Source organism: Pseudomonas gingeri (assembly GCF_013385635.1).
Classification (GTDB): Bacteria; Pseudomonadota; Gammaproteobacteria; order Pseudomonadales; family Pseudomonadaceae; genus Aquipseudomonas; species Aquipseudomonas gingeri_A.
In genome coordinates, this window is sequence record NZ_JACAPR010000007.1 from 93,427 (window position 1) to 150,400 (window position 56,974).

At 61.8% G+C, this 56,974-nt stretch carries 49 protein-coding genes and 4 tRNA genes (1 of these 53 cut by a window edge); 26 read left to right on the forward strand and 27 right to left on the reverse strand.

What is annotated here, in order from left to right; translation table 11 throughout:
- Positions 1 to 86 precede the first annotated feature (86 nt).
- The gene (locus HX851_RS34035) at positions 87 to 3,557 is read right to left on the reverse strand and encodes a hybrid sensor histidine kinase/response regulator (RefSeq protein WP_177057687.1); all 3,471 of its coding nucleotides are present in this window, start codon (positions 3,555 to 3,557) and stop codon (positions 87 to 89) included.
- 132 nt (positions 3,558 to 3,689) lie between these two features.
- Positions 3,690 to 4,241, reverse strand: a complete 552-nt coding sequence (locus HX851_RS34040; RefSeq protein WP_177057686.1) for a TetR/AcrR family transcriptional regulator — start codon at positions 4,239 to 4,241, stop codon at positions 3,690 to 3,692.
- Positions 4,242 to 4,331: 90 nt separating this feature from the next.
- On the opposite strand from HX851_RS34040, the gene HX851_RS34045 reads away from it, so the two are divergent.
- The 5 genes from HX851_RS34045 to HX851_RS34065 all read left to right on the forward strand — a co-directional run bounded on the left by HX851_RS34045 (position 4,332) and on the right by HX851_RS34065 (position 10,137).
- Positions 4,332 to 5,528, forward strand: a complete 1,197-nt coding sequence (locus HX851_RS34045) for an MFS transporter (RefSeq protein WP_177064215.1) — start codon at positions 4,332 to 4,334, stop codon at positions 5,526 to 5,528.
- 102 nt (positions 5,529 to 5,630) lie between these two features.
- Positions 5,631 to 6,383 carry a hypothetical protein gene (locus tag HX851_RS34050; protein ID WP_177057684.1) on the forward strand — a complete coding sequence of 251 codons (753 nt, stop codon included), beginning with the start codon at positions 5,631 to 5,633 and terminating at the stop codon, positions 6,381 to 6,383.
- Between the two features lie 215 nt (positions 6,384 to 6,598).
- Positions 6,599 to 6,910, forward strand: a complete 312-nt coding sequence (locus HX851_RS34055; protein WP_177057683.1) for a cupin domain-containing protein — start codon at positions 6,599 to 6,601, stop codon at positions 6,908 to 6,910.
- A gap of 104 nt (positions 6,911 to 7,014) precedes the next feature.
- Complete coding sequence (locus HX851_RS34060; RefSeq protein ID WP_177064216.1) at positions 7,015 to 8,169, forward strand: TDT family transporter; 1,155 nt, start codon at positions 7,015 to 7,017, stop codon at positions 8,167 to 8,169.
- Positions 8,170 to 8,259: 90 nt separating this feature from the next.
- A complete protein-coding gene (locus HX851_RS34065) occupies positions 8,260 to 10,137 on the forward strand; it encodes an MFS transporter (protein ID WP_177064217.1) in 1,878 nt (625 codons plus the stop codon).
- 154 nt (positions 10,138 to 10,291) lie between these two features.
- Here the strand turns inward: HX851_RS34065 and sugE are convergent, their stop codons facing one another.
- From sugE to rdgC, 3 genes are all read right to left on the reverse strand, one after another.
- A complete protein-coding gene (sugE, locus tag HX851_RS34070; protein WP_017127795.1) occupies positions 10,292 to 10,609 on the reverse strand; it encodes a quaternary ammonium compound efflux SMR transporter SugE in 318 nt (105 codons plus the stop codon).
- 117 nt (positions 10,610 to 10,726) lie between these two features.
- A complete protein-coding gene (locus HX851_RS34075) occupies positions 10,727 to 11,692 on the reverse strand; it encodes a bile acid:sodium symporter family protein (RefSeq protein WP_017127796.1) in 966 nt (321 codons plus the stop codon).
- Between the two features lie 261 nt (positions 11,693 to 11,953).
- Positions 11,954 to 12,874 carry a recombination-associated protein RdgC gene (gene rdgC / locus HX851_RS34080; protein WP_177064218.1) on the reverse strand — a complete coding sequence of 307 codons (921 nt, stop codon included), beginning with the start codon at positions 12,872 to 12,874 and terminating at the stop codon, positions 11,954 to 11,956.
- Positions 12,875 to 13,034: 160 nt separating this feature from the next.
- Between rdgC and HX851_RS34085 the strand changes: the two genes are divergently transcribed.
- From HX851_RS34085 to HX851_RS34100, 4 genes are all read left to right on the forward strand, one after another.
- Positions 13,035 to 13,110: transfer RNA gene (locus HX851_RS34085), tRNA-Val, on the forward strand.
- 19 nt (positions 13,111 to 13,129) lie between these two features.
- Positions 13,130 to 13,206, forward strand: a tRNA-Asp gene (locus HX851_RS34090).
- Between the two features lie 166 nt (positions 13,207 to 13,372).
- Positions 13,373 to 13,448 (forward strand) — tRNA-Val (locus tag HX851_RS34095).
- 19 nt (positions 13,449 to 13,467) lie between these two features.
- A tRNA-Asp gene (locus HX851_RS34100) sits at positions 13,468 to 13,544 on the forward strand.
- 129 nt (positions 13,545 to 13,673) lie between these two features.
- Here the strand turns inward: HX851_RS34100 and HX851_RS34105 are convergent.
- Positions 13,674 to 14,810: a catalase family protein gene (locus HX851_RS34105; RefSeq protein WP_177057677.1), complete on the reverse strand. Its 1,137-nt coding sequence runs from the start codon at positions 14,808 to 14,810 to the stop codon at positions 13,674 to 13,676.
- 37 nt (positions 14,811 to 14,847) lie between these two features.
- Positions 14,848 to 16,656: a di-heme-cytochrome C peroxidase gene (locus HX851_RS34110; protein WP_177064219.1), complete on the reverse strand. Its 1,809-nt coding sequence runs from the start codon at positions 16,654 to 16,656 to the stop codon at positions 14,848 to 14,850.
- Positions 16,657 to 16,924: 268 nt separating this feature from the next.
- Here HX851_RS34110 and bamJ point away from each other — a divergent pair, with 268 nt between their 5' ends.
- The 4 genes from bamJ to HX851_RS34130 all read left to right on the forward strand — a co-directional run bounded on the left by bamJ (position 16,925) and on the right by HX851_RS34130 (position 19,217).
- The gene (gene bamJ / locus HX851_RS34115) at positions 16,925 to 17,641 is read left to right on the forward strand and encodes a BamJ family beta-barrel-assembly machinery protein (protein ID WP_177057675.1); all 717 of its coding nucleotides are present in this window, start codon (positions 16,925 to 16,927) and stop codon (positions 17,639 to 17,641) included.
- A gap of 297 nt (positions 17,642 to 17,938) precedes the next feature.
- On the forward strand, positions 17,939 to 18,394 hold the full coding sequence (locus HX851_RS34120; protein ID WP_177057674.1) for a YkvA family protein: 456 nt from the start codon (positions 17,939 to 17,941) through the stop codon (positions 18,392 to 18,394).
- Between the two features lie 113 nt (positions 18,395 to 18,507).
- Complete coding sequence (locus tag HX851_RS34125) at positions 18,508 to 18,849, forward strand: helix-turn-helix domain-containing protein (RefSeq protein WP_177057673.1); 342 nt, start codon at positions 18,508 to 18,510, stop codon at positions 18,847 to 18,849.
- A complete protein-coding gene (locus HX851_RS34130) occupies positions 18,846 to 19,217 on the forward strand; it encodes a hypothetical protein (protein ID WP_040065236.1) in 372 nt (123 codons plus the stop codon). Before HX851_RS34125 ends, HX851_RS34130 begins: the two co-directional genes overlap by 4 nt.
- A 141-nt stretch (positions 19,218 to 19,358) precedes the next feature.
- On the opposite strand, the gene HX851_RS34135 is transcribed toward HX851_RS34130, so the two are convergent.
- Positions 19,359 to 21,176, reverse strand: a complete 1,818-nt coding sequence (locus HX851_RS34135) for a bifunctional diguanylate cyclase/phosphodiesterase (protein WP_177057672.1) — start codon at positions 21,174 to 21,176, stop codon at positions 19,359 to 19,361.
- 134 nt (positions 21,177 to 21,310) lie between these two features.
- Positions 21,311 to 23,395 carry a carboxy terminal-processing peptidase gene (locus tag HX851_RS34140; RefSeq protein WP_177064220.1) on the reverse strand — a complete coding sequence of 695 codons (2,085 nt, stop codon included), beginning with the start codon at positions 23,393 to 23,395 and terminating at the stop codon, positions 21,311 to 21,313.
- A gap of 182 nt (positions 23,396 to 23,577) precedes the next feature.
- On the opposite strand from HX851_RS34140, the gene HX851_RS34145 reads away from it, so the two are divergent.
- Complete coding sequence (locus HX851_RS34145) at positions 23,578 to 24,540, forward strand: NAD(P)H-quinone oxidoreductase (protein WP_177064221.1); 963 nt, start codon at positions 23,578 to 23,580, stop codon at positions 24,538 to 24,540.
- A gap of 204 nt (positions 24,541 to 24,744) precedes the next feature.
- Here HX851_RS34145 and HX851_RS34150 read toward each other — a convergent pair whose 3' ends face one another.
- The 6 genes from HX851_RS34150 to HX851_RS34175 all read right to left on the reverse strand — a co-directional run bounded on the left by HX851_RS34150 (position 24,745) and on the right by HX851_RS34175 (position 30,121).
- The gene (locus HX851_RS34150) at positions 24,745 to 25,398 is read right to left on the reverse strand and encodes an HAD family hydrolase (RefSeq protein WP_177064222.1); all 654 of its coding nucleotides are present in this window, start codon (positions 25,396 to 25,398) and stop codon (positions 24,745 to 24,747) included.
- A gap of 49 nt (positions 25,399 to 25,447) precedes the next feature.
- Positions 25,448 to 26,437, reverse strand: coding sequence for an ABC transporter ATP-binding protein (locus HX851_RS34155; RefSeq protein ID WP_177057668.1), 990 nt, complete (start codon positions 26,435 to 26,437; stop codon positions 25,448 to 25,450).
- Positions 26,434 to 27,249 carry an ABC transporter permease gene (locus HX851_RS34160; RefSeq protein WP_177057667.1) on the reverse strand — a complete coding sequence of 272 codons (816 nt, stop codon included), beginning with the start codon at positions 27,247 to 27,249 and terminating at the stop codon, positions 26,434 to 26,436. Before HX851_RS34160 ends, HX851_RS34155 begins: the two co-directional genes overlap by 4 nt.
- The gene (locus tag HX851_RS34165; protein WP_100940893.1) at positions 27,236 to 28,081 is read right to left on the reverse strand and encodes an ABC transporter permease; all 846 of its coding nucleotides are present in this window, start codon (positions 28,079 to 28,081) and stop codon (positions 27,236 to 27,238) included. The genes HX851_RS34160 and HX851_RS34165 overlap by 14 nt, the downstream gene beginning before the upstream one ends.
- A complete protein-coding gene (locus tag HX851_RS34170; protein WP_177064223.1) occupies positions 28,078 to 28,884 on the reverse strand; it encodes an alkaline phosphatase family protein in 807 nt (268 codons plus the stop codon). The genes HX851_RS34165 and HX851_RS34170 overlap by 4 nt, the downstream gene beginning before the upstream one ends.
- A gap of 169 nt (positions 28,885 to 29,053) precedes the next feature.
- Positions 29,054 to 30,121: an ABC transporter substrate-binding protein gene (locus tag HX851_RS34175; protein ID WP_177057664.1), complete on the reverse strand. Its 1,068-nt coding sequence runs from the start codon at positions 30,119 to 30,121 to the stop codon at positions 29,054 to 29,056.
- A 391-nt stretch (positions 30,122 to 30,512) separates the two neighbouring features.
- Between HX851_RS34175 and HX851_RS34180 the strand changes: the two genes are divergently transcribed.
- A complete protein-coding gene (locus tag HX851_RS34180; protein WP_177057663.1) occupies positions 30,513 to 31,226 on the forward strand; it encodes a UTRA domain-containing protein in 714 nt (237 codons plus the stop codon).
- Between the two features lie 136 nt (positions 31,227 to 31,362).
- Here HX851_RS34180 and HX851_RS34185 read toward each other — a convergent pair whose 3' ends face one another.
- The 7 genes from HX851_RS34185 to minC all read right to left on the reverse strand — a co-directional run bounded on the left by HX851_RS34185 (position 31,363) and on the right by minC (position 38,263).
- Positions 31,363 to 33,534, reverse strand: coding sequence for a mechanosensitive ion channel domain-containing protein (locus tag HX851_RS34185; RefSeq protein ID WP_177057662.1), 2,172 nt, complete (start codon positions 33,532 to 33,534; stop codon positions 31,363 to 31,365).
- Positions 33,535 to 33,597: 63 nt separating this feature from the next.
- Positions 33,598 to 33,780: a hypothetical protein gene (locus HX851_RS34190; protein ID WP_017127816.1), complete on the reverse strand. Its 183-nt coding sequence runs from the start codon at positions 33,778 to 33,780 to the stop codon at positions 33,598 to 33,600.
- Between the two features lie 226 nt (positions 33,781 to 34,006).
- Positions 34,007 to 35,296 (reverse strand): M18 family aminopeptidase, encoded by a 1,290-nt coding sequence (locus tag HX851_RS34195; protein WP_177057661.1) that lies wholly within the window; start codon positions 35,294 to 35,296, stop codon positions 34,007 to 34,009.
- A 132-nt stretch (positions 35,297 to 35,428) separates the two neighbouring features.
- A complete protein-coding gene (locus HX851_RS34200; RefSeq protein ID WP_177057660.1) occupies positions 35,429 to 36,064 on the reverse strand; it encodes an RluA family pseudouridine synthase in 636 nt (211 codons plus the stop codon).
- Between the two features lie 187 nt (positions 36,065 to 36,251).
- A complete protein-coding gene (gene minE / locus HX851_RS34205; RefSeq protein ID WP_007898843.1) occupies positions 36,252 to 36,506 on the reverse strand; it encodes a cell division topological specificity factor MinE in 255 nt (84 codons plus the stop codon).
- Between the two features lie 3 nt (positions 36,507 to 36,509).
- Positions 36,510 to 37,322, reverse strand: coding sequence for a septum site-determining protein MinD (gene minD / locus HX851_RS34210; RefSeq protein ID WP_017127819.1), 813 nt, complete (start codon positions 37,320 to 37,322; stop codon positions 36,510 to 36,512).
- A gap of 203 nt (positions 37,323 to 37,525) precedes the next feature.
- Positions 37,526 to 38,263, reverse strand: coding sequence for a septum site-determining protein MinC (gene minC, locus HX851_RS34215; RefSeq protein ID WP_042936251.1), 738 nt, complete (start codon positions 38,261 to 38,263; stop codon positions 37,526 to 37,528).
- 120 nt (positions 38,264 to 38,383) lie between these two features.
- Between minC and HX851_RS34220 the strand changes: the two genes are divergently transcribed.
- Positions 38,384 to 39,319, forward strand: a complete 936-nt coding sequence (locus tag HX851_RS34220) for a lipid A biosynthesis lauroyl acyltransferase (RefSeq protein ID WP_177057659.1) — start codon at positions 38,384 to 38,386, stop codon at positions 39,317 to 39,319.
- An 86-nt stretch (positions 39,320 to 39,405) separates the two neighbouring features.
- Entirely contained in the window at positions 39,406 to 40,590 is a 1,185-nt protein-coding gene (locus tag HX851_RS34225) for a patatin-like phospholipase family protein (protein ID WP_177057658.1), read from the forward strand.
- 80 nt (positions 40,591 to 40,670) lie between these two features.
- On the opposite strand, the gene HX851_RS34230 is transcribed toward HX851_RS34225, so the two are convergent.
- The 3 genes from HX851_RS34230 to HX851_RS34240 all read right to left on the reverse strand — a co-directional run bounded on the left by HX851_RS34230 (position 40,671) and on the right by HX851_RS34240 (position 43,788).
- The gene (locus tag HX851_RS34230; RefSeq protein ID WP_177064224.1) at positions 40,671 to 41,477 is read right to left on the reverse strand and encodes a Cof-type HAD-IIB family hydrolase; all 807 of its coding nucleotides are present in this window, start codon (positions 41,475 to 41,477) and stop codon (positions 40,671 to 40,673) included.
- Positions 41,478 to 41,708: 231 nt separating this feature from the next.
- Positions 41,709 to 42,497 carry an MlaA family lipoprotein gene (locus HX851_RS34235; RefSeq protein WP_177057656.1) on the reverse strand — a complete coding sequence of 263 codons (789 nt, stop codon included), beginning with the start codon at positions 42,495 to 42,497 and terminating at the stop codon, positions 41,709 to 41,711.
- On the reverse strand, positions 42,490 to 43,788 hold the full coding sequence (locus HX851_RS34240) for a serine/threonine protein kinase (RefSeq protein ID WP_177057655.1): 1,299 nt from the start codon (positions 43,786 to 43,788) through the stop codon (positions 42,490 to 42,492). The genes HX851_RS34235 and HX851_RS34240 overlap by 8 nt, the downstream gene beginning before the upstream one ends.
- 237 nt (positions 43,789 to 44,025) lie before the next feature.
- Between HX851_RS34240 and HX851_RS34245 the strand changes: the two genes are divergently transcribed.
- A complete protein-coding gene (locus HX851_RS34245; protein ID WP_177057654.1) occupies positions 44,026 to 44,385 on the forward strand; it encodes a hypothetical protein in 360 nt (119 codons plus the stop codon).
- Positions 44,386 to 44,473: 88 nt separating this feature from the next.
- On the opposite strand, the gene HX851_RS34250 is transcribed toward HX851_RS34245, so the two are convergent.
- Complete coding sequence (locus HX851_RS34250; protein WP_177064225.1) at positions 44,474 to 46,054, reverse strand: glycoside hydrolase family 17 protein; 1,581 nt, start codon at positions 46,052 to 46,054, stop codon at positions 44,474 to 44,476.
- A 331-nt stretch (positions 46,055 to 46,385) separates the two neighbouring features.
- Here HX851_RS34250 and HX851_RS34255 point away from each other — a divergent pair, with 331 nt between their 5' ends.
- The 3 genes from HX851_RS34255 (at position 46,386) to HX851_RS34265 (ending at position 49,418) form a co-directional block, all read left to right on the forward strand.
- A complete protein-coding gene (locus HX851_RS34255; protein WP_177057652.1) occupies positions 46,386 to 47,237 on the forward strand; it encodes a glycine betaine ABC transporter substrate-binding protein in 852 nt (283 codons plus the stop codon).
- A gap of 214 nt (positions 47,238 to 47,451) precedes the next feature.
- Positions 47,452 to 47,763 (forward strand): DUF485 domain-containing protein, encoded by a 312-nt coding sequence (locus HX851_RS34260; protein ID WP_017127829.1) that lies wholly within the window; start codon positions 47,452 to 47,454, stop codon positions 47,761 to 47,763.
- Entirely contained in the window at positions 47,760 to 49,418 is a 1,659-nt protein-coding gene (locus tag HX851_RS34265; protein ID WP_177057651.1) for a cation acetate symporter, read from the forward strand. Before HX851_RS34260 ends, HX851_RS34265 begins: the two co-directional genes overlap by 4 nt.
- A 330-nt stretch (positions 49,419 to 49,748) precedes the next feature.
- Here the strand turns inward: HX851_RS34265 and gltA are convergent, their stop codons facing one another.
- Entirely contained in the window at positions 49,749 to 51,038 is a 1,290-nt protein-coding gene (gene gltA, locus HX851_RS34270; protein WP_017127964.1) for a citrate synthase, read from the reverse strand.
- A gap of 353 nt (positions 51,039 to 51,391) precedes the next feature.
- On the opposite strand from gltA, the gene sdhC reads away from it, so the two are divergent.
- The 5 genes from sdhC to HX851_RS34295 all read left to right on the forward strand — a co-directional run.
- The gene (gene sdhC, locus HX851_RS34275; protein ID WP_177057650.1) at positions 51,392 to 51,778 is read left to right on the forward strand and encodes a succinate dehydrogenase, cytochrome b556 subunit; all 387 of its coding nucleotides are present in this window, start codon (positions 51,392 to 51,394) and stop codon (positions 51,776 to 51,778) included.
- Entirely contained in the window at positions 51,772 to 52,140 is a 369-nt protein-coding gene (gene sdhD, locus HX851_RS34280) for a succinate dehydrogenase, hydrophobic membrane anchor protein (protein WP_017127966.1), read from the forward strand. The genes sdhC and sdhD overlap by 7 nt, the downstream gene beginning before the upstream one ends.
- Positions 52,141 to 52,143: 3 nt before the next feature.
- On the forward strand, positions 52,144 to 53,916 hold the full coding sequence (sdhA, locus tag HX851_RS34285; protein ID WP_177057649.1) for a succinate dehydrogenase flavoprotein subunit: 1,773 nt from the start codon (positions 52,144 to 52,146) through the stop codon (positions 53,914 to 53,916).
- An 11-nt stretch (positions 53,917 to 53,927) separates the two neighbouring features.
- Complete coding sequence (locus tag HX851_RS34290; protein WP_177057648.1) at positions 53,928 to 54,632, forward strand: succinate dehydrogenase iron-sulfur subunit; 705 nt, start codon at positions 53,928 to 53,930, stop codon at positions 54,630 to 54,632.
- 291 nt (positions 54,633 to 54,923) lie between these two features.
- Positions 54,924 to 56,974 carry the 5' portion of a 2-oxoglutarate dehydrogenase E1 component gene (locus HX851_RS34295; protein ID WP_177057647.1) on the forward strand. The gene runs 781 nt beyond the window's last position, so only the first 2,051 of its 2,832 coding nucleotides appear in the window; its start codon is at positions 54,924 to 54,926; the stop codon falls past the right edge of the window.

Genomic DNA, 56,974 nt, shown 5'->3' on the forward strand with positions numbered 1-56,974 from the left:
ATGAGGCCCTTGAGCCTTGCAGTGCCTGTCCTGACGCTATCGCCGGCAAGCCGGCTCCTACAAGGGGCGTGTTTCTCCGGTTGCATTCACAGCGGCAGATGCCGGCTCAACAAGGCCCGTAGCGCCGCCGGCTTCACCGGTTTGGCCAGATAATCGAGTCCGGCGCCGTGTACCTGGGCCACCGTCTCCGGGCGCCCGTCGGCGCTGATCACCACGCCGGGCAGTGGCTCGTTCAGCCGCGTGCGCAGCCAGGCCATCAGGCCGGTACCGGTCTCGCCGTCATCCAGGTGATAGTCCACCAGTGCCAGTTGCGGGCGAATGCCCTGTTCCAGCAGTGCGGTGCATTCCTGGCGATTGCGCGCGGTCCAGACCTGGCAACCCCAGCGCGTGAGCAGGCTGTGCATGCCGATCAGGATGCTGTCCTCGTTGTCGACACACAGCACCTGCGCCCCGCTCATGGCATGGCCGTTGTGGGTCACCACCTTGCTGGCCGCCGCCTGCGGGCCACGGGCCAGGGGTACGCTGACGCTGAAGACGCTGCCGCGCCCCGGCCAGGAACGCACCTGCAGTTGGTGCCCGAGTACCCGGCATAAGCCATCGGCAATCGCCAGGCCGAGTCCCAGACCCTTCTCGGCGCGGGTCTGGTGGCTGTCCAGGCGCTTGAACTCTTCAAAGATCACCTGGCGCTTGTCTTCGGGAATGCCCGGGCCGCGATCCCAGACCTCCAGCAGTAGTTGCTCGCCGCGCCGCCGCACGCCGAGCAGAACCGGCCCCTTGGCGTAGCGGAAGGCATTGGTCAGGAAGTTCTGCAGGATCCGCCGCAGCAACTTGATATCGCTGTCGATCTGCACGCGGCTGCCACGCACACGGAACTTCAGGCCCTGTTCCTGGGCCAGGGCCTTGAACTCCGCGCCCAGCGTGTCGAACAGTTCGTTGAGGGCAAAGGGTTTCGCGTCCGGGGTGATCTTGCCGTTTTCCAGGCGCGAGATATCCAGCAGGTCGCTGATCAGGTCTTCGGCCGAGCGCAGCGAGCTATCCAGGTGGTGTACCAGTTGCTGGGCCTCGCCGGAAAGGCCGTCTTCCTGATGGGAAAGCGCCGCGGAAAACAGCCGTGCGGCGTTCAGGGGCTGCATCAGGTCGTGACTGACCGCCGCGAGAAAGCGCGTCTTGGACTGGTTGGCCGATTCGGCGGTGCCCTTGGCCTCGGTCAGCGCGACGTTGAGTTGCGACAGTTCATGGGTGCGCTCGACGACCCGTTGCTCCAGGCCTTCGTTGGCTTCGGTGAGGGCTTGCTCGGCCTCGCGGAACGCGGTGATATCGGTGAAGCTCATGACAAAGCCGCCGCCGGGCATCGGGTTGCCGATCAACTCGATCACCCGGCCATTGGGGAACAGCCGTTCGGAGGTATGCGCCCGGCCCTGGCGCATCCAGTGCAGGCGCCGGGCGACGTGGACTTCGGCTTCACCGGGGCCGCAGAGGCCGCGCTCGGCGTTGTAGCGAATGATGTCGGCAATCGGCCGGCCGACGCTGATCAGTCCGTCCGGGTAGTTGAACAACTCCAGGTAACGGCGGTTCCAGGCCACCAGCTTCAGTGACTGGTCGACCACGCTGATGCCCTGGGTGATGTTCTCGATGGCGCCCTGCAGCAGGGCGCGATTGAACTGCAGCACCTCGGATGCTTCGTCGGCGATACGGACCACGTCCTCCAGTTGCATTTCCCGGCCTTCGATGGCGGCTTTCACCACTGCACGGGTCGAGGACGCACCGAGGACACCGGCCAACAGGCGTTCGGTGTGGGCGATCCAGTCGCTGTCGGCGTTCTGGTTCGGGTTGAAGCCCTTGCCCTGGCGATAGGCGAAACGGATAAAACTCTGACGCGCGCGTTCCTCGCCGACAAACCGTGCGGCGAGGGTCAGCAGGTCTTCGATCTGTACCGCCAGCATCGAGCGCGCGCTGGGGCGGGCGCTGATTTCCTGGCCGATGAAACGTCCGGCCTGCCAGTGCTCCGAGACGCGGGTCCGCGACAGCACCGAGACCCAGGCGAACAGCGTGAAGTTGCCGGCCAGCGACAGCACCACACCCTGGGTGAGGGGCGTGATGGGCAGGTTCAGCGGGTTGCCGTGCAGCCAGGCCAGGCCGGGAAAACTGTTCAGCGACCAGCCCAGGCTATGGGCGGCGATCGGCAGGATCAGGGTGTAGAACCAGAGGAAGGTGCCGCCGGCGATACCGGCAAAGACGCCGCGGCGGTTGGCCTGTTTCCAGTACAGCGCGCCGAGCATCGCCGGCGCCAGTTGGGTCACGGCGGCAAAGGCGATCTGGCCGATGGTCGCCAGGCTGGCGGTGGAGCCGAGCAGGCGATAGCTGACATAGGCCAGCAGCAGGATCACCACAATGCTGACGCGGCGCACCGATAGCATCCAGTGACGGAACACTTCGAATGGCCGCTCGGAATTGTTCCGGCGCAGCAGCCAGGGCAGGAGCATGTCGTTGGATACCATGGTCGACAAGGCGACACTGGCGACGATCACCATCCCGGTGGCCGCCGAGGCGCCGCCGATAAAGGCCAGCACCGCCAAGGCCGGGTGTGCCTGGGCCAGCGGCAGGCTGATCACATAGGAGTCGCGCAGGACCTCGGCGGGCAGCAGCATGCGCCCGGCGAGGGCAATCGGTACCACGAACAGCGCGGCGAGAATCAGGTAGGCGGGGAAGACCCACTTGGCCAGCCGCAGGTCCTGGGGTTCGATGTTTTCGACCACTGTGACGTGGAACTGTCGCGGCAGGCAGATGATCGCCATCATCGCGACCCCGGTCTGCACCACCATGGAAGGCCAGTTGACCGTTTCCTTCCAGTATTCGGCCAGCAGCGCCGAGGTCCTGGCCTGGTCGAACAGATCGTCGAAGCCGTCGTAGAGGCCATAGGTGACAAAGGCGCCGACCGCGAGAAAGGCGAACAGCTTGACCAGGGATTCGAAGGCAATCGCCAGCACCATGCCGCGGTGGTGCTCGGTGGCGTCGAGGTTGCGGGTACCGAAGACAATGGTGAACAGCGCCAGCACCAGGGATACGACCAGCGCCGTGTCCTGGGCCCGCACACCCATGGCGTCGGCGCCGGCGCCGATCAGCAGGTTGACCCCGAGCACGATGCCCTTGAGCTGCAAGGCGATGTAGGGCAGCACCCCGACCAGGCAGATCAGCGCCACCACCACCGCGAGGGATTGCGACTTGCCGTAGCGGGCGGCAATGAAGTCGGCGATCGAGGTGATGTTTTCCTGTTTGCTGATCAGCACCATCTTCTGCAGGACCCAGGGCGCGAACACCAGCAACAGCACCGGGCCCAGGTAGATCGGCAGGAATGCCCAGAGCTGGTCGGCGGCCTGGCCGACCGCGCCGAAGAAGGTCCAGCTGGTGCAGTAGACCGCCAGTGACAGGCTGTATACCCAGGCGCGCACCCGTGGCGGCAGGGGCGCGCTGCGGCGGTCGCCGTAGAAGGCGATGGCGAACATGATGGCCATATAGGCCAGGGCGACGGCGGCGATCAGCCCGCTGGACAGCGACATGGAAACTCCCGGCAAAAGATATCCCGAGGGCAGTCCGGCCCTGGCGCTACAGTCTCGCACGATGGCCCGGCGGCGTGTAGGAGCCGGTTTGCCGGCGATGGCGTCAGCAGGGGCGGCGCAAAGCCCGGCCATTTATCGATGGGAGAGCGCCAGTTCGATCTGCTGGTGCAAGGCTTCGACACTCAGCGGCGCACCGGAGAACAGTACGCGGAACACCGTCGGGGCGACGATCAGGTTGATCAGGTGATCGACGCTGGGCAGCGGTGTGTCACCCTGACGGTAGCGATCGAGGATGATCTGCAATTGCCCGCCGAGGATCTCCACGCAATAGCAGGGGCTGGAGGCGCTGTTCTGGACGTCGCGCATCATGTTGCGCCCTGGCTCCGAACTGATCTCGTCCAGGTACTGCTCGGCCCAGGCGCGCAGGTCGCCCGGCAGGCTGCCGGTGTCGAGCGGTTCGCGATCCGGCTGCATGCGTGCCAGGGCCACGTCCGCCAGCAACTCCGAGAGGTCGCCCCAGCGCCGGTAGATGGTCGATGGCGTGACGCCGGCACGCGCGGCAATTTGCGGGACGGTAAGGCTCGAGCGGTCCTGCTCCTCGAGGAGCGTACGGACTGCCGCATGAATCGACTCCTGCACCCGGGCGCTGCGGCCACCGGGGCGAATGCTTTCTTTGATCGCCATGGATAAGACCTTAACACAAAGAATTTGCTTTAAGCGAAAGTCGGTAGCACACTGCACAAAAGCAAAATATTAGCTTTTGTGGGGGTGCTTATGTCCAACCGTGTTGAAATGTCCGCGCCAAGCCATTCCGGCCTGGTGTTCCTGTCGCTCACCTTGCTGACTTTTCTCGCTGCATCCAGTGCGCCGACGCCCTTGTACCACCTGTATCAGGAGACGATGGCATTTTCCGCCGCGACCCTGACGCTGATCTTCGGCGTCTACGCCCTGAGCCTGCTGACGGCCTTGCTGACGGTCGGTTCGTTGTCGGATCACCTGGGGCGCAAGCCGGTGATTTTCGGCGCGCTGCTGCTTGAAATCGTCGCGATGGGGTTGTTCATCGTCGCTGACAGCATACCGCTGCTGATTGCCGCCCGGGTACTGCAAGGCTTCGCCACCGGGATGGCCACCAGCGTGCTGGGCGCGGCCCTGCTGGACCGCGACAACCGCAAGGGGCCGCTGGTCAACAGTCTGGCGCCGTTGCTGGGCATGGCCTGCGGGGCCTTTGGTGCCAGTGTGCTGGCCGAGTTCTGTGCGCGGCCCATGCAGTTGGTGTATGAGCTGCTCCTGGCGTTGCTGGTGCTCCAGGCCCTATATGTCTGGCGCCTGCCGGAAAGTGTCAGCGCGCAGCCCGGAGCGCTGGCATCGCTGCGCCCGACCTTGCATGTGCCGTCGCAGGCCCGGCGGGCGCTGTGGTTGTCGTTGCCGGTGGATATCGCGGTGTGGGCCGTGGGTGGTTTCTATTCATCGCTGGCGCCGTCATTGGTCCGGGCCGCAACGGGCTCGACCTCGAACCTGATCGGCGGTGGCCTGGTGGCGATCCTCACCTTGAGCGGGGCGGCGGCCATTTTCAGCTTGCGCGAGCGTCCGGCGGACAAGGTCCTGCAACTGGGGGCCGGCTTGCTGGCGGTCGGTGTGAGCCTGATCCTGCTCGCGGTGCACGAGGCGAGCCTGGCGTTGTTTTTTGTCGGCACGTTGGTGGCGGGCAGCGGTTTCGGTGCAGGCTTCCTCGGCGCCTTGCGCAGCGTGGTGCCACTGGCGTTGCCCCATGAGCGGGCGGGCCTGATGTCGGCGTTCTATGTACTGAGTTACCTGGCCTTCTGTCTGCCGGCGTTTCTGGCCGGTAGCCTGAGCCGGACCTTTGGTCTGATCGCCACGACCCAGGGCTACGGCGGGATACTGATCGTGTTGTCCCTGAGCGCATTGCTGGCGTTGCGCTTGCAGCGCCCGGCAAAGGCCTGTGCCGTTTGAGAAGGTTCGGGGTATCAGGCAGGCGAGCGCTAATTGAAAGTGGCGGGAAGAGGGGCAGGTCAGTCTGGTACGGATCCCACATCCGATTTTTCTAGGTCGATCATGCCCGTCTGCACATCCCCGGCATCCCCCCTGAACGCTGATTATCTTGTACAACAACTTTCTGTCGCGGACCTGGGCGAGGCCTTTGCCCTGGTCCTCGAGGTCGCCGCGCAACCCTTGTCGCACCAGGCCGACCTGCTGCTGAGCCGCGGTGTCCTGTTCGGTTTTCATCGGCAACTGCGACACGTCCTGCCCTCGGACTCGATGCGTCCCCAGGGCGCCGCGCCCCTGGCCTTTGCGTTCTATTCCCTCAAGGAAGCGCTGCTGTGCGAGCGTGATGCCCGGCGACGGGTGACTCATGCCCATGAGGTCATCGATAGCCTGCTGGCGAGGAGCGGCTGGCGCTGCATTGGCCGGCGTATCGCTGTTTTGCATGGTTTGGAGGCGATGGACATGGTGGTCCAGGGTTTTATCGCGCTGGTGGAAGTCTGTGCGTCGATCCTCAGGGACCGGGACTTTGTCATGGCCCGGCTGGGCATCGGTGGCGGCTGGTTCGGCCGGGAAACCGGTGTTGCCGCCAGGCTGGGACGGGCCGGCTTCTATGGTTCCGGCGGGCATATCAGCCGGGCGCGTTTTGCGATCTTGCGCAACGACCTGCTCCGTGGCGACGAAATCAAGCGGCCGGCACCGGGTATGGAGCCGGTGCTGGATGCCGCTTGGCTGCGCGGGGAATACCAGTTGGATGCCCGTCGCGGGGCGGTCGAGCCAGAGATCCGCACGGGGTTCAATGGTCTGCGCCTGTCTGCTGAATGATGCGCTGCCGGCTCAGCGCCCGATAAATTGGGCCTGGTAAGCCGATGGAGAAATCCGCAGCGGGGCGTTGAAGTGTTGCTGCAACGACAGTACCGTACCGAATCGTGAATTCTGGGGCGGGAGGCAATCATGAGCGCTCAAACCTGCCCATCAAGGAGTTGAACCATGTCCCGCTCTTCGATCCCTACCTCCAATCAACAGGCTCTGCAACGTTCATGACCATCATTCGAAGCCGTGATTTTACCGGCAGCCGTCCCTGGGCGGCGCTGGATATTGCCAGCATGAACGGCATCAGCACCCGGTTGCACTGGACCGACCAGCCTTATATCTGGCACGTCAATGACGGGCAGGAGGTATTTGTGGTGCTCGATGGCCGGGTCCGCATGCGTTATCGCAAGGACGGGATCGAGCAGGCCGTGATGCTGGAAGTCGGCGATATCTTTTACGCCGATATCGGGTGTGAGCACCTTGCCGAACCTTTGGGCGAGGCACGGGTGCTGGTGATCGAAACTGAAGGCAGTGTGTGACTTATATCTGTTAAATAGATAACAGATAGAGAAATTACCCGTTATATGGATATTCGATACGGTTCTATGATGACTGCAACCTCACCTGAGGACAGGAGTCAGCCATGCAAACTTGCCCCAATAGCGTCAAACCCGGACTGCGGCCCTTGAGCCATCTGCAGCACCCCCTTGAAGCCATTCGCCAGTTCACCCCGAACTGGTTCGCCGCCACCATGGGCACGGGGGTACTGGCCCTGGCCTTGGCGCAACTGCCCGGCGAAGTGCCGGGCCTGCGTGTCGTCGCCGAAGGCCTGTGGTTGTTCAATATCCTCTTGTTCAGCGTGTTCAGCCTGCTCTACGGTGCGCGTTGGCTGTTGTTCTTCGACGAGGCCCGGCGGATTTTCGGCCACTCCACGGTCTCGATGTTTTTCGGCACCATTCCCATGGGGCTGGCGACCATCATCAATGGCTTCCTGGTGTTCGGCGTACCGCGCTGGGGCGACGGCGCGGTGCAGGTCGCCGAAGTGCTGTGGTGGATAGATGTGGCGATGTCCCTGGCCTGTGGCGTGCTGATTCCCTTCATGATGTTCACCCGCCAGCAGCACAGCATCGACCAGATGACCGCGGTCTGGCTGCTGCCGGTGGTCGCGGCGGAAGTGGCGGCGGCCAGCGGTGGCCTGCTCGCTCCGCATCTGCTGGATACCCAGATGCAATTCAATGTACTGATCACCAGCTACGTGCTCTGGGCTTTCTCGGTGCCGGTGGCGTTCAGCATCCTGGTGATCCTGTTGTTGCGCATGGCGCTGCACAAGCTACCCCATGAAAACATGGCGGCATCGAGCTGGCTGGCGCTGGGACCGATCGGCACCGGCGCCCTGGGCATGCTGGTGCTGGGGGTGGATTCGCCGGCGATTTTCGCTGCCAATGGTCTGCCTGGCGTCGGCGAGATTGCCAACGGCCTGGGTCTGGTCGCCGGGATCATCCTCTGGGGCTTCGGCCTGTGGTGGATGCTGATGGCGGTGTTGATCACCCTGCGTTACCTGCGCGGCGGCATTCCGTTCAACCTCGGCTGGTGGGGTTTCACCTTCCCCCTGGGTGTCTACTCCCTGGCGACCCTGAAACTGGGCAGCACCTTGCACCTGGGCTTCTTCAGCGGGTTTGGCGTGGTCCTGGTGGGCCTGTTGGCGGTGCTGTGGCTGATCGTCGGCAGCCGTACGCTGCGGGGCGCCTATAAGGGCGAGCTGTTTGTTTCGCCTTGCCTTGCAGGAATCGTGAAATAAGTCCGCGGGATTAGGTAAGGTTGTGGCCTGGAGCGGTGATCCGCATTCCAATAAGAAAGCCGCTCTCGGCGCCACTCAGGACCATGGAAGATGAGTCACCCCTCACAGTTCAGCCTACTGCGTACGCGGCGCTTCCTGCCGTTCTTCGTGACCCAGTCGCTTGGAGCGTTCAATGACAACATCTTCAAGCAGTCGTTGATCCTCGCCATTCTCTATAAGCTGAGCATCGACGGCGATCGCGGGATCTGGGTCAACCTCTGTGCCTTGCTGTTTATCCTGCCGTTCTTCCTGTTCTCGGCCCTGGCCGGGCAGTTTGGCGAGAAGTTCGCCAAGGACGCGCTGATCCGCCTGATCAAGCTCGGGGAAATCGCCATCATGGCGGTCGGGGCCGTGGGTTTTCTGTTCGACCACCTGTCCCTGATGTTGGTGGCGCTGTTTGCCATGGGCACTCATTCGGCGCTGTTCGGTCCGGTGAAGTATTCGATCCTGCCCCAGGCGCTGCGCGAAGAAGAGCTGGTGGGCGGCAACGGCCTAGTGGAGATGGGCACCTTCCTGGCAATCCTGGCCGGGACCATCGGTGCCGGGATCATGATGTCTTCCAGTCATTACGCACCGGTGGTCTCCGTAGCCATCATCGGCGTGGCGGTCCTCGGTTATCTGGCCAGTCGTGGCATTCCCCGTGCGGCGGCGTCCAGCCCGCAACTGCGGCTGAACTGGAATATCTTCAGCCAGTCCTGGGCCACCTTGCGCCTGGGGCTGGGGCAGACACCGGCGGTGTCGCGCTCGATTGTCGGCAACTCCTGGTTCTGGTTTGTCGGGGCGATCTATCTGACGCAGATTCCGGCCTACGCCAAGGAATGGATGTACGGCGATGAAACCGTGGTGACGCTGATCCTTACGGTGTTCTCGGTGGGCATCGCGGTCGGTTCGATGCTCTGCGAGCGTCTGTCCGGGCGCAAGGTGGAAATCGGCCTGGTGCCTTTCGGCTCCTTTGGCCTGACGCTGTTCGGCCTGCTGTTGTGGTGGCATTCGGGCAACCTGCCGCAGAACATCCAGGCCAATGACTGGCTGAATGTGCTCGGCCATCATGAAGCCTGGTGGGTGTTGATCGATATCCTCGGCCTGGGTGTCTTCGGCGGTTTCTATATCGTGCCGCTGTATGCCTTGATCCAGTCGCGCACCGCCGAGAACGAGCGGGCCCGGGTGATCGCCGCGAACAACATTCTCAATGCGTTGTTCATGGTGGTTTCGGCGATCGTCTCGATCCTCTTGCTGAGTGTGGCGAAGCTGTCGATCCCGGAGTTGTTCCTGGTGGTGTCGCTGATGAACATCGCGGTCAATGCCTACATCTTCAAGATCGTCCCCGAATTCAGCATGCGTTTCATGATCTGGCTGCTCAGCCATTCCATGTACCGGGTCGAGCACAAAAACCTCGAGCTGATCCCCGATGAGGGACCGGCGTTGCTGGTGTGCAATCACGTGTCGTTCGTCGATGCGCTACTGATCGGTGGCGCGGTGCGCCGGCCGATCCGCTTCGTGATGTACTACAAGATCTACAAGTTACCGGTGCTCAACTTCATCTTCCGTACCGCCGGTGCCATTCCGATTGCCGGGCGCAGCGAAGACGCGGAAATCTACGAGCGTGCGTTCCGGAAAATCGCCGAGTATCTGAAAGATGGCGAGCTGGTGTGCATTTTTCCCGAGGGCAAGTTGACCACCGATGGCGAGGTCAACGAATTCAAGGGCGGCATGACCCGCGTGCTGGAGGAAACCCCGGTGCCGGTAATTCCCCTGGCGCTGCAAGGCTTGTGGGGCAGTTTCTTCAGCCGCGATCCGCAGAAGGGCCTGTTCCGTCGCCTCTGGTCACGGGTGACATTGGTGGCGGGGCCGGCGGTGGCGGCCGAGGTGGCGGTGCCGGCGCAATTGCGCGAGCAGGTGCTGCAGTTGCGGGGGATGGAGCATCGGTAGAGGGTTGCGTGTTCAACCATCACTTATGGTTGGACACGGCCCTTGTAGGAGCTGGCTTGCCGGCGATGGCGTCCGATCAGGCGATGCAAGGCTTACTGGCCTCATCGCCGGCAAGCCGGCTCCTACAGGGGATTGTGTTGGGGCAGGCAGAGTGTCAGGCCGCCGAAACCTTCAGGCCGATCAGCCCGGCAATGATCAGCGCCACGCTCGCCAGCCGGAACAGGGCCATGGACTCGCCGAACAGGATGATGCCGGCGATCACCGTGCCCACCGCGCCGACACCGGTCCAGATCGCGTAGGCGGTCCCCAGCGGCAATTCCTTCATGGCAAGGCCCAGCAGGCCGAGGCTGATGGCCATGGCGGCAACGGTCAGGGCGGTGGGCAGCGGGCGGCTGAAGCCATCGGTGTATTTCAGGCCGACGGCCCAACCGACTTCAAACAGACCGGCGAAAAACAGAATGATCCAGGACATGATGACCTCCATCGATTGACGGGGTCGTCCCCAGATTGATAACTCGATCGAGCCGCAAGGTCGTCCCTGCGTTGCGCACTATATTGCCCATTCTCAACCTGGGGATCAAGCTGTCACTCAGTCGGCCGTGCCCTGGGCGGCCAGTTCGCGGTCCTGCCTGTCACTCATCCGGCGGAACCAGGTCGAGAGCAGGGCCCCGGAAATATTGTGCCAGACACTGAACAGCGCGCTGGGCACCGCCGCCAATGGCGAGAAGTGCGCGCTGGCCAGGGCGGCGCCCAGCCCGGAGTTCTGCATGCCGACTTCCAGGGCCAGCGACTTGCGCTGGGCCAGCGGCAGCTTGAACAGGCGGCCGGTGAAATAACCGAGCAGATAACCGAAGCTGTTATGCAGCATGACCACGGCCATGATCAGCAGTCCCGACTCGGCGATCTTCGCCTGGCTGGCGGCGACCACTGCGGTGACGATGATCACGATGCTCACCACCGAGATCAGCGGCAGGACTTCCACCGCATGGCGTACCCGTTCCCCCAGCAGGCGTTGGGCAACCACGCCGAGCACGATGGGTAGCAGCACCACTTGCAGGATCGACCAGAACAGCTCCATGAACGACACCGGCAACCAGGCCGAGGCCAGCAGCCAGATCAGCGCCGGGGTCAGCAACGGGGCGAGCAGGGTGGTGACCGCGGCAATCGCCACCGACAGCGCCAGGTCGCCACGGGCCAGCCAGGTCATCACATTGGACGAAGTGCCGCTCGGGCAGCAACCGACCAGGATTACCCCGACAGCAATTTCCGCCGGCAGTTGGAAGGCTCGGCAGAGCAGCCAGGCGACGCCCGGCATGATAATGAAATGGGCGACCACGCCAAGGGCCACGCGCCAGGGATGGCGGGCGACTTCGGCGAAGTCTTCGAGTTTGAGGGTCAGGCCCATGCCGAACATCACCAGGCCGAGCAGGGGCACGATGGCGACTTTCAGGCTGATGAACCAGGCAGGTTGCAGAAACGCCAGCACGGCGAAAATCAGCACCCAGTAGGCGAAGGTGTTACCGACAAAGCGGCTGAGTGCGGCCAGTGCGCGCATGGGATTTCCTTGTTATTTGAGTTCGTCATCTTGACCCGGCCCCTTGCAGGAGCCGGCTTGTCGGGACGCCGCCTCGCAGCGATGAGGCCCTTGAGCCTTGTGGTGGCTGTGCGGACGCTATCGCCAGCAAGCCGGCTCCCACAGGGAATGGATGTCGTACGCCCGTTCCGTGCCCGACATGGCCCTTGTAGCTGGCTTACCAGCGATGAGGCGGACGCTATCGCCGGCAAGTCGGCTCCTGCACAGGGCCCGCGTCCGGCATCAGATGCCCTGCGGAATTTCCTCGCCACCCAGGGCGTCGAACAACTCAGGCAGGAACTCGCCGAAGGTCAGCATCATCAGGGTGAAGCTGGCGTCCAGCTGGCCCAGGGCTTCTTCGCCACCGTCCTGTTCCGCCTGGTCCTGCAGCAGGTCTTCGAACTTCAGGCGCTTGACCACCATCTTGTCATCGAGCACGAAGGACAGCTTGTCCTGCCAGGCCAATGCCAGCTGGGTGACCATCTTGCCGGTGCTCAGGTGCAGCTGGATTTCCTCGCCGGTCAGGTCCTGGCGCTTGCAGCGGACGATGCCGCCATCTTCCTGGGTGTCGCGCAGTTCGCACTCGTCGAGGACAAAGAAGTGCTCGGCGGCTTTCAGGGTCTTGACCCAGTCGGTCATCACCGCGGTCGGCGCGGTCTTCACGGTCAGCGGACGAACCGGCAGGGTGCCGAGTACTTCACGCAGGGTCGACAGCAGGTCTTCGGCGCGTTTCGGGCTGGCCGAGTTGACCAGGATCAGGCCCTGTTTCGGCGCGATCGCGGCAAAGGTCGCCGAGCGACGGATAAAGGCACGGGGCAGGAACGCCTGGATGATTTCATCCTTGAGTTGATCGCGTTCCTTCTTGTAGACCTTGCGCATTTGCTCGGCCTCGATCTCCTCGACCTTTTCCTTCAGTGCGTCACGCACCACGCTGCCGGGCAGGATGCGCTCTTCCTTGCGTGCTGCGACCAGCAGGAAGTCGCCGCTGACGTGGACCAGCGGGGCGTCTTCACCCTTGCCGAACGGAGCGACGAAGCCATAGGTGGTCAACTCCTGGCTTGCACAGGGGCGGGCCGGTTTGGTCGCCAGTGCGGTTTCCAACGCCTCGGCATCAAAAGGCAGATCTTGGGTCAGGCGATAGATAAGCAGGTTTTTGAACCACATGGGGTGAATCTCTCCTTTATACAAAGGAGGGCATTATTCTCTTCGTGGCCCGATAGGCCAACCCTCTGCTAAGTCTTTGGAAGGCCTGAGAAAAATATTAAAGAAAGTGCTTGCCAGAGTGTGGAGTGCTCCGTAGAATGCGCGCCACACCGAAAGCGAAGGGTGATTAGCTCAGCCGGGAGAGCATCTGCCTTACAAGCAGAGGGTCGGCGGTTCGATCCCGTCATCACCCACCATTCGTCAACAGTGTTACGCGCAGCGGTAGTTCAGTCGGTTAGAATACCGGCCTGTCACGCCGGGGGTCGCGGGTTCGAGTCCCGTCCGCTGCGCCATATTCGATGTTCTGGACCACTGAACGCCAGGACATCACGGAAAGCCCGCCTTGTGCGGGCTTTTTGCTGTCTGCTGTTTGCAAAAAATCCTGGATTTAAAAAAAGATTATTTAAATCAGTGCGTTATGGATTTTTTGTGGCATAATGCACCCACACCGAAAGCGAAGGGTGATTAGCTCAGCCGGGAGAGCATCTGCCTTACAAGCAGAGGGTCGGCGGTTCGATCCCGTCATCACCCACCATTCGATATCAGTGTTACGCGCAGCGGTAGTTCAGTCGGTTAGAATACCGGCCTGTCACGCCGGGGGTCGCGGGTTCGAGTCCCGTCCGCTGCGCCATATTCGATGTCCTGGACCACTGAACGCCAGGACATCACGGAAAGCCCGCCTTGTGCGGGCTTTTTTGTGCCTGTGGTTTTTTAGACGCATCGGGTGAGCCCGCTCGCCACAAGGGGCGTGCGGCTGCTCTTATTGCTCGGCGTTGCGGCTATGCCGGTAATCGCTGACCGCGTCATACACCGCCTTGCGCAAGCGGTTGATCCCGCCAACCGGCCGATGGGCCTCCAGGCCGTGCCACGGACTGAACGACTGATTGTCACAGGCGATATTCTGTTCCAGCGTATCGAAGTCCTGGGCCGGGATGCGCACGCGCGCCACGGTCTCGTACGGTGCATCGCTTTCCTTCCATTCGATGCTGGTGTCTTCGATCGGCATGTACTTGTTGGCGTTCTGGCGCTGGATCTGCAAGACGAAGCAGGCCGGTACGCGGTCTGTGGATAACTGCTGGACCAGGGCGCTGCGCAGGAAGTTGGGCAGGTCCTCGTTCTGCTTCGGCAATTCGTATTCCGGGCAGCTCTGCGGGTCGGGAGCCACTCGGAACTTGGCATTGGCGCTGCCGAACTTGTACGGCGATACGGAAAAGTAGGTCGTCCGGGTCGGGCTTTTCGGCGCCGGCGCCAGGGTTGCCAGGGCAATGAACAGATGGCGGATCTGCCAGCCGGTGGGATTCCAGCTCGGGAAAAACGCCAGGACCTTCTTGCCGTCGGCCTGGGCGCCGATGTTCTGCTGGTATTCGGCGACGTCGCTGACAAAAAAGTTCGGGTGACTGAACATCACGAAATCCTGCTCGTGACGGCCCTGTTGTCCCGCCAGCAACTGCTTGCCGGGGACATCCATCAATTTGATCGCCATGCCGCGGGCATCTCGGATGCTGTCGAACTGCGGGTAGGCGTTGCCATTGGACAGGCGGATCAATGCCTGCCAGGTCTTGCCCGGCTCGGTGAACACCCCCTGGCGCAGATCGCTACCCAGGCCATCGAGTACCTGGACTTCGGCCTTCACGCAGCCGTGGGCCTTGGCATGGGCGTCACGCAGAAAGCGTGTGCCTTCGCGGTGCTGGTCGACGATGCGCACGGCGGTCTGGATGATGTCCTGGGTCATCGCCGACTCACCGGGCGGGACCTGTTCCTCCGCCGACACCGGGCCGCTGTGGCGCCAGGCATACCAGCCGGTCGACAGTCCCCAGCCGAGCAGGCCGAGACCGACCAGCACCAGCAGGCTCTTGCCGAGAAAGGCGCCGAGGCGCAGCCAGAGTCGCTTCAACATGGGTACATCCTTTTCGCGTGATCGTGGGGTTGTGGGCTCATGGCAGTTGCTGCTCCAGCGGTCCGCCCAGCACCTTCAGGTATTCGAGCAGGGCCCAGCGCTCTTGCGGTTGCAGCAGGCGGCCGATGACTCCGTTGCCGCGCTTGCCGGCCCGGAATTCGTGGCCGCTGTTGTGGTTGCCGCTGATCCGGGTATCGAACAGGAAGCCGTTCTCGAAGGCTTTCTGGCGATAGCCCAGGTGGCGGGGATCGTATTCGAAGGTGCCTCTGTAGAAGGTGGTGGCGCGCTCATCCTGGGGGGAAAGCAGTTGATAGAGGCTCGGCACCGAGCCGTTGTGCAGGTAGGGCGGCGTGGCCCAGACGCCCGCCAGCGGGCGCGCCTTGTAGGCCCGCTGTTCGAGTACGCCGATGGGCAGGCCGAAACCGTCCAGTTGGGCACGCTCGGCGGGGCTGACCTTGGCATCGCGGTAGGCGCGCTCCTCGACAAAGGCGGTGACGTAGGCCAGGCCCTTGGCGACCGACAGTTGGCTCATATCCAGTGGCTGGTCCGGCTTGGGGTGCAGTTGCACTGGCAGTTTTGCCAGCTCAGCCGGATCCCATTGCAGCGCACTGAGGTCATAACGCTGGTCGGCGATATTGTTGGCGGTGTTCGGATCGGTGCCGATCGCCGCGACCGGAATCGTTTTCAGGTGCTGCACCGGCCGGCCGTTTTCCTCGCTGATCGACGGCACGTGGCAGCCGGCGCAGTTCTCGGCGAACAGCGTACGACCCTGGGCGGCGCGGGTGAGGTCGACCTTGCCGAACAGGTCCTCGGGCCAGGTCGGCGGTTTCAGGCGTTGCAGGGTTTCCTCGATCTTGTGCAGGTCGCGCACCCGCACGCTGGAGGGATAACGGGCATCGCCCTGGAGCGGCTGGCCATCGGCATCGAAGAAGTTCAGGGTGGCGCCGACGCCCAGGGCCTCGCCGATATTGCGCGCCATGGGTTGCTGGGCCGAGGCGGTCCACTGGACCCAGTCGAAGGTCCAGATATCCCAGAGTTGCGGGTAGTCCACGGGAGCATTGGCCACCCGGTAGTTCTTGTCGGAGATCGCATCACCGAAGCTGGCATTGGCGATCCGGCCGAAAGCATCCGTGCGTCCCGGGCCTTCCAGGGTCGGATACAGGCCGCGATGGGTATCGTTCCAGGCGACGTGCAGGAAGGTATCCAGGGACTGTTTGACGGCGGCCTGCAGTTCGTCGTGCCGGGCTTCGTATTCGTCGCCGAGGACCTGTCGGGCGAATCGCTTGAACTTCCAGGGGTTGTAATAGGTGGCGGCGAGGCTAGCGACCAGCGCCTGGCCAAAGCTGCCGCCGCGTACCGTCGGCACGCTCGAGGGCAGCACATGCTGGGCCGCGCCACCGTCGATCCGCAGCGCCTGTCCTTTGTAGCGCAGCTCGCCGGTGTGGCAGGCGGCGCAAGTGATGTCCAGGTAGCGGGCGTCGCTACCTGGATTCTGGTGACGGGTGAAACCTACCGGCAGGTTGCCGGGATTGTCCGCCGTGGCCTGTTGCCTGGGGTCCACCAGGAAGCCGAAACGTGCGAGGTACTCCGGGGCGGCGAAGCGTTGCTCGGAGAAAGGCAATTCCAGGGCGGTGAACCATTCATAGCGCAGGCCTTTCACCTGGGTACCCTGGGGGGTGTAGTAGAAGGTCTGGCGGTCGGCCGGGCTCCATTGCTCCAGGTAACGCACCTGTTCCGCAGGCACGTATGTCGGCAATTTCGGATTGGCGATGTAGTACAGGACCACCGCGAGGCCTAGGCCAAGCAGGAGTATCAGAGCGAGTAACACACGGTAAAATATGCGCAAGATAACGATCCTTGTCGAGTTGTCATGCTCTTATGCCTGAGCTGTTGCCATGCAGCAAGTGGCCGTGATGGCCGTCTATGCTGGCCCCTTGTCGGGGGAGGGGCCCGGAGCCGTACGTAAACTGAACGTCAGGGCTTTGTAAAATGCCCGGAATGACTGAACTTATTGGCGCTTTACCCCTCTCATCCCCGTAGCCATTGGTCGTGGCCGCCTGATAAGCTCGCGGCTTTACTCGATTGCCCTTTAGGCGCATGAACAAGGAAATAGCATGAAACAGCATCGGTTGGCGGCGGCGGTTGCCCTGGTAAGCCTGGTACTTGCGGGCTGCGACTCGCATTCCAGCGTAGAGCTGAAAACCCCGGCGCAAAAAGCTTCCTATGGTATCGGCCTGAACATGGGCAAGAGCCTGGCTCAGGAAGGCATGGATGATCTGGATTCCAAGGCTGTTGCCCAGGGCATCGAAGATGCCATCGGCAAGAAAGAGCAGAAGCTGAAAGACGACGAACTGGTCGAAGCCTTTGCCGCCCTGCAGAAACGTGCCGAAGAGCGCATGGCCAAGCTGAGCGAAGAGTCGGCAGCCGCCGGCAAGAAATTCCTCGAGGAAAACGGCAAGAAGGCAGGTGTCGTGACCACCGCTTCCGGCCTGCAGTATGAAGTCGTCAAGAAGGCTGACGGTCCTCAGCCCAAGCCTACCGACGTAGTGACTGTTCACTACACCGGCAAGCTGACCAACGGCACCACCTTCGACAGCTCCGTGGATCGCGGCAGCCCGATCGACCTGCCGGTAAGCGGCGTGATTCCGGGTTGGGTCGAAGGCCTGCAACTGATGCACGTTGGCGAGAAGTACAAGCTGTACATCCCGGCAGACCTGGCTTACGGCGCACAGAGCCCGAGCCCGGCGATTCCAGCCAATTCGGTGCTGGTATTCGACCTGGAACTGCTGGCGATCAAGGATCCGGCCAAGGCCGACGAAGCCGCCAAGTAATCTGATCGTGCTGGTGACAACGCCCCGTCTGACGGGGCGTTGTCGTTTCTGCGTCTTGATAAGCTGTAAGAAATCGAACGCAGACTGGTCAGCGTAGTCTTAACATTGAGCTAATCGACCTAGTCTTAGACTGGCGTCAAGTCAATGAAATTATGGGTTTTTTTTAGTGAGTAAAAAACGCCCGATCTGAGCCGGGCCCTTGTATGACGGGGCTCTCAGCTGTAAAAAGTGGCTCTGTTCACAAGGTTATCCACAATTTGTGTGGATAACCTTGTGCGTCTGCCTGCTGGAGTGATGATGAAAGCACCCTGGAATTTCGCGCGCTTCCTGCCATTGGCTCAACGCTTGCTGGTTCGTGGCCGTTTGCCGACGCTGTTGTTCGCGGTGGCGAGCAAAAGTGCCCGGCAAGGTGGGCGGTTGGGCAAGCTCAGGGAGGACCTGAAACTGCTACAGGTGCTGTGTCTGGCGTATTGGCGGGGTGAGTACCGGGCGATCAGTGCCAAGTCGATGATCATCGTCGTGGCGGGCCTGATGTATTTTCTCAGTCCGATCGACGCGATCCCGGATTTCATCCCGGTGTTCGGCATGCTCGACGATATTGCGGTGCTGGCCTGGGTGATGAATACCCTGGACCAGGAACTGAACGCCTTTCGAGCCTGGCGCGAGCGCCAGGTGCCGGAGCAACTGCAGGTCGTCGAGCGCCTGCCGGACACACCGGAGCAACTGCAGCTCGAGCACAACGAAAAGAATTGACCCAAATCCTGTTGTTCGAAGAACAAGCACACTAGCGACCCTGGCGGCTGTTAATATTAAGCTACAGGGAAAGCGCTGACTCGCTATGTGTAATCGTCCTACGGGGTGTGGTAATGGATCTTCAAATAATTACACGTGAAGGCGAACCGGAGTATGCGGTTCTCCCCTGGGCTCAGTACCAGGCCTTGCTTGAAGCTGCCGGTTTGCGCAGCCGACAACCCTCTCCAGAACCCTCTGATACCTCTGTCGCAGCGGCCCCGGCATTGCCGGCGTTCGAGCAGTTGCGCAGCCTGCGCGAAGCCAAGGGGCTGGCCATTGAAAGCCTGGCCCGGACCGTCGGTATCAGCCCTTCGTATCTGGGGCTGATCGAAAGCGGTGAGCGCGAGCCGGATGCCGCGATTCGCCGCAGCCTGGCCTGGGAGCTGGGTGTGGCCGGCTGGAGGGATGCATCGTGAGCGTGCGGATCAGTCGTCAGCACTGGGATGGCTTGCTCGGCGAGCTCGACCAGGCCCGTCGTCAGCGCCATTTGCTGACCTATCGCGCGCTGCTCGAACGCCTGCAACTGCCGAGCCCGGCGATGCAGACCCTGACAGCAGCCCTGGAGCACCTGGCGGCACTCGATGCGAAAGCCGAACAGCCGCTGCGCAGCTCATTGGTGATCAGCCAGGGCGCCAGTCGCCTGCCGCGTACCGGTTTCTTCGAGTGTGTCGAGCGGTTGGGACGTTTTTCCGGCCCATCCGACGGCGTGGCGGCGGCGTCCTGGCATGCTTCGGAAGTGGTGCGGGTGTTCGAGTACGATTACCCCGAATCCGCCGAGGCCTGAGAGGCTTCGGTGCTGGAATGGGGCCTGAAAACACTGCATAACCTTGTGGGAGCCGGCTTGCCGGCGATGGCGGCCGGATAAGCGACCCATGGCTCAAGGGTCTCATCGCTGGCAAGCCAGCTTCCACATTGGCCTCGGCGACTAGGGCCTGGCCCGGGCTGGCGCGGCGTCCGCTTCGGGCAGGGCGCAGTCAGCCGTCGCGCTGATGATTGTCTCGCTGTCGATCACATGAATGCTGTAGCCCGGGACATTCTTGGCGTGGTGCTTGGCCTGGGAGGCGAGTTCCGCCAACTGGCTGGCATCCAGCAGTCCGCAGGACTGCGGTTGCAGATGTACCACCCCGATCGACAGCGACAGCAGCGCAAACTCCTGCCGCTGGCCCTGGCGGTTCGAGGCGATAAAGCAGCCCGCCTCCAGGTGTTCGGCGCGATAGAAACGCCGGCACTGGTTCTGGAAGTCCTCCAGCAGTTGATTCAGGCGCTTGCGCCAATCCTCCGACCCCAACACCAGCAGGAAATCGTCACCGCCGATATGGCCGACGAAGTCCCGGCTCGGATCGACCCGATCATTCAGGCATTGTGCCAGGCACAACAACACTTCATCGCCGCGGCCGTAGCCGTAGATATCGTTGAAGGGCTTGAAACTGTCGATGTCCACGTAGCAGATCACCGATTCGCGCTGTTGCTGCAACAGGCGCGTCAGGCACTGCTGGATCGGCACGTTGCCGGGCAGCAAGGTCAGCGGGTTGGCGTAGCGGGCTTGCTGGATCTTCAACTCGGTGATCAGTTTGAGCACGTCGATCACCCGTCCCAGGCCCAGGTAGCAGCCATTGTGGGTGATGATGAAGTCTTCTTCGATGCGTTGCCGGGCGCGGCTGGTCAGCAGTCGGCTGACCTGTTGCAGCGACTGGCTCAGTTCCACCGCGAGGAAGTCATCGCTCATCAGCCGGCTGATGGGCTTGCGGGCGAACAGATCGGTGGCGAACGGCTTGAGCAGGGCATCCGACAGCGAGTGGCGGTGCACGATGCCGCAGGGCCGCTCCTGTTCGTCCAGTACCGCCAGGGAGTTGAGGTTGGCCTGGCGCCGGAAGGCTTCCAGCACGGTTGCCGTAGGGGTGTTCTGGGTCACTGCCGGTTGTTCGATAAGCAGCGCGCTGAGGTCACTGGCTTCCTCGCTCAGGGCGATGGAGATGTTTTCCAGCTTCGGCAGCAGCGCGCGGGCGTCCTGCGGTGGCTGTTCCTGGGGGCGGCAGAGCAGGTAGCCCTGAACCAGGTCGACGCCCATCTCGGTGAGCACCGCCAGTTCTTCCGGCAACTCGATGCCTTCGGCGATCACCTGGGCCCGCGAGGCCTTGGCGATCTGCAGGATGGAACCGACGAATTCGCGCTTGAGGCCGTCCTGATGGATGCCATCGATGAAGTGCCGGTCGATCTTCACGTAGTCCGGACGCAGCTCCGACCACAGGCGCAGGCTGGAATAGCCGGCGCCGAGGTCATCCAGGGCGATCGAGAAACCCATGGCGCGGTAGTGATGCAGGGCGTTATGCAGCAACTGGAAATCGTCGGTCGGCGTTTGCTCGGTGAGCTCGATGACCACGTTGCTGGGGTCGATGCCGAAGTCCTGGAGCAACGCGAGGGTCCGGCCCGGTTGGTGGGTCGGCTCCAGCAGGGATTCGGGGGAAACGTTGAGGAACAGCTTGCCCGGCAGTTTCTGCTCGCTGAAGCGGCGGCAGGCGCTGAGCCGGCAGGCCATTTCCAGTTCGCTCAGGCGTCCGGCCTGGCGAGCCACGGCGAACAGGCTGATGGGCGAGTGCAGGGGGCTGTTGGAGGGCCCGCGGCTGAGGGCTTCATAACCGACGATGCGTCTTTCGGAGAGCGAAATGATCGGCTGGAACAGACTGTGTAGACCACTCTGAGCCAGGATTGAACTCAAGGCGTTCAGCTGTTCGGTCATGGTCATGGCAGTCTCTGATGATAAAAAAGGACCGGAAGAGACTCTTGATCCAAGAGCCGCATCCAGTCCTTATTTCACGACAGAATGATGACTGTTTGATGACGCTCCGAAGAGCGATCACATTAAATTGCCATTATCTATCAGTGCTTGGCCACCGCGGTGTTCAGGCGCAGATAATCCAGCAGGATCCGCCCGGTTTCGCTCAGGTAGGCGTCGTCTTCCGGCTTGGTTTTCTTGTCTGGATCAGGCGGCAGGGCGTCTTCGTCCTCTTTCTTCAGTTCCTTGAGGGCGTCTTCGCCTTTGGCCTTGCGCCGGGCGTTCTCCATGGCCAGTTGCTTGGCATCGATGTCGGCGCGCTGGGCGCGACGGTCGGCCTCGTTCAGGCTCACGGTCTTTTCCTTCATCAGCTTCTCGGCCAGGGCCAGCTTGTCGCGAATGAAGATGAACTCGGCATCCTTCGACGCACGGGCATCATGGTCAGACTTGAGCTGCGCCAGGAACGGCTTGAACGGATCTACCGCCGGCTTGATCGACGGGCGAATGGTGTCCCACGGCATGGCTTCCGGCAGTGCGCTTTCGCCGATTTCCTTGGTGTCGATGATCGACGGGAAATCCACGTCAGGCAGCACGCCCTGGTGCTGGGTGCTCTGCCCGGAAACCCGGTAGAACTTGGCCAGGGTCAGTTTCAGCTCGCCATGGTTCAGCGGCTGGATGGTCTGCACGGTGCCTTTGCCGAAGGTCTGGCCGCCGATGATCAGCGCGCGGTGATAGTCCTGCATGGCGCCGGCGAAAATCTCCGAGGCCGAGGCGGACAGGCGGTTGACCAGCAACGCCATCGGGCCTTTGTAGAAGGCGCCGGGGTTTTCGTCTTCAAGCACGTCGACCTTGCCGTCGGCGTTACGTACCAGCACGGTCGGGCCCTTGTCGATAAACAGGCTGGTCAGCTCGGTGGCTTCCTGCAGGGAACCGCCGCCGTTGTTGCGCAGGTCGATGACCACGCCGTCGACGCCTTCCTTCTGCAACTCGCCCAGCAGTTTCTTGACGTCGCGGGTGGTGCTCTTGTAGTCCGGATCGCCGGCACGGAAGGCCTTGAAGTCCAGGTAGAACGCCGGGATGTCGATGACGCCGAGCTTGTAGTCCTTGCCATCCTGCTTGAGGTGCAGGATCGACTTGTTCGCGGCCTGGTCTTCCAGCTTCACCGACTCGCGGGTGATGGAGACGATCTTGCTGGTCTGGTCGTTCGGCGCGTTGCTCGCCGGAATCACTTCCAGGCGGACCACGGAGCCTTTCGGGCCACGGATCAGCTTGACCACTTCGTCCAGGCGCCAGCCGACCACGTCGACCATTTCCTTGTCGCCCTGGGCGACACCGATGATCTTGTCGGCCGGGGCGACCTGCTTGGTCTTGTCCGCCGGGCCCGACGGCACCAGGCGCACGACCTTGACCTGGTCGTTGTCGCTTTGCAGCACGGCACCGATCCCTTCGAGGGACAGGCTCATGTTGATGTCGAAGTTTTCCGCGCTGTCAGGTGACAGATAGTTGGTGTGCGGGTCGTAGGACATCGCAAAGGTGTTGATGTAGGCCTGGAAGATATCTTCGGCCCGGGTCTGGTCCAGGCGTGCCAGCTGGTTCTTGTAGCGCTTGACCAACAGTTCCTGGATCGCCTTGGGATCCTTGCCGGCGATCTTCAGGCGCAGCACTTCGTCCTTGACGCGTTTGCGCCACAGGTCGTCGAGCTCGGCGGTGCTCTTGAGCCATGGAGCGTCCTTGCGATCGATCAGCAAGGTCTCCTTGGTGGTGAAGTCCATCTTGTCCACGCCCTTGTTCAACTCGGCGAGGGCGAAGTCCAGGCGGGCCTTGACCCGGTCCAGGTAGCGCTTGTAGATGGTGAAGCCGGCATTCAGGTCGCCGCTCTTGAGGAAGTCGTCAAACTGGGTTTTCCATTTGTCGAATTCGCTGATGTCGCTGGCGAGGAAGTAACTGCGCGATGGATCGAGCAGCTTGAGGTAGCTGTCATAGATGATCACCGAGCGCGCGTCGTCGAGCGGCGGCTTGCTGTAGTGATGACGCTTGAGCAACTCGACGACGTTCAGGCTGGCAATCACCTCGTCACGGTCGGGCTGAAGATTGTCCCAGCTATTGGCTGCGAACGTATTGGCCGAGAACGTGGAAACGCCAAGGCCAATGAAAAGGGCAAGTGCGGTGCTGGGGAACAAATGCTTCATGCTGAGTCGACGCGGGGACAATTGATCACGCATATTAGGCCGTCTTTAAAGTCGCCGGTTCCGCGGGACTGCGTACCAAAACTGCGTTGGCAGGTTTTCGTACGACCCTCGGACCGGTCGCATAATGCAAAAAGCCCGGTGCTACAGCTCCGGGCTCAGTCCAGACTCACTATGGAGGCACTGTGAAAGCATTGCAAGGCGTTGAAGGTCAAGTGGAGTGGGTTGAGGCGCCAAGTCCGGCGTGTGATGTCGGACAGGTGCGGATTCGAGTCGCGGCGGCGGGGCTCAATCGCGCCGATCTGTTGCAAAAGGCTGGTCTCTATCCGCCACCACCAGGGGCCAGCGAGGTGCTGGGCCTGGAGTGCTCCGGGGTGATCAGCGAAGTGGGGCCGGGGTCTGCCTGGCAGGTCGGCGACCGTGTGTGCGCGCTGCTGGCCGGTGGCGGCATGGCCGAGGAAGTGGTGGTCGATGGGCGTCATGTGCTGCCGGTGCCGGAGGGCCTGAGTCTGGTCGAGGCGGCCGCGTTGCCTGAGGTCTACGCCACGGCATGGTTGAATCTGTTCCAACTGGCCGGGCTCAAGCCGGGTGAAAAAGTGCTGTTGCATGCCGGTGCCAGTGGCGTCGGTTCGGCCGCCATCCAGCTGTGCAAGGCGTTCGGCAACCCTTGCTGGGTAAGCGTCGGTTCGGCGGAACGACTGGCCTATTGCGAGGCGCTGGGCGCCCAGGGTGGGGTGATACGCGGCGACGATATCGAGGGGTTGAGCGACTTCGCTCCCTTTGATGTGATCCTCGATCCGGTGGGGGCGAACTACGCCGAGCTTAATGTGAAACTTTTGTCAGCCGACGGGCGGTGGCTGCTGATCGGCCTGATGGGCGGGCGCGAAACCCGGCTGGACCTGGCGAAGATCCTCGCCAAGCGCATCCAGTTGCTGGGTTCGACCTTGCGCAGTCGCGACGGGCAATTCAAGGCGGATCTGCTCGGTGACCTGCATCAGCACGTCTGGCCGCTGTTCGCCGAGAAGCGCCTGAGCCCGCAGTTGGCCAAGGTGTTCCCGATCCGCGATGCCGAGGTGGCGTTCACCGAGCTGGCCGGCAACCAGGTGGCGGGAAAGCTGGTGCTGGTGGTCGACGAAACGCTGGTGTGATGGACAGGTGAACTGAAAGGCGCTGAAGGACCCGTCATGATCGTTCCCACGCGGAGCGTGGGAACGATCATGACGATCAGAAAAACCGTACCGTAGGAGCCGGCGTGCTGGCGATGACGCCCGTGAGGACGCTGAAAGCTTCGGGGGCGAGCCCCCTCCCACAAGTTCTGCATCGCCGGCAAGCCGGCTCCTGCAGGAGAGCGGTCAGTCCCAGTGATGAATCGGCCAGCCGGCCTTTTCCGCCTGCTCGCGCAGAACCGGATCCGGATTGACCGCATGGGGATGGTCGACCTTCAGCAGCAACGGCAGATCGTTGCGTGAGTCGGAATAGAAACTCGCGCCCTCGAGGTTTTCCTCTTCGGCGTCCAGCCACTCCAGCAGACGGGTGATCTTGCCTTCGCGGTAGGTCAGGGTGCCGATGGTATGGCCACTGTAGACACCGTGCATGACCTCCAGCTCGATGCCCAGCACTTCGTCTATGCCCAGGCGTCCGGCAATCGGTTTCACCAGGTGGGTCCCGGAGGCGGAAATCACCAGGATCCGGTCACCCGCCGCCCGATGGGCGGCAATCGCCTTGCAGGCATCGCTGTAGATCAGCGGCTCGATGATGTCTTCGACCCAGGGTTCGACCAGGTGCTCGACTTCTTCCGGGGTGCGTCCGGCCATGGGCTCCAGGCTGAACAGCATGAAGTCCTCCATGGCCAGTTCGCCCTTGCTGTAGGCGGCCATCAGTTCGTTGTTGCGGCGCATGAACGACTCCGGGTCGACCCAGCCCAGGCGGCCCATCTGCTCGCTCCAGAGCGTCGCGCAGTCACCGTGGATCAGGGTCTCATCCAGATCAAAAATTGCCAGGGCCATCAGCGGGATACTCTCGTCAAAGGAACACTCTTCAAACGCGTCAAAAACATCAGGCTACCTCACAGAGGGCCGTCGGATCGATGGACAATGCCAGGCGCCGACCATCGGGGTGCAGGTCGGCGGCCGAGCGGTTGAGCACATCCACCACCAGTTCCACGCCCCGCGCCTCGACCCGGTAGCGGATGACGTTGCCCAGCAGGCTGTGGCCGCGGATCAGCGCATCCAGCTCGCCGTCGGTACTCAGTTCGATGGCTTCCGGGCGGATGGCGATACGACCGTTGATCGGACGCTGCAGCAGGCGGCTGGCGGCATCGGCATCGAGCAGGTTGTAGTTGCCGATAAAGCCGGCGGCAAACACGTCCACCGGTGCGGTGTAGAGCGATTCGGCGTCACCGCTCTGGACGATCTTGCCCTGGTTCATCAGGAAGATCCGGTCGCTCATGGTCAGGGCTTCTTCCTGGTCATGGGTGACGAATATGGTGGTCAGGCCCAACTCGCGCTGGATCGCCCGGATCTGCTCGCGCAGGTGCTTGCGAATCCGCGCATCGAGGGCCGACAGCGGTTCGTCGAGCAGCAACAGGCGCGGCCGGGTCACCAGCGAGCGGGCCAGGGCCACGCGCTGGCACTGCCCACCGGACAGCTGGTGCGGGTAGCGCGCGGCGAAGTCGTGCAGTTCCACCAGCTTGAGGGCTTCCATGACGCGCTTGTGGCTGTCGTCGGCGTTGACCTTCTGCATTTTCAGGCCGAAGGCGACGTTCTGTTCCACGGTCATGTTGGGGAACAGCGCATAGCTCTGGAACACCATGCCGATCGCGCGTTTCTGCGGGCTCAGCGGCACGATGTCCTGGCCGTCGAGGAGGATCTTGCCGCCGTCCACCGGGGTCAGGCCGGCGATGCAGCGCAGCAGCGTGGACTTGCCGCAACCGGACGGGCCGAGCAGGGTGACGAACTCGCCCTTGGCGATTTCGCAATTGATATCGCTGAACACCGTGGTGCCGGCGTAGGTTTTCTTCAGGTTCTGGACACTGATGAAGCTCATTGGCTTTTGTCCTTCTCTTTTGGTGAAGAGCTCAAACGGTTGGCGACCCAGGTCAGTACCAACACGAAAAGGAAATAGGAGATCACCAGCGCACTGGTGAAGTGACCGCTGCTGTTGCGCATGTTGTTCAGGTACACCTGCAGGGTTTCATAGCGGGTGCCCACCAGGATGTTGGCGAACACGAACTCGCCGAACAGGAAGGAGAACGACAGCAGCAACGCGACCATCAGGCCCTTGCGCAGATTCGGCAGCACCACCAGGAACGCCGCCTGCCAGGTGCTGGCGCCGAGCAGGTGGGCGGCGTCCATCAGGTCGCGCAGGTTGATCGCCTGCAGGTTGTTGGTGATGGCCCGGTACATGAACGGCAACGCCACGGTGAAGTAGCAGCCGATCAGGATCCACGGCGTGCCGACCATGGCGAACGGCCCGGAGCCGTACAGTTGCAACAGCCCCACCGACGACACCACCGGTGGCACCGCGAAGGGCAGCAGGATCAGGATGTTCATCAGCGCATCGAGCCTGGGGAAGTGGTAGTGCACCACGAACAGCAGCGGCAGGATCAGCACCACCGACAGCACCAGCGAGCCGACGCAGACGATCAGCGACTGGCCGAAGGCATTGAGGAAGCGCGGGTCGCTCCACAGTTGCAGGTACCACTTGAAGGTGAAGCCGCTGGGCAGGATGGTTGCCGACCAACTGCTGGCAATCGAATAGACCAGGGTACCGGCCAGGGGCAGCAGCAGGATCACGAACAGCAGGTAGACCACCACGCGGTGGTACAGGGCGGCGGAGCCGGGTTCAGCGCGCGACATGGTAGCTCCTCTTCAACAGCCACTGATGGATCACGGTCACGAAGGTCATCAGGCCCACCAGCACCACCGCCAGCGCACTGGCCATGTTCGGATCAAGGCTGATGTCGCCGGAAACCATGGCGGCGATACGGATCGGCAACACGTTGAAGTTGCCGGTGGTCAGGGCGTACACCGTGGCGTAGGCGCCGAGGGCATTGGCCAGCAGAATCACGAAAGTCCCCAGCAGCGCCGGGGTCAGCACCGGCAGGCCGATATGCCGCCAGAATTGCCAGCCGTCGGCACCGAGCAGCGCGGCGGACTCGCGCCAGTCTTCGCGCAGGGCGTCGAAGGCCGGGTAGAGCAGCAGCACGCCCAGGGGAATCTGGAAGTAGGTGTAGAGAATGATCAGGCCGGTCTTCGAGTACAGGTTGAAATCCTGGATGATTCCCGCCTGCTTCAGCATGATGGTGATGGTGCCGTTGAAGCCCAGCAGGATGATGAACGCGAAGGCCAGGGGCACACCGGCGAAGTTGCTGGTCATGTTGGCGAAGGCGTTGACGAAATCCCGCAGGCGCGAGTCGACCCGGCGTAGCGAGTAGGCGCCGAGCACCGCGATCAGCATGCCGAACACACTCGACCAGAAGCTGATTTCCAGGCTGTACTGGATCGCTTGCAGGTAGAACTTCGAACTGAAGATCTTGCTGAAGTTGGCCAGCCCCCAGCCGTCGTCTTCCGATTGCAGGCTGTTGATCAGCACCCACACCAGCGGCGCGATCTCGAACACGATAAAGAACAGGGCAAAAGGCACCAGGCAGAGCACGGCGAGCCATTTGCCACGGGTGAGTGAATTCACTTCAACAGCTCCCGGCATACAGGTTTGTCATGGGGAACGCCCAGCAGTTCGCAGATCGTGCCGCATATCTGGGTCTGCAGGGGCGTGGCGTCGGGATCGAAACTGAAGGCGTCGCCGAGGACGAACAGCGGCACTTCCCGTTCCTCGGCCAGCAGGCCGTTGTGGGAACGGTCGTTGTTCATGCCGTGGTCGGCGGTCACCAGTACCTGGTAACCGGCGTCGAGCCAGCCTTGCAGGTAGTCGGCCAGGATGATGTCGGCCGAACGCGCGCTGTTGCGGTATTGCGCGGTATCGAGGCCGTGCTTGTGACCGGCATCGTCGATATTCATCGGATGCACCAGCAGGAAGTTCGGCGCGTGTTGCAGGCGCAGGCTTTCGGCATCGGCGAACAGATGGGAGTCGGGGTAGTGATCGACCCAGTAGAAATGCCCGTGCTGGATCGGCAGGCTTTCATTGCGGGTATGACGGTCACGCGCTGCGACGAAGGGCGAGCGATTGTACAGTTCGCTGACCCAGTGATAGGCCGCTGCGGCGGTGCTCAGGCCGGCGTCGCGGGCGTAATGGAACACGCTGCGCTGGTTGGACAGGCGCGAGACGTGGTTGTGCACGATGCCGCTCCGGATCGGAGCCACACCGGTAAGAATGCATTCGTAGAGCGGTCTTGAGAGCGAGGGCAACTCGCATTCCAGTTTGTACAGCGCCGCGCGTCCTGCGCCTGCGTAAGCCTGGAGATGGCCCATGGCGTGCCGGGCGACCTCGTAGTTCAGGCCATCGAGCACGACCAGGATAACGTTGTGCTGCATAAGCCGGGTCTCCATTTTCAGAAACGAACAGAATCCAATGTGGGAGCCGGCTTGCCGGCGATGAGGCCCTTGAGTCTTGTAGCGTTCTTTCGGGCCTCATCGCTGGCAAGCCAGCTCCTGCAAGTGACCGCGTTGACCCGGGGTGAATCCCGGGTCAACGCCTGTCGGGTTATTGCATGTTGATGATGACTTCTTCCTGCCACTTCTGCGGCAGCGCCTTGGAAGTCTTCTCCCAAGCATCGGCGTCCTTGATCGGCGTGACTTTCTTGTACTGCTCGTTAGGCAGCAGCTTGGCTTTCACGTCGTCCGGCAGGGTCAGGTGCTCGGCACGGATCGGACGTGCGTTGCCACGCGCCAGGTTGGTCTGGCCGGCATCGCTGAAGATGTACTCGCGGGTCAGCTTGGCGGCGTTCGGGTGCTTGGCGTATTTGTTGATGATGGTGGTGTAGCCGGAAATCACCGAGCCGTCCGACGGGATCAGCACCACGTAGTCATCCGGGTTGGCCATCTTGGCCTTGTAGCTCAGGCCGTTGAAGTCCCAGACCACGCCGACTTCGACTTCGCCTTTTTCCATGGTGGCGATGGTCGGGTTGGCGAGCGACAGGCGACCCTGCTTGGCGATTTCGGCAAACATCAGCAGCGCAGGCTGGATGTTCTTCTCGTCGCCACCGTTGGCCAGGGCAGCGGCCAGAACGCCGTTGGCGGCCTGGGCGGCGGTGCTCACGTCACCGATGGAGACCTTGTACTTGCCGGTCTTGAGGTCAGCCCAGCTTTTCGGTGCTTCGGAACCGTGCAGCAACTTCTTGTTGACGATAAAGGCGATGGTGCCGGTGTAGGCCAGCGCCCAGTTACCGTCCTTGTCCTTGGCCCAATCCGGGACCTGGGCCCAGGTGCTCGGCTTGTACGGCTGGGCCACGCCCTTTTTCACCGCGATCGGGCCGAAGGCGGCACCGACGTCGCCGATGTCGGCGCTGGCGTTGTCTTTCTCCGCATCGAACTTGGCGATTTCCTGAGCCGAGCTCATGTCGGTGTCGATGTGCTTGAGGCCGTACTTGTCGCTCAGGTCTTTCCAGGTGCCCGCCCAGTTTGCCCAGTCATCGGGCATACCGACGCTGTTGACGGCGCCTTCTTTCTTGGCGGCGGCTTCCAGGTCTTTCAAATCGGTGCCAGCGGCCATGGCGGAGGTGCACAGGGCAATGGTCGAGCCTAACAGTGATGCCAGGAAAAGCTGTTTCATCCGAAGCTCCTTTGGGCGTTTTCAACGCTGAGATTTTTTATCAACAGTTTCTATGACGGTTTTTATAACGTGGTGCAGTGGATCGTTTGGTCTAGGTCAGCAATACCTGAGCCAATTTAAGCCAGCAGGATGACACTTTGATGTCGGCATCAGTCCTGCAAGGTTTTTTCCCGGTAGTGCTCATGACCGCGGAATTAAGCGTAGACCATTTGTAACTTACTGATATTTAAATGAATAAGTCTTATGGAACGGCCGTGCATGTGCACCGTTTCGTCGCTTTGTCACATATCAGTCATATGCATTGCCTAGGCTGAGCGCTACAACCGGAGACCGCGATGCTGCGCGGTTCTGCCCTCAAACAGTGCTGGACTAGTCCAGATAGGTAACGTTGATGCGCGAAGAGGCACCAAAAGCGGTGACAGCCATCGGTCAGGCGCTCCATGAGCAGATCGAACACGGGCTGTTGCCACCGGGAAGCAAGCTTCCGGCCGAGCGCAAGCTCAGCGAGTTGTTCAGCACCACCCGGATCACCGTGCGCGAGGCCTTGCTGCAACTGGAGGCCCAGGGGCTGATCTATCGCGAGGAACGCCGGGGCTGGTTTATTTCGCCGCCGCGATTGGCCTACAACCTTATGCAGCGTAGCCACTTTCACGCGATGGTCAGTGCCCAGGGGCGGGTACCTTCCACCCAGGTGATCTCCGCGCGCCTGCAACCGGCTTCGGCGGCGGTGTGTGACTGGTTGCAGTTGCCGGCGTTGTCCAGCGTGATCCAGATCTGCCGGGCGCGACGGATCGATGAGCGGTTGGTGCTGTATGTCGAGCACTACCTCAATCCGCAGTACTTTCCGGGCATCCTGGAGTTCGATCTGAACCAGTCGATCACCGAGCTGTATGCGCGCCACTACGACCTGCATTACGGGCGGGTGCGCTTCGAAATCGTGCCGACCTCATTGCAGGTCGAGGCGGCCGCGGCGTTGCGGGTATCGGTGGGCAGCCCGGGCCTGCGGATTGCCCGGGTCAACTACGACCAGCATGAACGGCTGATCGACTGCGACCTGGAGTTCTGGCGACATGATGCGATTCATGTCGGGGTGGATGTGGTGTAGTGGCCACGGCCGGCATTGGGAGAGGGCAACGACCTTGTAGGAGCCGGCTTGCCGGCGATGCGATCTGATGACCGACCTCTCTGTCGCCTGGAAAATCGCCATCGCCAGCAAGCCGGCTCCTACAGTCCGGTGAGGTTCAGGATTTCGCCGGCGCCTCGCTTTCCGGGCCGCCGCCGGCGGTGACCACCTGCACGCTCAGGCGCGGGGTCGCCAGGTCCATTCCGGCCTCGTCCATGGTGCGTTTCAACGACAGGTTGAACGCCCGTGACACTTCCCACTGCTTGATCGGCGCGGTCTTGAACCGGGCCCGCAGGATCGCGCTGCCGGACTCGAAGCTCTCGACACCCTGGATCTCCAGCGGCGACCAGATATTGCGCCGCTGCAACGGATCGGTGCGCATCTTCTGGCCGACATCGCGCATCAGCTTGATCGCGTCGTCGATGGGCATGTTGTAGGGGATCGCCACCCGGAAGATCGCGTAGCCGAACTCCCGCGAGTAGTTCTTGATGCTCTTGATCTCGCTGAACGGAATGGTATGCACGATGCCGTCGATGTCCCGCAGCCGCACGGTACGGATGGTCAGGCCCTCGACGGTGCCGAGGTGGCCGCCGACATCCACATAGTCGTCGATGGCCAGGGAGTCCTCGATGATGATGAACAGCCCGGTGATCAGGTCCGCCACCAGTGACTGCGCACCAAAACCGATCGCCAGGCCGATCACGCCGGCACCGGCCAGCAGTGGCGTGACGTTCATGCCCATGTTCGCCAGGGCGACGATCAGCGCGATGATGAAGATCGCCACGAACAGAACGTTGCGGATCAGCGGCATCATGGTCTGCGCCCGCGCATTGGCCAGGCCCTTGCGCGAGCGGGTCAGGGCATGATGCACGGCGGTGTCGCTGAGGATCCACACCAGCCAGGCGAAAATCAGCGTGCCACCGAGGCTGAACAGGCGGACGCTGACTTCGTGGCCTTCGCCTTCGGTAAAGCGGATCAGCGACATGCCCCAGACCCGCAGGCCCAGTTCGATGAAGACCAGCCAGACGAACAGATGCGCCAGGGTGTAGCAGAAACTCTTCAACCGCTCGGAATACAGCGCGTGGCGCTTGTGCCCGCGTTGCGGCTTGAGGGCATGGCGCCGGACCAGGCCGTTGATCACCATGCACAGCACCACCAGCACGGTGCAGATCAGCGACTGGCGCAGGGCGGTGCTGGTATCGCCGGCGGAGACAAAGGTGGCGAACAGCGAGATCGCCACCAGGATCAGGGCCGGGACGAACCAGAAGGTACCGAGGATTTCGATGGTATCGCTGAGGGCGCGCCGGGTCAGGCGTCGGGACAGCGGCTGGTTGCGGATCAGGTGGGCGATGGGGCGGCGGAAACGCAGGATGAACAGTCCGGTGGACAGTGCCGCCATGACGTTGGCGAAAGTCGCGGCGGTATGGGCCAGGTGGCTGCCGAGGCTGGCCACCAGGCGCGGGTCGCCCAGGGCTTCGCCGAACGCGGCAAAACTGCCGATCAGCCAAAGTGGCCGAAAGGCCCGGCGCCGCAGGATGTGCAGCGCCTGGTGGCGGTGCGGTCCGTCGAGCACGGAGAAGGCGATCACGCAGATCGCCGAGAAACAGGTGCCGACCACCAGCGCATAGGCGAGCACCATCGCCAGGTCCTTGCCCAGCGACGATGGCAGGGCATAGCCCATGTACACGGTAATCAGCAGCGCGATCATCCAGGGGCCGAGCTTGCGCAGGGCAAAGCGCAGCAGGTCGACCGTGCGCGGATGCTGGGGCAGTTCCTCGGTCAGGCCGAAGCGCAGGCGGACCCGGTGGCTGAGCCAGATCATGGTCCAGGCGAGGAAACTCCAGAGCAGCAGGATCAGCGCGAAGGCGAAAATGATCGGTAGCCACTCGCTGGCCGGAAGCATCAGCGCGAGCATTTCTTCCTGGGCCTGATCGAACTCCTGCGACCAGCGATTGAGCGGACTGTCAGTGCCGGTGAACTGTTTTTCAAGGTTGGACAAGGTGCTGCCGATCAGGCCGAGGACGCCTTCCTCGGTGACCGGCTGGGCCTTCCTGGTGCTGTCCCGGAGTTTTTTCAGGTCGCTCAGCAGCTTGCTGCGCTGCTGGTCGTTCTCCAGGTTCTTGATCACTTCGTCCAGCGACTGGGCCAGGGGCTCGGTCGGTTGCGCCTGGTTTTTTTCGGCGCTGCCCAACAGGCTTGGCAGGCCGACCGCCTGGGCGGGGGCCAACGGCATCAGCGTCAGCAGGCAGATGAACAGACAGGCGGGCAGGGCGAGAAGGCGGGCGAACACTAGGCAGTCAACCATACAGGATACGGATCGAGCGAGTGTACGCCAGCCTCAGGCGTCGCGCATTTATTCAGCTTCAGCCAGTTTGGCGAGGATCTTGTAGACCACGGTGCCGAGGATGCACAGCATACCGAGCCAGATCAGCACGGGACCGGCATTGCGCTCACGGAAGTTGAAGCCGACGGCGAGCATCAGCATGCCTGCCAGGATCGGGATAAGCATCGAGTGGAACGCAAGTGGGCTGATCATCGCGACGGCCTTGTCGAGGGGGATACCTTGAGTCTAGGTCGCTTTGGCGGGATGTGTATTGATGTGTATCGGTGAATACACAGGCTGATCCTTCCCGCGTTCAGTGAGAATGATCGACTTTGTGTTGGCGAGCTTCTGTGGGAGCGGGCTTGCCCGCGAAGAGGGCCTTGAGGCCGCCAAAAGCTTCGCGGGCAAGCCCGCTCCCACAGGTTCGGTGTTGAGGGCCTTATGGCAGTTCGCGGCTGGCGAAGAAGGCGCCGAGCACTTTGACCAGGTGCGCCAGGTCATGGCTGCCCGCCAGTTCACGGATCGAGTGCATGGCGAAGGTCGGCAGGCCGATATCCACGGTGCGCACGCCCAGGTGGCTGGCGGTGATCGGGCCGATGGTCGAGCCGCAGCCCATGTCGCTGCGGACCACGAAGCTTTGCACCGGGACTTCCTCGGCCATGCACAGGTGGCGGAAGAAACCGGCGGTTTCGCTGTTGGTGGCGTAGCGCTGGTTGCTGTTGACCTTGATCACCGGGCCGGCATTGAGCTTCGGGCCATGGTTCGCGTCGTGCTTGTCGGCGTAGTTCGGGTGTACGCCATGGGCATTGTCGGCCGAGACCAGCAGCGACTTCTGGATCGTCCGCACGAACTCGTCGCCTTCCGGCAGCAGGCGGCGCAGGGTCTGTTCGAGCATCGGGCCGTCGGCGCCGCAGGCCGAGCAGGAACCGACTTCTTCATGGTCGTTGCAGACCAGCACGCAGGTTTCTTCGGTGTCGGCGCTAAGCAGTGCTTGCAGGCCGGCGTAGCAGGACAGCAGGTTGTCCAGGCGGGCGCCGGCGATAAAGTCGCCGTTCAGGCCGATCACGGCGGCGCCCTGGGTGTCGTAGAAACTCAGCTCGTAGTCGAGCACCACATCGGCGTTGAGGCCGTGTTCGCGGGCCAGTTGCTCGGTGAGCACGGCGCGGAAATCCACCCGCTCATCGCCGGCGAATTGCGCGAGGATCGGCGGCAGCTCGTTCTGGGCATTGATCGCCCAGCCCTGGTTGGCTTCACGGTTGAGGTGAATCGCCAGGTTGGGAATGGTCGCGATGGGGGCCTTGAAATCGATCAACTGGCTTTCGACCTTGCCGTCGCGGCGGAAGGTGACACGGCCGGCCAGGGACAGGTCGCGGTCGAACCAGGGGGCGAGCAGGGCGCCGCCGTAGACTTCGACACCCAGCTGCCAGAAGCCCTGGCGCTGCAACTCGGGCTGCGGCTTGACGCGCAGGCACGGGCTGTCGGTGTGGGCGCCGACCATGCGGATGCCGTCCAGCAGTGGCGAGGCGCGACCGAGCTTGATGGCGACGATGGAAGAATCGTTCCGGGTGACATAGTAGCGACCGTTGGCTTCGGTGCTCCAGGTCTCGCGTTCGTCGAGACGCTGGTAACCGGCCGCTTCCAGGCGCTGGACCAGGCTGGCGGTGGCATGAAAGGGGGTGGGGGAGGCCTTGAGGAAGTCGATCAGGCCTTGGTTCAACGCTTCGCGCATAAGTAGCTCCAGACAGCAATGTCGGGAGTTTACCGTATCTTGTAGGCGCCGGCTTGCCGGCGATGGCGTCCGTGCGGGTTCTACAAGCTTCAAGGGCCTCATCGCCGGCAAGCTACAGAGGGGGGCGTGCCGTCAGAACGGCGCCGGGCACTCGAAGCGCAGGCGTTCGCCACTCTGCGGGTGGGTGAAGCTCAGCATGCTCGCGTGCAGGCACAGCCGTGGCCAGGCCGCCAGCGCCTGCGGATGGGCGTACAGGCCATCACCGAGCAACGGATGGCCGATGGAGAGCATATGCACCCGCAACTGGTGCGAGCGTCCGGTAATCGGGGTCAACTCGACGCGGCACCAGTCACCACAGCGTTCCAGCACTTTCCAGAAGGTCAGCGCGTGCTTGCCGAACTCGTGGTCGACCACGTGGCGGGGCTTGGTCGGCGGGTCGTAGCGCAAGGGCAGGTCGATGCTGCCGCTGTCCGGTTGCGGCTGACCCCAGCAGAGCGCGGTGTAGGCTTTTTCAGTTTCGCGGTCGTGGAACTGCCGCGACAGTTCGCGATGGCTATCGGCATCGCGAGCCAGCAGGATGATGCCCGAGGTTTCCCAGTCCAGCCGATGCACGATACGGGCTTCGGGATAGCCGTTTTCCTGCAGGCGGGTGATCAGGCAGTCCTTGTTGTCATCGGCCCGGCCCGGGACGGAGAGCAACAGGGTCGGTTTGTCCACCACCAGTACGGCGGCGTCCTGGTGGATGATACGGATATTGGACAGCGGCATTAAAACAGTCTCGTAACAAACGCCAACGGCGGCCCGATGATATTCACCCGACCGTAGGAGCCGGCTTGCTGGCGATCGCATCGACGCGGTTTACCTGATAAACCGAGTTGATTCTATCGCCAGCAAGCCGGCTCCCACGACAGTAAGCGTGAAGATCACCGGGCCGCCGTGGCTCCGACCGGATCGATCAACGATCAGGCAGGGTGATATTGAGTTCCAGGATCGAGCAGCTGCCCTGGTTTTCCAGGGCGACGTGCACGTCATCGGACCCGATATTGACGTACTTGCGGATCACCTCAACCAACTCCTTTTGCAGGGCGGGCAAGTAGTCCGGGGTACTGCGTTGGCCGCGTTCGTGCGCCACGATGATCTGCAGACGCTCTTTCGCGACCGACGCGGTGCTTACTTTTTTGCTGGCACGAAAGAAGTCAAAAAGGTTCATTGCTTAGTTGCCTCCAAACAGGCGCTCGAAGAATCCCTTCTTCTGTGCATCGAGGAAACGATGCTCGACGGTCTTGCCCAGCAGACGGTCAACCGCGTCGCTGTAGGCCTGTCCAGCATCGCTCTGGTCGTCGAGGATCACCGGTACGCCCTGGTTGGAGGCCTTGAGCACCGCCTGGGATTCCGGGATCACGCCCAGCAGCGTCACTGCCAGGATTTCCTTGACGTCTTCGACGCCGAGCATTTCGCCCTTGCTCACGCGCTCCGGGTTGTAACGGGTCAGCAGCAAGTGTTCCTTGATCGGCTCTTCGCCTTTCTCGGCACGCCGCGACTTGCTGGCCAGCAGGCCGAGCATGCGGTCGGAGTCACGTACCGAAGAGACTTCAGGGTTGGTCACGACAATCGCTTCGTCGGCGAAGTACATCGCCAGGTGGGCACCGGTCTCGATGCCGGCCGGGGAGTCGCAGACCACGAACTCGAAGGTTTCCTTGAGTTCCATCAGGACTTTTTCCACGCCTTCCTTGGTCAGCGCGTCCTTGTCGCGGGTCTGGCTGGCCGCCAGCACGTACAGGTTCTCCAGGCGCTTGTCCTTGATCAGGGCTTGCTGCAGGTTGGCTTCGCCGTTGACGACGTTGACGAAGTCATACACCACGCGGCGCTCGCAGCCCATGATGAGGTCGAGGTTACGCAGGCCGACGTCGAAGTCGACGATCACTGTCTTGTGGCCGCGCAGCGCGAGGCCGGTGCCGATGGCGGCGCTGGTGGTGGTCTTACCCACACCACCCTTGCCGGATGTAACCACGAGAATCTTGGCCAAGGTGTTTCACCCCTAAGGAAAAAGGACTTTCCAGTCCCTGAAGAACGTCACTGAAAAACAACTGTAGTCGTGCAGCTTCAACCGGGATGCGACGAAATGTTCAAAGTACCCAGGGTAAATGTTTACATTTCGTGTTTTCTTACGTCGTTGAAGCCGTTTTCGCTACGAGAAGGCGACGTTTTGGAAATGGCGGCAAGTATCCGTTAAAGACGGATGATGTTCAACACGTCGCCGGACAAGCTGATCTGAACGCCCGAACCCCATAGCGGATCGCGGCGCAAATCCTCGGAAACCTTGTACTGGCCGGCAATCGAGATCAATTCGGCGCTCAATTGCTGGCAGAAAATCCGCGCCTTGGTGTCACCCTTGACGCCGGCCAGGGCGCGACCACGCATCGGCCCGTAAACATGGATGTTGCCATCGGCCAGAAGTTCCGCGCCGGGGCTGACGGAGGACACCACCACCAGGTCGCCGCCCTGGGCATAGACCTGTTGGCCGCCGCGCACCGGGGTGGTGATGATCTTCGTCGGCTTTATGGTCGGCTCCGGCGGTTTTTCCGGTTTTTTCTTCACTTCGCCTTCCGTCGGATCGACCGGACGTTCACGGGCACCGGACGGCGGCAGTACGGGCAGGTCGATGGCGATGGCGGCGGCAATGTCTTCGATGCGGTTGGCGCGGATCGCCAGGGTCCGCAGGCCATGTTGCCGGCAGACGCGCATCAGGCCGGGCAGGTCGATGGCGCCCTGGTCGGCCGGCAGCTTGTCCAGCGCCAGTACCAGCGGGGTGTTGCTGAAGAAGTTGGGGGCCTGGGCAACCTTGGCGGCCAGTTGGCGATCGAGGACATCGAGGTTGTTCTGCGACAGTTCCAGCACCGTGATGGCGAGCATGCTGCCCTTCAGCTGGAACACGGGATCCTGGTCTAGCGGTTCGGTTTGGCTCATGGTCGGCATAACGCGGCTTGTCACTAAAAGTGCCGAGACTTATAACGAGAACGCCCGCGCCCCGCAAGCCGGGTCGAACCGTTGTAGAATGCGCGGCCCTGTGTCTGTCCGGAATCATTAATGGATCGCCCGCGTTTTCGAGCTGCTTTTTTTCACCCGCGCTACTGGTTGCTCTGGTCGGGGCTGGGGCTGTTGTGGTTGATTGTCCAGCTGCCTTATGGCGCCCTGCTGTGGATCGGTCGTGTACTGGGCGCGTTGATGTATCGCGTGGCCGGTGAACGCCGGCGGATCGCCGCGCGCAACCTCGAACTGTGTTTCCCTGAAAAGTCCGCCGCCGAGCGTGCCCGTCTGCTCAAGGAAAATTTCGCCTCCACCGGCATCGCCTTCTTCGAAATGGCCATGAGCTGGTGGTGGGCCAAGCCGCGCCTGGCGCGCCTGGCCCATATCGAAGGGCTCGATTATCTGAAACAGGCCCAGTTCGAGGGCAAGGGCGTGATCCTCATGGCCCTGCATTTCACCACCCTGGAGATCGGTGCGGCCCTGCTCGGCCAGCAACACACCATCGACGGCATGTATCGCGAACACAAGAACGCGCTGTTCGATTTTATCCAGCGACGCGGGCGCGAGCGGCACAACCTCGATTCCCTGGCCGTCGAGCGTGACGACGTGCGCGGCATGCTCAAGTTGCTGCGCTCCGGCCGGGCGATCTGGTACGCGCCCGACCAGGACTACGGCATCAAGCAAAGCATCTTCGTGCCTTTGTTCGGGATCCAGGCGGCGACCGTCACCGCGACCAGCAAGTTTGCCCGCCTGGGCAAGGCGCTGGTGGTGCCGTTCACCCAGGAGCGCCTGGCCGATGGCAGCGGCTACCGGCTGGTGATTCATCCGCCGCTGACGGATTTCCCCGCCGAGTCCGAGGAGGCCGATTGCCTGCGAATCAACCGTTGGGTCGAAGTCTCGTTGCGCGAGTGTCCCGAGCAGTACCTGTGGACCCATCGCCGCTTCAAGAGTCGGCCACCGGGAGAGTCCCGGCTCTACGATAAAAAACGCCGATAAGCCGTCGTCGGCTCTTGCTGCAAGGGAAGGCCCTGGTGTATCAGGTAGCTCTTGATGACGAGCTACCTGATTGACGGAGTGTCACGATGAGTCCAGCTGAACCGGTTACCGGCCTGATTCTCTCGGGTGGGGGCGCACGAGCCGCGTATCAGGTGGGGGTGCTGGCAGCGATTGCCGAGCTGTTGCCGGCCGGAGCGGCCAATCCGTTCCCGGTGATCGTCGGCACTTCGGCGGGGGCGATCAATGCGGTCAGCCTCGCCAGCGGGGCGATGAACTTCACCGCCGCGATCGAGCGCCTGACCGCCTTCTGGCAGAGTTTTCGCAGCCATCGGGTGTTGCGCAGCGACTGGCCAGGCGTGATACACCAGGCGACCCGCTTTGTCGGCCACAGCCTGCTCGGCCTCGGTTCCCAGGTGCCGGTGGCGCTGCTCAACAGCTCGCCACTGCGGGATCTGCTCAACGACAAGATCCATCTGCCGGGGATCGAGCAGGCCATCGAGCACCAGCAATTACGTGCCGTCGCGGTGACCGCCTTTGGTTATGAGTCGGGCCAGGCGGTGACCTTTTACCAGGGCAAGGGCACCATCGACTCCTGGTTGCGCCACCGACGCATCGGCCTGCCGACCCAATTGACCGTCGATCACCTGCTGGCCAGCTCGGCCATTCCGCTGCTGTTCGCACCGGTCAAGCTCGGCCAGGAGTATTTCGGCGACGGTGCGGTACGGCAGTCGGCACCCATCAGTCCGGCGTTGCACCTGGGGGCCAGTCGGGTGCTGGTGGTCGGGGTCAGCGGCAATCCGCGAGGGGTCGATACCCAGGCCACCACTGAACGCACCTACAGCGGGCAGCAGCCGAGCCTGGCGCAGATCGGCGGGCATATGCTCAACAGCACCTTTATTGACAGCCTGGAAAGCGACATCGAGTTGTTGCAGCGACTGAACCAGTTCAGTCAGTTGCTGCCGCCGCAACCGCGCAGCCTGGGCCTGGCACCGGTGGACGTGCTGGTGATCGCGCCGAGCCAGCCGATCGATGAGATCGCCGCGCGCCACCGCCATGAGTTGCCGCCGGCGTTACGTCTGTTCCTGCGCGGACCGGGTGCCACCAAGACCAGCGGTGCCGGGGTGCTCAGCTACCTGTTGTTCGAGGCCGGTTATTGCAGCGAATTGATCGAACTCGGCCGCCGCGATGCGATGGCCAAGCGTGATGAGCTGTGTCGATTTCTCGGTTTGCCCCAGGCTTCGGTGGTGTTGCAGACCGCTTCCGCACTGTAGGACCCGGCTTGCCGGCGATGAGGCCGGTAAGCCTTGCAGCGCTCTTGAGCACGCTATCGCCGGCAAGTCGGCTCCTGCATTTAATTCAGCAGGTGCGCCGACAGGTAGCGTGCGACCGATTCTTCGGTGCAGGCACCGATGGTTTCGTGCTCCGGTAGCGCCTGCATTACCTTGTGGTGGGCGGTGCCCATGATCAGGCCCTTGCCGGCCACCGTGAGCATCTCCACATCGTTCATGCCGTCGCCGAAGGCGATGCATTGGCTCATGGGTACATCGAGGAAGGCGGCGAGTTTTTTCAGGGCATTGCCCTTGGACACGCTGCTGGCCATCATTTCCAGGCACCAGGGTGCCGAAAAGGTACTGTGCACGGCGCTGCCGACCAGGGCCTTGAGTTGTCCGTCGAGCAGCACCAGCGCCTCATGGTCCTTGTCCCTGTGGATAAAGAACACTTTCTCGATCGCCTCGACCGGAAACGCTTCGACATCCAGGACGGTGGGTTGGAAATCGTCGTTATGGTTGAAGTCCTCCAGCAACTGGCTGTCGGCGTTGGTGATCCAGCGCGAGTCGCAGTAGGCATTGATCACCAGGTCCCGGTCGGCTTTGGTCGCGTCGAGCAGGGTCCGGACCACGCTTTGCGGCAGGTGCTCGCTGGCGGTCAGGGACTTGCAGGCGCTGGTGATACGGGCGCCGTTGGAGGTGATCAGGTGCACCGGCAGCGCATAGTCGCGCAGGATCGACTCGACATCGGGTTGGCTGCGGCCGGTGGCGATCACCACGTGCCTGCCGGATTCGACGAGGCGGTTCAGGACCGAGCGGGAGAACTCGCCGATACGGTCGTCCGGAAGCAGCAGGGTTCCGTCCAGGTCGGAGGCGATGAGGCTGTACATGGTGTTGTCCTTAACCGTTTGGAATGTGCAGGAGTCTGCCCGGCAGGACTGTAGAGATCAATTGTGTTGTTCGGTTGACAGCAGCCAGCCCCGGATGGGGCTGAGCTGGATTGATCGCTCCCACGCTCCAGCGTGGGAACGCCTCTATGGACGCTCCGCGTCCGCTGTACAAGTGACGCAGAGCGCCACGGGCGGCATTCCCACGCAGAGCGTGGGAACGATCACCGGGAGCTACTCGGCGATCTGCAGCTTGCGCGCCTCGGTGTACACGTAGCGCACTTTCTCGTATTCGAACGGCGAGTTCAGCTGGCCGTAGCGGAAGCTGGTGGTATAGCGCTTGTCGATGGCTCGCAGGACATAGATTTCCGGATGGTTTTCGCTGACTTCGGAGACGTTGAGAAAGTTGATCTGCGATTCGGCGGTGAAATCGAAGACCAGGCCGCCGGTGTCGCGCAGGTTCGACGGACCGAAGAATGGCAGTACCAGATAGGCACCGCCCGGCACACCATAGAAGCCCAGGGTCTGGCCGAAGTCCTCGGTCTGGCGCGGCAGGCCCATTTTCGTCGCCGGGTCCCACAGTCCGGCGACGCCGATGGTGGTGTTGAGCAGCAGGCGCCCGGTGGTTTCCAGCGAGCGCTTGCCCTTGAGCTGGAACAGGCTGTTGAGCAGGTTGGAAACATCCCCCAGGTTGCTGAAGAAGTTGCTCACCCCTTCGCGCAGGAAGGTCGGCGTGACATAGCGGTAGCCGTCGACCACCGGCAGGAACACCCACTCGTCGAAGCGGTAGTTGAAGTGGTAGACACGGCGGTTCCAGGATTCCAGCGGGTCGTAGACGTTCAGCGCATTGAGCGTCGAGCGCTCGAATTCGCGTTGGTCCAGGCCCGGGTTGAACTTGAGTTTCTTCATCGGCTCGGTGAAACCGTCCGGATCGGGGGCGACCACGTCGTGGGCCTTGCTGTTGTCCGCCTGGGCGTAGCCTGCGCAGAGCAGGGCAGCGATAAGCATCAGATGTTTAGCCACGGAAAAACTCCAGCATGGCGTCTGCGTTGACGCGGTAATTGAGGTTGCCGCAGTGGCCGCCGTGAGGGTAGACGGTCAGGCGGTCGCCAAAAGTGCTGCGCAGGAAACCCAGGTCGCCGGGGCCGAGGATGACATCGTCGGCGTTGTGCATCACGGCGATTTTCGGGCTGTCGTGCAGGTAGTCCTTGAGGGCATAGAGGCTGACCTGGTCCACCAGTTGCAGCAGGCTGCCGCCGTCGGTACGGGCACGCCACATCGGGATCACCTGTTCGGTCAGGTAGCAGTCGAAGTCGCATTGCAGGGCACGCTTGAGCATCGGCGTCAGGCTGGTGCCTTCGGTGATCGGGTATTTCGGTGGGGTGATCAGGCCGCGGCGGTTGATCAGGTCCGAGGTAAAGGCGATGTCGGCGGCCGAGAAACGGAAGGAGGTGCCGATCAGCATCGCCATCTGTTCGTTGGTCAGGTGCTGCTTGGATTGCTGGAAGTCGTAGAGCAGGGCGTCGTTGAGGTCGATATAGCCCTTCTGCTGGAAGTAGCGGGTCAGCTTGGCCAGGACCAGCTCATAGAAGGTCGTGGTGTTGTTGATGCCCTTGACCTCGGTCTGGACCATCTTGTCGAGGTTGGTGATCGAGGTGTAGAGATTGACCGGTGGATTGAGCAGCAGGACTTTCTTGAAGTTGAAGCTGCGGCGGGTCTCATCCAGCTTGCTGACAAAGGCCGCATCCAGGGCGCCGAGGCTGTAGCCGCTGAGGTAGTAGTCGGTCACCGGCAGTTTCGGGTTCTGCGCCCGCACCGCCTGCATCACCCGGTACATGTCTTCGGCGTCCTCCTTGCTCACCCCGGGCGTGGCGAAGCGCGAAGCGGCGCTCATGAAGTCGAAGCTGGTGGGGGATGACAGTTGGACGACGTGATAGCCGGCCTTGTAGTAGAGCTTTTTCAGGTACTCGTTGATGCTGCTGTCATAGCGGGCGCCGGTGCCGGCGATCAGGAAGATCAGCGGTGCGGCGTGGTCCTGCCGGGCGATGCGATAGGTGAGTTTCTTGACCGCCCAGAAGTTGTCCGGGAGGGTGAACTCGCGTTCCGGTCGCAATTTCAGCTTGTAGTCGGACTGGTCGATGTCGTCATCGCTGGGCAATTGCGGGCGCAGTTCCGGCGGGGTCGTGGCGAGGGTCGCTTCGAACGGGTTGGTCAGCGGGTAGCCATAGCTGGCGGCGTCGACATCGACCGCCAGCGCGGACGCACTCAGAATGAGGCCGCCGATGAAAGCAGCGAGGCGCAGAGAACGGAGCATGACTACATCCCTTTAAAGGAGAATGCTGAATGGGGGTCGCAGGCTATGACCACTGGGCTACTGCCGAAGTGCCATGTCCCGATGCATAAATAATGCAATCGGAGCGTATTCACTCAGACCATAGCTCACAGACGATACACTTTGCCTCATTTTGCTGACCAGCCAGGCGTTGTTAACGCTTGCATGCGCCGCCTTGGCGATTATGCTGGGCGCCGTTTTCGCCTATCGGAGTTGTTCATGTCCCGCCGTCTGCCGCTGATCCTGCTGTTTATCGTCCTGCCCCTGTGGCTGGCCGCCAGTTATGGCGTGCGCTATGGGTTGATGGAGGACGGGCAGTGGGTCGGTATCTGTGTCGATGAGGCGCTGCGCTGGGAATGCCAGGCGCGCTCGAACCTGGGCTGGCTGATTCATTTCAAGGTCTTGGGCTGGACTGCCCTGGGCGCGGCGGTGCTGGCGTTCCTGGTGCCGGGGCGTGCCGGTTGGGGGCTGGCGGTGCTGGCGCTGTTGATCGGTTTTCCGGCGCTGGCCTTGTACAACACCAGCCTGGCAGTGTTTGCGGTAGTGATTGGCGGATTGCGCTTGGTCAGGTCTGCCTGACCTTGTAGGAGCCGGCTTGCCGGCGATTGCGATCTTGCAGTCAACACCTCTGTCGCCTGACACACCGCTATCGCCGGCAAGCCGGCTCCTACAGGGCGATGTCTTGGCGTGAAGCCTCTTGCTTGCGGATGCGCAGGCTGCGCCATAGAGCGGCGACCATCAATACGCTGACCGCCGCCCAGCCCCAGGCCTGCGGGTTTTCCAGGCCTTCGCGGTACAGCTGCGGGGCGATCCCGGCGCCGATGATAAAGGCCAGCAGGGCCGTTTCCCCGCGGGGTGAGCGGACCGGGCGAACCAGGAAGACCAGCGCCGGCAACAGCAGCGCCGCACTCGGGAAGCTGCGATAGCGCGGGTCCAGCACCAGCTCCAGCATCATCACCGCGCCAGCGAACCCGGCACTTGCCAGCAGCCAGCCGGTCCGTTGTTCCAGCCATTCGAAGGCGCCTGCACGCCATCCCTCCCGGCTGCCCAGGCCCAGGGCGGCATGGCTCAGCACCAGCAGGTTCAGGCCCAGCAGCAAGGCTGCCCAGACCCATTCGCTGGCAAAGCGGCTGGTGACCCGCGCCAGTTCGCCCCAGGCACCGATGGAGCAGGCGGCCAGTGCTCCGAGCAGCGGCAGGGCCAGGGCAGCCCGGGTGCTGCGTACGCGCCCGCCGATCAGCAGGGTACCGAGGAACACCAGTGCGCCAAAGGCCAGCCACCGTGGCCAGTACGGCAGGTTCGACACGGGCCCTGCGAGTATGCCCTTGTCCTGGCGGTCGGCATCGAACAGGCCCCAGTAGCCGCCGACTGCCCCTTCGCTGCCGCGCTTCCAGGGTTGGTCGAAGGCTTCGATCAGGTTGTAGTGCCAGCCGTTCTGTTCAGCCAGGGTGACAAAACCGCGAATGAAGCGTGCTTCGTTGGCCCGGCTCGGCAGCGCGGTTTCGCGCTGGCGGCCTTCGCTCGGCCAGCCGGTTTCGCCGATCAGTATGTCCTTGGGAGCGAAGCGGTTGCCGAAGGTCTGGCGGATCTGGGCGACATGATCGATGGCCGCGTCGATCCCCGCCGGATCGTCTTCCCAGTAGGGCAGCAGGTGAATGGTCAGGAAATCCACTGCCGGCGCGACTTCCGGGTGGCTGAGCCAGAACTCCCAGACATCGGCGTAGGTCACCGGCTGTTGCACATGCTCCTTGACCTTGTGGATCAGCCTGACCAGCTGCGACGCCGTCACTTCCTTGCGCAGCAGGGTTTCGTTGCCGACGATCACCGCCGTGACCACATCGGTGTTGGCATTGGCCGAGGCGATCAGGGCATCGACTTCCTTTTCCGTGTCCACCGGGTTGCTGTTGACCCAGGCGCCGATCATCAGCTTCAGGCCATGCTTGCGTGCCAGCTCGGGCAGGGCTTCAAGGCCGGTCATGGAATAGGTGCGAATGCACTCGAAGCGGGTGGCCAGCAGGGCCAGGTCTGCATCCATGCGCTCCGGACGCGGCTTGAACGGCTGGTCGAAGGGGGATTGGTCCTTGTCGAACGGTGTGTAGGACGCGCATTGCAGCTTGTGCGTCGGTGTCGCGGCATCCGGCAGGATCACCGGCTGGCCGAGGCCGTACCAGAAACCACAAAGGGCGAAAATACCCAGCAGACAGGCGAACAGATAGGGCAGGAACGGGAAGCGGGCGGTGGCGGGCATGGTCAGGCCGTCTGGGAACAAAGCCGCGCATATTACCCGGAATTGCCCAGGCCTTGGGCCTGTGCAGTATTTTGTCATGCAAAGTTCGGGCGCAATAAATGTGGGACTTTTCCGAAGCCCTGATTGCTGGCGTTCTGATGTCGTTTCTCGCTGTCTTGAGGTCGCTGCCAGAGCAGGTCGATTGGCGGGTCGGGTTGATGATCAGGGCGTCAGTACTCCGCTGATGATCGAACGGGTTTGGCCGTGAGGCGTGAAGGGGGCGCCGTGCACCATAACTATACGTTGATGCCGCTCGACAGCCGTCGGGCGCAGCACTTTCGGGGAAGTAACGATGAAGATGCGACGACTCTTAGGCGCAGGTGCTGCTCTGGTACTTGCGGTCAGTTCCAACCTGGCCAGTGCCGATGCCAAGACCGTGACCATTGGTTACGTCGATGGCTGGTCCGATAGCGTTGCCACCACCAACGTGGCTGCTGAAGTGATCAAGCAGAAGTTGGGTTACGACGTGAAGTTGCAGGCCGTGGCCACCGGGATCATGTGGCAGGGCGTTGCCACCGGCAAGCTCGATGCGATGCTGTCGGCCTGGTTGCCGGTAACCCATGGCGAGTACTGGGCCAAGAACAAGGACAAGGTGGTCGACTACGGCCCCAACTTCAAGGACGCCAAGATCGGGCTGATCGTGCCGGAGTACGTCAAGGCCAAATCCATCGCCGACCTCAAGGACGATGCGACCTTCAAGAACAAGATCGTCGGTATCGATGCCGGCTCGGGCGTGATGCTCAAGACCGACCAGGCCATCAAGGACTACGGTCTCGACGCCTACAAGCTGCAAGCCAGCTCGGGTGCGGCAATGATTGCCGAGCTGACCCGTGCCGAAGAGAAGAACGAATCCATCGCCGTGACCGGCTGGGTACCGCACTGGATGTTCGCCAAGTGGAAACTGCGTTTCCTCGACGATCCGAAGGGCGTGTATGGCGCGGCTGAAACCGTGAACAGCATCGGCAGCAAGGGCCTGGACAAGAAAGCGCCGGAAGTGGCTGCTTTCCTGAAGAAATTCCAATGGGCTTCGAAAGACGAAATCGGCGAAGTCATGCTGGCGATCCAGGACGGTGCCAAGCCTGAAGCGGCGGCCAAGGACTGGGTTGCCAAGCACCCGGATCGTGTCGCCGAGTGGACCAAATAATACCCCGAAGGCTCTAGAGCGCTGTATCGAAGGCCGCCCGGCAGTCCTGCCCGGCGGCCTTCGTGTTTCCGTTTGTTGAAGATTTGCCTCGCCGCCTGCCGCCGCTCCGAATCTGGACTAGTGTCGTTCTAATACTAAGGTCGTCTGGTTTCGCTCCCCCAGCCGCCTAAAGTGAAAAATGTTTCATCTCATCTGTGCTGCGAGGATAAAAACAATGAACGACAGCATTTACCTCTCGATTCAGAACAGCCCGCGATTCAAGGAGCTGGTCAGGAAAAGGGAACGATTCGCCTGGATTCTTTCGGCGATCATGCTTGGGTTGTATTCGGGCTTCATTCTTCTGATTGCGTACGGACCGCAGGTGCTGGGCGCCAAGCTCAGTCCGACGTCTTCCGTTACCTGGGGGATACCGATTGGTGTCGGGTTGATTGTTTCGGCCTTTATCCTCACTGCAATCTACGTACGTCGCGCCAATGGCGAGTTCGACGACCTGAACAATGCGATTCTCAAGGAGGCTCAGCAATGATCCGGCGTCTTCTAGCAGCCTTGGGCGTCATGGCCTTCGCTCCTACCCTGTGGGCGGCCGATGCGCTGACCGGCGAAGTGCACAAGCAACCCCTCAACGTCTCGGCGATCGTGATGTTCATCGCGTTTGTCGGTGCCACCCTGTGCATCACCTACTGGGCCTCCAAGCGCAACAAGTCGGCCGCCGACTATTACGCGGCGGGTGGCAAGATCACCGGCTTCCAGAACGGCCTGGCGATTGCCGGCGACTACATGTCGGCGGCATCCTTCCTGGGGATTTCCGCGCTGGTGTTCACCTCCGGCTACGATGGCCTGATCTACTCCATCGGTTTTCTCGTGGGCTGGCCGATCATCCTGTTCCTGATCGCCGAGCGCCTGCGCAACCTGGGCAAGTACACCTTTGCCGACGTGGCGTCCTATCGCCTCGGGCAAACCCAGATCCGCTCGCTGTCGGCCTGCGGTTCGCTGGTGGTGGTGGCGTTCTACCTGATCGCCCAGATGGTCGGTGCCGGCAAGCTGATCCAGTTGCTGTTCGGTCTCGACTACTACGTGGCGGTGATCCTGGTGGGCATCCTGATGTGCCTCTATGTGTTGTTCGGCGGCATGCTGGCAACCACCTGGGTACAGATCATCAAGGCGGTACTGCTGCTGTCGGGCGCCTCGTTCATGGCGCTGATGGTGATGAAACACGTCAACTTCGACTTCAACACGCTGTTCTCCGAAGCGATCAAGGTTCACCCCAAGGGTGAGGCGATCATGAGCCCGGGCGGCCTGGTGAAAGATCCGATCTCGGCGTTCTCCCTCGGCCTGGCGCTGATGTTCGGTACTGCCGGCCTGCCGCATATCCTGATGCGCTTCTTCACCGTGAGCGATGCCAAGGAAGCGCGCAAGAGCGTGCTGTATGCCACCGGTTTCATCGGCTACTTCTACATCCTGACCTTTATCATCGGCTTCGGCGCGATCCTGCTGGTCAGCACCAACCCGGCGTTCAAGGATGCCGCGGGTGCCTTGCTCGGCGGTAACAACATGGCGGCGGTGCACCTGGCCAATGCGGTGGGTGGCAGTGTCTTCCTCGGCTTTATCTCGGCGGTGGCGTTCGCGACCATTCTCGCGGTGGTGGCGGGCCTGACCCTGGCCGGCGCTTCCGCGGTGTCCCATGACCTGTATGCCAGTGTGATCAAGAAGGGCAAGGCCAACGAGAAGGATGAGATCCGCGTCTCGAAGATCACCACCATCGCCCTTGGCGTGCTGGCGATCGGCCTGGGTATCCTCTTTGAAAGCCAGAACATCGCGTTCATGGTCGGCCTGGCGTTCTCCATTGCCGCCAGTTGCAACTTCCCGGTGCTGTTGCTCTCCATGTACTGGAAGAAGCTGACCACCCGTGGCGCGATGATCGGCGGCTGGATGGGCCTGATCAGCGCGGTGGGTCTGATGATCCTCGGCCCGACCATCTGGGTGCAGATCATGCACCACGAGAAGGCGATCTTCCCGTATGAGTACCCGGCGCTGTTCTCGATGATCATTGCGTTTGTCGGGATCTGGTTCTTCTCGATCACCGACAAGTCGGCCGCGGCCGAGAACGAGCGGGCGCTGTTCTTCCCGCAGTTCGTGCGTTCGCAGACCGGTCTGGGGGCGAGCGGGGCGGTTTCTCACTGAGAGAGTGCAGGCTTCTCTATATAAGCTGTGCTGAAACGAAATGCCCCGGTCGAGAGACCGGGGCATTTTTTATGGCTGTTGTGGTGCCGGCTTGCTTGCGGTAGGGGCGTTGGGTCCTGTGTTGTCTGTCAGTGCCTCTTCGCGGGCAAGCCCGGCTTCCTACAGGTTCTGTGTTGTACACAGGTCATATGAGCATTGCGGGACTGTAGGAGCCGGGCTTGCCCGCGAAGGCGGCAGTGCAGGCGCTACAGTGCCTGCGTGTAGAAATGAATAGGGCCTCCAGATGGAGGCCCTATTTGGTGCAGCTAAGCGGTTATCGCAAGACAATGCTTACTTGCGGTCTTCCAGCTTGGTGATGTCACGCGACTCGTAGCCGGTGTACAGCTGGCGTGGACGGCCAATCTTGTACGGGCTGGAGAGCATTTCCTTCCAGTGGGAGATCCAGCCCACGGTCCGCGCCAGGGCGAAGATCACGGTGAACATGCTGGTTGGAATGCCGATCGCCTTGAGGATGATCCCCGAGTAGAAGTCGACGTTCGGGTACAGCGAGCGCTCGATGAAGTACGGATCGGTCAGGGCGATCTCTTCGAGACGCATGGCCAGCTCCAGCTGCGGATCGTTATTGATGCCCAGCTCTTTCAGTACTTCGTCGCAGGTCTGCTTCATCACGGTGGCGCGTGGGTCGCGGTTCTTGTAGACCCGGTGACCGAAGCCCATCAGCTTGAACGGATCGTTCTTGTCCTTGGCCTTGGCGATGAACTTGTCGATGTTCGAGACATCGCCGATTTCATCGAGCATGGTCAGTACGGCTTCGTTCGCACCGCCGTGGGCAGGGCCCCACAGTGCGGCGATGCCGGCGGCGATACAGGCGAACGGGTTGGCACCCGAGGAGCCCGCCAGGCGAACGGTGGAGGTCGACGCGTTCTGCTCGTGGTCGGCATGGAGGATGAAGATCCGGTCCATGGCCTTGGCGAGCACCGGGCTGATCGGTTTGATCTCGCACGGGGTGTTGAACATCATGTGCAGGAAGTTTTCCGCGTACGACAGGTCGTTGCGCGGGTACATCATGGGTTGACCCATGGAGTACTTGTAAACCATCGCTGCCAGGGTCGGCATCTTGGCCACCAGGCGGACCGCGGAGATTTCGCGGTGCTGGGGGTTATTGATGTCCAGGGAGTCGTGGTAGAAAGCCGACAGGGCGCCAACCACGCCGCACATGACGGCCATCGGATGGGCGTCGCGACGGAAGCCGTTGAAGAAGGTCTTCAACTGCTCGTGCACCATGGTGTGGTTCTTCACGGTGCTGACGAACTTGGCTTTCTGCTCCGCGGTCGGCAATTCGCCGTTGAGCAGCAGGTAGCAGGTTTCCAGGTAGTCCGATTTCTCGGCAAGTTGCTCGATCGGGTAGCCGCGATGCAGCAAAATGCCGTTATCGCCGTCGATATAGGTGATTTTCGACTCGCAGGACGCAGTCGACATGAAGCCTGGGTCGAATGTGAACCGGCCCGTGGCCGTCAGGCCCCGCACGTCGATTACATCGGGACCAACGGTGCCGGTTAAAATGGGCAGCTCGACGGGGGCTGCGCCCTCGATGATCAACTGCGCTTTTTTGTCAGCCATGTGGCCTCCTATTTATGCTTGAAATCATCAGACAGGCCCCCCACGCAGGGCCCGCACCACTATAGTGAGATAAATTCGAAAGTCAATTTGCCAAAAGTCATGCGCCAGAAGGCTTTGAGCGCTATTTTTCCTCGAAATTGACGGCTATTTACGCCTTTTATCCCACTAACGCAATGCACCATTAGGGGTAGTCCTTTGCGTTGTCATTAGTAGCCTAACTGTCTATACTCGGCGTCCGACCGCCAGGGGCTTTTGGGCCTGTTTTCATTGGGGGTCGTCACTCCCTGGGTGGTGGGTACCTGACCAGTGCACTTGCCCAACAACTTTGCCCTGATTGTTAGGGGCTCTTCAGTGTGAAAAAAGCCGTGAAAAGCCAACGACCTGTAAACCTAGACCTAAGGACCATCAAACTCCCAGTCACTGCTTACACGTCCATTCTTCACCGTATCTCCGGTGTCATCCTCTTTGTCAGCCTGGCCATCATGCTCTACGCATTGGACAAGTCGCTGAGCTCCGAGGAAGGCTTCGGTCAGGTGAAAGCGTGTCTGACCAGTCCGCTAGCCAAGCTAGTGATTTGGGGCATCCTGTCCGCCTTGCTGTATCACCTGGTTGCCGGCGTGCGCCATCTGATCATGGACATGGGCATCGGTGAGACGCTGGAAGGCGGCAAGCTGGGCTCGAAAATCGTTATCGCCGTTTCCGTGGTGGTAATCGTTCTGGCAGGAGTTTGGATATGGTAACTAACGTCACGAACCTCTCGCGTTCGGGCCTCTATGACTGGATGGCACAGCGCGTGTCGGCGGTCGTTCTCGCGGCTTACTTCCTGTTCCTGATCGGATACATCATTGCGAACCCAGGCCTGGGCTACGCCCAATGGCATGAGCTGTTCTCTCACGGCTGGATGCGCATCTTCAGTCTGCTGGCCCTGGTGGCCCTGGGCGCTCACGCCTGGGTCGGCATGTGGACCATCGCGACCGACTACCTGACGCCGATGGCGTTCGGCAAGTCCGCGACTGTAGTGCGTTTCCTTTTCCAGGTGGTATGCGGCGTTGCGATGTTCGCGTACTTCGTCTGGGGTGTGCAGATTCTCTGGGGTATCTGATTCATGGCTAACATTCCAACGATTTCTTTCGACGCCATCATCATCGGCGGCGGCGGCGCGGGCATGCGTGCCGCCCTGCAGCTGGCTCAGGGCGGTCACAAGACGGCCGTGATCACCAAGGTGTTCCCGACCCGTTCGCACACTGTATCCGCCCAGGGTGGCATCACCTGCGCCATCGCTTCGGCCGACCCGAACGATGACTGGCGCTGGCACATGTACGATACCGTCAAGGGTTCCGACTACATCGGTGACCAGGACGCTATCGAATACATGTGTCAGGAAGGTCCGGCTGCCGTTTACGAGCTGGACCACATGGGCATGCCGTTCTCGCGTACCGAGCAGGGCCGTATCTACCAGCGTCCGTTCGGCGGCCAGTCGAAGGATTACGGCAAGGGCGGCCAGGCTGCACGTACTTGTGCCGCTTCCGACCGTACCGGCCACGCGCTGCTGCACACCCTTTATCAGGGCAACCTGAAAGCCGGGACCGTGTTCCTGAACGAGTACTACGCTGTCGATCTGGTGAAGAACCAGGACGGCGCGTTCGTCGGTGTGATCGCCATCTGCATCGAAACCGGCGAAACTTCCTACATCCGCTCGAAAGCCACCGTATTGGCGACCGGCGGTGCAGGTCGTATCTACGCTTCCACCACCAACGCCCTGATCAACACCGGTGACGGCGTCGGCATGGCCCTGCGTGCTGGCGTACCGGTACAAGACATCGAAATGTGGCAGTTCCACCCGACCGGCATCGCCGGCGCCGGCGTATTGGTGACCGAAGGTTGCCGTGGTGAAGGTGGTTACCTGATCAACAAGCACGGCGAGCGTTTCATGGAGCGTTATGCTCCGAACGCGAAGGACCTGGCTGGTCGTGACGTGGTTGCCCGCTCGATGGTCAAGGAAATCATCGCCGGCAACGGTTGTGGTCCGAATGGCGACCACGTGATGCTCAAGCTCGACCACCTGGGCGAGGAAGTGCTGCACAGCCGCCTGCCAGGCATCTGCGAGCTGTCGAAGACTTTCGCCCACGTTGACCCGGTTGTTGCCCCGGTTCCTGTTGTTCCGACCTGCCACTATATGATGGGCGGCGTTGCCACCAACATTCATGGCCAGGCAATCACCCAGGACGCCGAAGGCGTTGACCAGATCATTCCTGGTCTGTTCGCGGTCGGTGAAGTGGCCTGCGTATCGGTTCACGGTGCCAACCGCCTGGGCGGCAACTCGCTGCTCGACCTGGTGGTATTCGGTCGTGCCGCCGGCCTGCACCTGGAAAAGGCGCTGACCGACGGCATCGACTACGACGACGCCACCGACGCCAACATCGAAACCGCCCTGGCGCGTCTGTCCGCTCTGAACGAGCGCACCGATGGCGAAGACGTGGCAACCCTGCGTCGCGAGCTGCAAAGCTGCATGCAGAACTACTTCGGTGTATTCCGTACCGGCGAATACATGCAGAAGGGTATCGCCCAACTGGCCGATCTGCGCCAGCGTATCGCCAACGTGAAGATCAACGATAAGTCGCAGGCGTTCAACACTGCTCGTATCGAAGCACTGGAACTGCAAAACCTGCTGGAAGTGGCTGAAGCAACGGCTATCGCTGCCGAAGTGCGTAAAGAGTCTCGCGGTGCCCACGCCCGTGAAGACTTTGAAGATCGTGACGACGAAAACTGGCTGTGCCACACCCTGTACTTCCCGGGTGACAAGCGCGTCACCAAGCGTGCCGTGAACTTCTCGCCGAAGACCGTTCCGACTTTCGAACCTAAAGTCCGGACTTATTAAGGGTGACCGCCATGTTGCAAGTCGAAGTTTATCGTTACAACCCGGACACCGACTCGGCCCCGAAAACCCAGGTTTTCCAGGTCGACACCGGTGGCAAGGACCTGATGGTGCTGGACGTGCTGGCGCTGATCAAGGAGCAGGACGAAGGTTTCTCCTATCGTCGCTCCTGCCGTGAAGGCGTTTGCGGTTCCGACGGCATGAACATCAACGGCAAGAACGGTCTGGCGTGTATCACGCCGCTGTCCGCCGTGGTCAAGGGTAACAAGCTGGTTGTCCGTCCTCTGCCAGGTTTGCCGGTTATCCGTGACCTGGTCGTCGATATGAGCATCTTCTACAAGCAATACGAGAAGGTTAAGCCATTCCTGCAGAACGACACGCCGGCTCCGGCCATCGAGCGTCTGCAGTCCCCTGAAGAGCGTGAAAAGCTCGACGGCCTGTACGAGTGCATCCTGTGCGCTTGCTGCTCGACGTCCTGCCCGTCCTTCTGGTGGAACCCGGACAAGTTCCTGGGTCCGGCCGCCCTGCTGCAAGCCTACCGCTTCCTGGCAGACAGCCGCGACACCAAGACGACCGAGCGTCTGGCTTCGCTGGATGACCCGTTCAGCGTATTCCGCTGCCGCGGGATCATGAACTGCGTCAACGTATGTCCGAAAGGCCTGAACCCGACTAAGGCCATCGGTCATATCCGTAACATGCTGCTGCAAAGCGGCGTGTGACTCAGCTGCTGTAACCCGGCCGTTGTAGAACCGGTGTTGTAAAGAGTGGCATCGCTGTACCCGTAGAGAGCTGCGGCGCAGGCTTCAACCCGCGCCGTAGTTTTAACCTGAGCGACGGCTCACAAAGCTGTGGCTCTTATTTTGAAGAAATGAGACCAGCAGGGGCATCCGGGCTGGTACCCGGACTATCAGCGTGATCCTAAGTGGCTTGTTCAGGTCGCGGCATTCGGACTTTTGCAAGCTGGCTCGGTGTTTTCGCCGGTGGTGTCCCCTAACCGAGGGTGACCAAGCATGCAAGAAAGCGTGATGCAGCGCATGTGGAACAGCGGCTATCTTTCAGGTGGTAACGCTGCCTATGTGGAAGAGCTTTATGAGCTCTACCTGCACGACCCTAACGCTGTGCCAGAAGAATGGCGCACCAAATTTCAGACGTTGCCCGCTGACGGCAACGCTGCCACCGATGTATCGCACTCGACAATCCGCGAGCATTTCGTGTTGCTGGCAAAGAACCAGCGCCGCGCCCAACCGGTATCTGCCGGCAGCGTGAGCAGTGAGCACGAGAAGAAGCAGGTTGAAGTGCTGCGATTGATCCAGGCCTATCGGATGCGTGGCCACCAGGCAGCCCAGCTTGACCCGCTGGGACTGTGGCAGCGTCCTGCACCTGCAGACCTGTCGATCAATCATTACGGCTTGACCAATGCCGATCTTGATACGACCTTCCGTGCCGGCGACCTGTTCATCGGCAAAGAGGAAGCGAGCCTACGCGAAATTCACGAAGCGTTGCAGCAGACATATTGCCGCACCATCGGCGCCGAGTTCACCCACATCGTCGATTCCGAGCAGCGCCACTGGTTCCAGCAGCGCCTGGAAAGCGTGCGCGGCCGTCCGGTCTTCTCCGCGGACATCAAGAGCCACCTGCTCGAGCGCGTCACCGCCGCCGAAGGCCTGGAAAAGTACCTGGGTACCAAATACCCGGGCACCAAGCGTTTCGGCCTGGAAGGTGGCGAGAGCCTGATTCCGATGCTGGACGAGATGATCCAGCGTTCCGGTTCCTACGGCACCAAGGAAATCGTCATCGGCATGGCCCACCGTGGCCGGCTGAACGTGCTGGTCAACACCTTCGGCAAGAACCCGCGCGAGCTGTTCGACGAGTTCGAAGGCAAGAAGAAGGTCGAGCTGGGTTCCGGTGATGTGAAATACCACCAGGGCTTCTCGTCCAACGTGATGACCACCGGTGGTGAAGTCCACCTGGCCATGGCATTCAACCCGTCCCACCTGGAAATCGTTTCCCCGGTGGTCGAAGGTTCGGTGCGTGCCCGCCAGGACCGTCGCAACGATGCGACCGGTGACAAGGTCCTGCCGATTTCCCTCCACGGTGATGCTGCATTCGCAGGTCAGGGCGTGGTCATGGAAACCTTCCAGATGTCGCAGACTCGCGGCTTCAAGACGGGCGGCACGATCCACATCGTGATCAACAACCAGGTCGGTTTCACCATCAGCAACCCGCTGGACTCGCGTTCCACCGAGTACGCCACCGACGTCGCGAAGATGATCCAGGCACCGATCCTCCATGTAAATGGCGATGATCCGGAAGCCGTGCTGTTCGTGACCCAGCTGGCTGTCGACTACCGTATGCAGTACAAGCGCGACGTGGTGATCGACCTGGTCTGCTACCGTCGTCGTGGCCACAACGAGGCTGACGAGCCAAGTGGTACCCAGCCGCTGATGTACCAGCAGATCACCAAGCAGCGCACTACCCGTGAGCTGTACGCCGAGCGCCTGGTTCAGGCCAAGGTGCTGGATGACGCGCGTGTTCAGGCGAAGGTCGACGAATACCGCAACGCCCTGGACAATGGTCTGCACGTGGTGAAGAGTCTGGTCAAGGAACCGAACAAGGAGTTGTTCGTCGACTGGCGCCCTTACCTGGGTCATGCGTGGACTGCTCGTCACGACACCCGCTTCGATCTGAAGACCTTGCAGGAACTGTCCGCCAAGCTGCTGGAAATTCCGGAAGGCTTCGTGGTCCAGCGTCAGGTCGCGAAGATCTACGAAGACCGTCAGAAGATGCAAGCCGGCGGCCTGCCGATCAACTGGGGCTACGCTGAAACCATGGCGTACGCGACCCTGGCGTTCGAAGGTCACCCGATCCGCATGACCGGCCAGGACATCGGCCGCGGTACGTTCTCGCACCGTCATGCCGTGTTGCACAACCAGAAAGACGCGGGCACCTACATTCCGCTGCAGAACCTGTACGAAGGTCAGCCACGCTTCGACCTGTACGACTCGTTCCTGTCGGAAGAAGCGGTACTGGCGTTCGAGTACGGTTACTCGACCACCACGCC

Bases quoted from the DNA above. Each gene is read 5' to 3' on its own strand.
- sdhD (WP_017127966.1), top strand. From the start codon at position 51,772: ATGGTAACTAACGTCACGAACCTCTCGCGTTCGGGCCTCTATGACTGG.
- HX851_RS34260 (WP_017127829.1), top strand. From the start codon at position 47,452: ATGAACGACAGCATTTACCTCTCGATTCAGAACAGCCCGCGATTCAAG.
- HX851_RS34225 (WP_177057658.1), top strand. From the start codon at position 39,406: ATGAGTCCAGCTGAACCGGTTACCGGCCTGATTCTCTCGGGTGGGGGC.
- HX851_RS34135 (WP_177057672.1), bottom strand. From the start codon at position 21,176: ATGACCATGACCGAACAGCTGAACGCCTTGAGTTCAATCCTGGCTCAG.
- minE (WP_007898843.1), bottom strand. From the start codon at position 36,506: ATGAACCTTTTTGACTTCTTTCGTGCCAGCAAAAAAGTAAGCACCGCG.
- HX851_RS34190 (WP_017127816.1), bottom strand. From the start codon at position 33,780: ATGATCAGCCCACTTGCGTTCCACTCGATGCTTATCCCGATCCTGGCA.
- HX851_RS34140 (WP_177064220.1), bottom strand. From the start codon at position 23,395: ATGAAGCATTTGTTCCCCAGCACCGCACTTGCCCTTTTCATTGGCCTT.
- HX851_RS34250 (WP_177064225.1), bottom strand. From the start codon at position 46,054: ATGCCCGCCACCGCCCGCTTCCCGTTCCTGCCCTATCTGTTCGCCTGT.
- minC (WP_042936251.1), bottom strand. From the start codon at position 38,263: ATGAGCCAAACCGAACCGCTAGACCAGGATCCCGTGTTCCAGCTGAAG.
- HX851_RS34180 (WP_177057663.1), top strand. From the start codon at position 30,513: ATGCGCGAAGAGGCACCAAAAGCGGTGACAGCCATCGGTCAGGCGCTC.
- HX851_RS34105 (WP_177057677.1), bottom strand. From the start codon at position 14,810: ATGTTGAAGCGACTCTGGCTGCGCCTCGGCGCCTTTCTCGGCAAGAGC.
- HX851_RS34240 (WP_177057655.1), bottom strand. From the start codon at position 43,788: ATGCTCCGTTCTCTGCGCCTCGCTGCTTTCATCGGCGGCCTCATTCTG.
- HX851_RS34220 (WP_177057659.1), top strand. From the start codon at position 38,384: ATGGATCGCCCGCGTTTTCGAGCTGCTTTTTTTCACCCGCGCTACTGG.
- HX851_RS34170 (WP_177064223.1), bottom strand. From the start codon at position 28,884: ATGCAGCACAACGTTATCCTGGTCGTGCTCGATGGCCTGAACTACGAG.
- HX851_RS34255 (WP_177057652.1), top strand. From the start codon at position 46,386: ATGAAGATGCGACGACTCTTAGGCGCAGGTGCTGCTCTGGTACTTGCG.
- HX851_RS34230 (WP_177064224.1), bottom strand. From the start codon at position 41,477: ATGTACAGCCTCATCGCCTCCGACCTGGACGGAACCCTGCTGCTTCCG.
- HX851_RS34290 (WP_177057648.1), top strand. From the start codon at position 53,928: ATGTTGCAAGTCGAAGTTTATCGTTACAACCCGGACACCGACTCGGCC.
- HX851_RS34245 (WP_177057654.1), top strand. From the start codon at position 44,026: ATGTCCCGCCGTCTGCCGCTGATCCTGCTGTTTATCGTCCTGCCCCTG.
- HX851_RS34200 (WP_177057660.1), bottom strand. From the start codon at position 36,064: ATGCCGCTGTCCAATATCCGTATCATCCACCAGGACGCCGCCGTACTG.
- HX851_RS34040 (WP_177057686.1), bottom strand. From the start codon at position 4,241: ATGGCGATCAAAGAAAGCATTCGCCCCGGTGGCCGCAGCGCCCGGGTG.
- HX851_RS34045 (WP_177064215.1), top strand. From the start codon at position 4,332: ATGTCCAACCGTGTTGAAATGTCCGCGCCAAGCCATTCCGGCCTGGTG.
- gltA (WP_017127964.1), bottom strand. From the start codon at position 51,038: ATGGCTGACAAAAAAGCGCAGTTGATCATCGAGGGCGCAGCCCCCGTC.
- HX851_RS34075 (WP_017127796.1), bottom strand. From the start codon at position 11,692: ATGCGCGCACTGGCCGCACTCAGCCGCTTTGTCGGTAACACCTTCGCC.
- HX851_RS34035 (WP_177057687.1), bottom strand. From the start codon at position 3,557: ATGTCGCTGTCCAGCGGGCTGATCGCCGCCGTCGCCCTGGCCTATATG.
- bamJ (WP_177057675.1), top strand. From the start codon at position 16,925: ATGAAACAGCATCGGTTGGCGGCGGCGGTTGCCCTGGTAAGCCTGGTA.
- HX851_RS34155 (WP_177057668.1), bottom strand. From the start codon at position 26,437: ATGAGCTTCATCAGTGTCCAGAACCTGAAGAAAACCTACGCCGGCACC.
- HX851_RS34120 (WP_177057674.1), top strand. From the start codon at position 17,939: ATGAAAGCACCCTGGAATTTCGCGCGCTTCCTGCCATTGGCTCAACGC.
- rdgC (WP_177064218.1), bottom strand. From the start codon at position 12,874: ATGTGGTTCAAAAACCTGCTTATCTATCGCCTGACCCAAGATCTGCCT.
- HX851_RS34060 (WP_177064216.1), top strand. From the start codon at position 7,015: ATGCAAACTTGCCCCAATAGCGTCAAACCCGGACTGCGGCCCTTGAGC.
- sdhA (WP_177057649.1), top strand. From the start codon at position 52,144: ATGGCTAACATTCCAACGATTTCTTTCGACGCCATCATCATCGGCGGC.
- HX851_RS34050 (WP_177057684.1), top strand. From the start codon at position 5,631: ATGCCCGTCTGCACATCCCCGGCATCCCCCCTGAACGCTGATTATCTT.
- HX851_RS34055 (WP_177057683.1), top strand. From the start codon at position 6,599: ATGACCATCATTCGAAGCCGTGATTTTACCGGCAGCCGTCCCTGGGCG.
- HX851_RS34195 (WP_177057661.1), bottom strand. From the start codon at position 35,296: ATGCGCGAAGCGTTGAACCAAGGCCTGATCGACTTCCTCAAGGCCTCC.
- HX851_RS34125 (WP_177057673.1), top strand. From the start codon at position 18,508: ATGGATCTTCAAATAATTACACGTGAAGGCGAACCGGAGTATGCGGTT.
- HX851_RS34065 (WP_177064217.1), top strand. From the start codon at position 8,260: ATGAGTCACCCCTCACAGTTCAGCCTACTGCGTACGCGGCGCTTCCTG.
- HX851_RS34265 (WP_177057651.1), top strand. From the start codon at position 47,760: ATGATCCGGCGTCTTCTAGCAGCCTTGGGCGTCATGGCCTTCGCTCCT.
- HX851_RS34160 (WP_177057667.1), bottom strand. From the start codon at position 27,249: ATGTCGCGCGCTGAACCCGGCTCCGCCGCCCTGTACCACCGCGTGGTG.
- sugE (WP_017127795.1), bottom strand. From the start codon at position 10,609: ATGTCCTGGATCATTCTGTTTTTCGCCGGTCTGTTTGAAGTCGGTTGG.
- HX851_RS34150 (WP_177064222.1), bottom strand. From the start codon at position 25,398: ATGGCCCTGGCAATTTTTGATCTGGATGAGACCCTGATCCACGGTGAC.
- HX851_RS34175 (WP_177057664.1), bottom strand. From the start codon at position 30,121: ATGAAACAGCTTTTCCTGGCATCACTGTTAGGCTCGACCATTGCCCTG.